This window comes from Aestuariibacter sp. GS-14, from assembly GCF_006494365.1.
Lineage (GTDB): Bacteria > Pseudomonadota > Gammaproteobacteria > Enterobacterales > Alteromonadaceae > Alteromonas > Alteromonas mangrovi.
Map to the genome: position 1 here is coordinate 1 of NZ_VHIP01000001.1, position 57,671 is coordinate 57,671.

General features: G+C 47.2%; 52 protein-coding genes and 2 tRNA genes (1 of these 54 running past the window's edge). 14 read left to right on the forward strand and 40 right to left on the reverse strand.

Going from position 1 to position 57,671, the window contains the following annotated elements; translation table 11 throughout:
- Positions 1-95: 95 nt before the first annotated feature.
- From FJ444_RS00005 to aspS, 15 genes are all read right to left on the reverse strand, one after another.
- Positions 96-171 (reverse strand) — tRNA-Lys (locus FJ444_RS00005).
- Positions 172-199: 28 nt separating this feature from the next.
- Positions 200-275 (reverse strand) — tRNA-Lys (locus FJ444_RS00010).
- Positions 276-542: 267 nt separating this feature from the next.
- The gene (gene ybgF / locus FJ444_RS00015; RefSeq protein WP_255438793.1) at positions 543-1,349 is read right to left on the reverse strand and encodes a tol-pal system protein YbgF; all 807 of its coding nucleotides are present in this window, start codon (positions 1,347-1,349) and stop codon (positions 543-545) included.
- A 1-nt stretch (position 1,350) separates the two neighbouring features.
- Positions 1,351-1,917 (reverse strand): peptidoglycan-associated lipoprotein Pal, encoded by a 567-nt coding sequence (gene pal / locus FJ444_RS00020; RefSeq protein WP_140955819.1) that lies wholly within the window; start codon positions 1,915-1,917, stop codon positions 1,351-1,353.
- Between the two features lie 42 nt (positions 1,918-1,959).
- Positions 1,960-3,318: a Tol-Pal system beta propeller repeat protein TolB gene (gene tolB, locus FJ444_RS00025; RefSeq protein ID WP_140955821.1), complete on the reverse strand. Its 1,359-nt coding sequence runs from the start codon at positions 3,316-3,318 to the stop codon at positions 1,960-1,962.
- A 5-nt stretch (positions 3,319-3,323) separates the two neighbouring features.
- Entirely contained in the window at positions 3,324-4,097 is a 774-nt protein-coding gene (gene tolA / locus FJ444_RS00030) for a cell envelope integrity protein TolA (protein WP_140955822.1), read from the reverse strand.
- Between the two features lie 12 nt (positions 4,098-4,109).
- The gene (gene tolR / locus FJ444_RS00035; RefSeq protein ID WP_140955823.1) at positions 4,110-4,535 is read right to left on the reverse strand and encodes a protein TolR; all 426 of its coding nucleotides are present in this window, start codon (positions 4,533-4,535) and stop codon (positions 4,110-4,112) included.
- Positions 4,536-4,562: 27 nt separating this feature from the next.
- Positions 4,563-5,246 carry a protein TolQ gene (tolQ, locus tag FJ444_RS00040; RefSeq protein WP_140955825.1) on the reverse strand — a complete coding sequence of 228 codons (684 nt, stop codon included), beginning with the start codon at positions 5,244-5,246 and terminating at the stop codon, positions 4,563-4,565.
- Positions 5,236-5,634 (reverse strand): tol-pal system-associated acyl-CoA thioesterase, encoded by a 399-nt coding sequence (gene ybgC, locus FJ444_RS00045; protein WP_140955826.1) that lies wholly within the window; start codon positions 5,632-5,634, stop codon positions 5,236-5,238. Before ybgC ends, tolQ begins: the two co-directional genes overlap by 11 nt.
- 549 nt (positions 5,635-6,183) lie before the next feature.
- The gene (locus FJ444_RS00050) at positions 6,184-7,182 is read right to left on the reverse strand and encodes an NADP-dependent oxidoreductase (RefSeq protein WP_140955828.1); all 999 of its coding nucleotides are present in this window, start codon (positions 7,180-7,182) and stop codon (positions 6,184-6,186) included.
- Between the two features lie 196 nt (positions 7,183-7,378).
- Positions 7,379-8,380: a Holliday junction branch migration DNA helicase RuvB gene (gene ruvB, locus FJ444_RS00055; RefSeq protein WP_140955829.1), complete on the reverse strand. Its 1,002-nt coding sequence runs from the start codon at positions 8,378-8,380 to the stop codon at positions 7,379-7,381.
- Positions 8,381-8,396: 16 nt separating this feature from the next.
- The gene (ruvA, locus tag FJ444_RS00060; RefSeq protein ID WP_140955830.1) at positions 8,397-9,026 is read right to left on the reverse strand and encodes a Holliday junction branch migration protein RuvA; all 630 of its coding nucleotides are present in this window, start codon (positions 9,024-9,026) and stop codon (positions 8,397-8,399) included.
- Positions 9,027-9,044: 18 nt separating this feature from the next.
- Positions 9,045-9,566: a crossover junction endodeoxyribonuclease RuvC gene (gene ruvC, locus FJ444_RS00065; protein ID WP_181405042.1), complete on the reverse strand. Its 522-nt coding sequence runs from the start codon at positions 9,564-9,566 to the stop codon at positions 9,045-9,047.
- Complete coding sequence (gene nudB, locus FJ444_RS00070) at positions 9,563-10,003, reverse strand: dihydroneopterin triphosphate diphosphatase (RefSeq protein WP_140955833.1); 441 nt, start codon at positions 10,001-10,003, stop codon at positions 9,563-9,565. The genes ruvC and nudB overlap by 4 nt, the downstream gene beginning before the upstream one ends.
- Positions 10,003-11,769 (reverse strand): aspartate--tRNA ligase, encoded by a 1,767-nt coding sequence (aspS, locus tag FJ444_RS00075; protein WP_140955835.1) that lies wholly within the window; start codon positions 11,767-11,769, stop codon positions 10,003-10,005. Before aspS ends, nudB begins: the two co-directional genes overlap by 1 nt.
- A gap of 220 nt (positions 11,770-11,989) precedes the next feature.
- Between aspS and FJ444_RS00080 the strand changes: the two genes are divergently transcribed.
- Positions 11,990-12,880, forward strand: a complete 891-nt coding sequence (locus FJ444_RS00080) for a DUF72 domain-containing protein (RefSeq protein WP_255438796.1) — start codon at positions 11,990-11,992, stop codon at positions 12,878-12,880.
- 38 nt (positions 12,881-12,918) lie between these two features.
- On the opposite strand, the gene FJ444_RS00085 is transcribed toward FJ444_RS00080, so the two are convergent.
- The 5 genes from FJ444_RS00085 to FJ444_RS00105 all read right to left on the reverse strand — a co-directional run bounded on the left by FJ444_RS00085 (position 12,919) and on the right by FJ444_RS00105 (position 18,186).
- Entirely contained in the window at positions 12,919-14,343 is a 1,425-nt protein-coding gene (locus tag FJ444_RS00085) for a M81 family metallopeptidase (protein ID WP_140955837.1), read from the reverse strand.
- Between the two features lie 165 nt (positions 14,344-14,508).
- A complete protein-coding gene (locus FJ444_RS00090; protein WP_140955838.1) occupies positions 14,509-15,849 on the reverse strand; it encodes a sigma 54-interacting transcriptional regulator in 1,341 nt (446 codons plus the stop codon).
- Entirely contained in the window at positions 15,846-16,424 is a 579-nt protein-coding gene (locus FJ444_RS00095) for a SlyX family protein (RefSeq protein ID WP_140955840.1), read from the reverse strand. Before FJ444_RS00095 ends, FJ444_RS00090 begins: the two co-directional genes overlap by 4 nt.
- Before the next feature lie 2 nt (positions 16,425-16,426).
- Positions 16,427-17,824 carry a sensor histidine kinase KdpD gene (locus tag FJ444_RS00100; protein WP_255438800.1) on the reverse strand — a complete coding sequence of 466 codons (1,398 nt, stop codon included), beginning with the start codon at positions 17,822-17,824 and terminating at the stop codon, positions 16,427-16,429.
- Positions 17,825-17,928: 104 nt separating this feature from the next.
- Entirely contained in the window at positions 17,929-18,186 is a 258-nt protein-coding gene (locus FJ444_RS00105) for a calcium-binding protein (protein ID WP_255438802.1), read from the reverse strand.
- A 244-nt stretch (positions 18,187-18,430) separates the two neighbouring features.
- On the opposite strand from FJ444_RS00105, the gene FJ444_RS00110 reads away from it, so the two are divergent.
- Both FJ444_RS00110 and FJ444_RS00115 read left to right on the forward strand, forming a co-directional pair.
- The gene (locus FJ444_RS00110; RefSeq protein ID WP_140955843.1) at positions 18,431-19,621 is read left to right on the forward strand and encodes a hypothetical protein; all 1,191 of its coding nucleotides are present in this window, start codon (positions 18,431-18,433) and stop codon (positions 19,619-19,621) included.
- Positions 19,621-20,058 carry a hypothetical protein gene (locus FJ444_RS00115; protein ID WP_140955845.1) on the forward strand — a complete coding sequence of 146 codons (438 nt, stop codon included), beginning with the start codon at positions 19,621-19,623 and terminating at the stop codon, positions 20,056-20,058. Before FJ444_RS00110 ends, FJ444_RS00115 begins: the two co-directional genes overlap by 1 nt.
- Before the next feature lie 76 nt (positions 20,059-20,134).
- Here FJ444_RS00115 and FJ444_RS00120 read toward each other — a convergent pair whose 3' ends face one another.
- The 4 genes from FJ444_RS00120 to FJ444_RS00135 form a co-directional block, all read right to left on the reverse strand.
- Positions 20,135-22,225: a bifunctional diguanylate cyclase/phosphodiesterase gene (locus FJ444_RS00120; RefSeq protein WP_140955847.1), complete on the reverse strand. Its 2,091-nt coding sequence runs from the start codon at positions 22,223-22,225 to the stop codon at positions 20,135-20,137.
- Between the two features lie 24 nt (positions 22,226-22,249).
- A complete protein-coding gene (locus tag FJ444_RS00125; RefSeq protein WP_140955848.1) occupies positions 22,250-22,690 on the reverse strand; it encodes a TerB family tellurite resistance protein in 441 nt (146 codons plus the stop codon).
- 140 nt (positions 22,691-22,830) lie between these two features.
- The gene (locus FJ444_RS00130; protein WP_140955850.1) at positions 22,831-24,480 is read right to left on the reverse strand and encodes a fused response regulator/phosphatase; all 1,650 of its coding nucleotides are present in this window, start codon (positions 24,478-24,480) and stop codon (positions 22,831-22,833) included.
- Between the two features lie 9 nt (positions 24,481-24,489).
- Positions 24,490-24,792 (reverse strand): STAS domain-containing protein, encoded by a 303-nt coding sequence (locus tag FJ444_RS00135; RefSeq protein WP_140955852.1) that lies wholly within the window; start codon positions 24,790-24,792, stop codon positions 24,490-24,492.
- A gap of 110 nt (positions 24,793-24,902) precedes the next feature.
- Here FJ444_RS00135 and yciH point away from each other — a divergent pair, with 110 nt between their 5' ends.
- The 3 genes from yciH to pheA all read left to right on the forward strand — a co-directional run bounded on the left by yciH (position 24,903) and on the right by pheA (position 27,630).
- The gene (gene yciH / locus FJ444_RS00140) at positions 24,903-25,229 is read left to right on the forward strand and encodes a stress response translation initiation inhibitor YciH (protein ID WP_140955854.1); all 327 of its coding nucleotides are present in this window, start codon (positions 24,903-24,905) and stop codon (positions 25,227-25,229) included.
- 176 nt (positions 25,230-25,405) lie between these two features.
- Positions 25,406-26,206, forward strand: coding sequence for a response regulator (locus FJ444_RS00145; RefSeq protein ID WP_140955855.1), 801 nt, complete (start codon positions 25,406-25,408; stop codon positions 26,204-26,206).
- Between the two features lie 242 nt (positions 26,207-26,448).
- Entirely contained in the window at positions 26,449-27,630 is a 1,182-nt protein-coding gene (pheA, locus tag FJ444_RS00150) for a prephenate dehydratase (protein WP_140955857.1), read from the forward strand.
- Positions 27,631-27,671: 41 nt separating this feature from the next.
- Here the strand turns inward: pheA and FJ444_RS00155 are convergent, their stop codons facing one another.
- The 3 genes from FJ444_RS00155 to FJ444_RS00165 are packed head-to-tail and all read right to left on the reverse strand — an operon-like array spanning position 27,672 to position 32,318.
- A complete protein-coding gene (locus tag FJ444_RS00155) occupies positions 27,672-29,990 on the reverse strand; it encodes a methyl-accepting chemotaxis protein (RefSeq protein WP_140955859.1) in 2,319 nt (772 codons plus the stop codon).
- 59 nt (positions 29,991-30,049) lie between these two features.
- Complete coding sequence (tyrA, locus tag FJ444_RS00160; RefSeq protein ID WP_140955860.1) at positions 30,050-31,222, reverse strand: bifunctional chorismate mutase/prephenate dehydrogenase; 1,173 nt, start codon at positions 31,220-31,222, stop codon at positions 30,050-30,052.
- A gap of 4 nt (positions 31,223-31,226) precedes the next feature.
- Positions 31,227-32,318: a 3-deoxy-7-phosphoheptulonate synthase gene (locus FJ444_RS00165; protein WP_140955862.1), complete on the reverse strand. Its 1,092-nt coding sequence runs from the start codon at positions 32,316-32,318 to the stop codon at positions 31,227-31,229.
- A 439-nt stretch (positions 32,319-32,757) separates the two neighbouring features.
- On the opposite strand from FJ444_RS00165, the gene FJ444_RS00170 reads away from it, so the two are divergent.
- The 5 genes from FJ444_RS00170 to FJ444_RS00190 are packed head-to-tail and all read left to right on the forward strand — an operon-like array spanning position 32,758 to position 37,843.
- Entirely contained in the window at positions 32,758-33,435 is a 678-nt protein-coding gene (locus tag FJ444_RS00170; RefSeq protein WP_140955864.1) for an ABC transporter ATP-binding protein, read from the forward strand.
- Positions 33,432-34,430 carry an HlyD family secretion protein gene (locus FJ444_RS00175; protein WP_140955865.1) on the forward strand — a complete coding sequence of 333 codons (999 nt, stop codon included), beginning with the start codon at positions 33,432-33,434 and terminating at the stop codon, positions 34,428-34,430. The genes FJ444_RS00170 and FJ444_RS00175 overlap by 4 nt, the downstream gene beginning before the upstream one ends.
- Positions 34,420-35,409 (forward strand): HlyD family secretion protein, encoded by a 990-nt coding sequence (locus FJ444_RS00180; protein WP_140955867.1) that lies wholly within the window; start codon positions 34,420-34,422, stop codon positions 35,407-35,409. Before FJ444_RS00175 ends, FJ444_RS00180 begins: the two co-directional genes overlap by 11 nt.
- Complete coding sequence (locus tag FJ444_RS00185; RefSeq protein WP_140955868.1) at positions 35,406-36,587, forward strand: efflux RND transporter periplasmic adaptor subunit; 1,182 nt, start codon at positions 35,406-35,408, stop codon at positions 36,585-36,587. Before FJ444_RS00180 ends, FJ444_RS00185 begins: the two co-directional genes overlap by 4 nt.
- Positions 36,587-37,843 carry an ABC transporter permease gene (locus FJ444_RS00190; RefSeq protein WP_140955870.1) on the forward strand — a complete coding sequence of 419 codons (1,257 nt, stop codon included), beginning with the start codon at positions 36,587-36,589 and terminating at the stop codon, positions 37,841-37,843. Before FJ444_RS00185 ends, FJ444_RS00190 begins: the two co-directional genes overlap by 1 nt.
- 101 nt (positions 37,844-37,944) lie before the next feature.
- Here the strand turns inward: FJ444_RS00190 and FJ444_RS00195 are convergent, their stop codons facing one another.
- From FJ444_RS00195 to rpsP, 5 genes are all read right to left on the reverse strand, one after another.
- Positions 37,945-38,460 carry a maltose acetyltransferase domain-containing protein gene (locus FJ444_RS00195; protein WP_140955871.1) on the reverse strand — a complete coding sequence of 172 codons (516 nt, stop codon included), beginning with the start codon at positions 38,458-38,460 and terminating at the stop codon, positions 37,945-37,947.
- Positions 38,461-38,967: 507 nt separating this feature from the next.
- Complete coding sequence (gene rplS / locus FJ444_RS00200; RefSeq protein ID WP_140956436.1) at positions 38,968-39,327, reverse strand: 50S ribosomal protein L19; 360 nt, start codon at positions 39,325-39,327, stop codon at positions 38,968-38,970.
- 19 nt (positions 39,328-39,346) lie between these two features.
- A complete protein-coding gene (gene trmD, locus FJ444_RS00205) occupies positions 39,347-40,108 on the reverse strand; it encodes a tRNA (guanosine(37)-N1)-methyltransferase TrmD (protein ID WP_140955873.1) in 762 nt (253 codons plus the stop codon).
- Positions 40,109-40,630 carry a ribosome maturation factor RimM gene (gene rimM, locus FJ444_RS00210; protein ID WP_140955875.1) on the reverse strand — a complete coding sequence of 174 codons (522 nt, stop codon included), beginning with the start codon at positions 40,628-40,630 and terminating at the stop codon, positions 40,109-40,111.
- A gap of 21 nt (positions 40,631-40,651) precedes the next feature.
- The gene (gene rpsP, locus FJ444_RS00215; protein WP_140955877.1) at positions 40,652-40,903 is read right to left on the reverse strand and encodes a 30S ribosomal protein S16; all 252 of its coding nucleotides are present in this window, start codon (positions 40,901-40,903) and stop codon (positions 40,652-40,654) included.
- Between the two features lie 318 nt (positions 40,904-41,221).
- Between rpsP and FJ444_RS00220 the strand changes: the two genes are divergently transcribed.
- From FJ444_RS00220 to FJ444_RS00230, 3 genes are all read left to right on the forward strand, one after another.
- Positions 41,222-42,955: an ABC transporter transmembrane domain-containing protein gene (locus FJ444_RS00220; protein ID WP_140955878.1), complete on the forward strand. Its 1,734-nt coding sequence runs from the start codon at positions 41,222-41,224 to the stop codon at positions 42,953-42,955.
- A gap of 96 nt (positions 42,956-43,051) precedes the next feature.
- Entirely contained in the window at positions 43,052-44,107 is a 1,056-nt protein-coding gene (locus FJ444_RS00225) for an efflux RND transporter periplasmic adaptor subunit (protein ID WP_140955880.1), read from the forward strand.
- Entirely contained in the window at positions 44,094-47,204 is a 3,111-nt protein-coding gene (locus tag FJ444_RS00230; RefSeq protein WP_140955881.1) for an efflux RND transporter permease subunit, read from the forward strand. Before FJ444_RS00225 ends, FJ444_RS00230 begins: the two co-directional genes overlap by 14 nt.
- 83 nt (positions 47,205-47,287) lie before the next feature.
- Here FJ444_RS00230 and FJ444_RS00235 read toward each other — a convergent pair whose 3' ends face one another.
- The 8 genes from FJ444_RS00235 to ffh all read right to left on the reverse strand — a co-directional run.
- On the reverse strand, positions 47,288-48,499 hold the full coding sequence (locus FJ444_RS00235) for a carboxylesterase (protein WP_255438815.1): 1,212 nt from the start codon (positions 48,497-48,499) through the stop codon (positions 47,288-47,290).
- A gap of 16 nt (positions 48,500-48,515) precedes the next feature.
- A complete protein-coding gene (locus FJ444_RS00240) occupies positions 48,516-49,016 on the reverse strand; it encodes a DUF2059 domain-containing protein (RefSeq protein ID WP_140955883.1) in 501 nt (166 codons plus the stop codon).
- 133 nt (positions 49,017-49,149) lie between these two features.
- Entirely contained in the window at positions 49,150-49,533 is a 384-nt protein-coding gene (locus tag FJ444_RS00245) for a TerB family tellurite resistance protein (protein ID WP_140955884.1), read from the reverse strand.
- Positions 49,534-49,690: 157 nt separating this feature from the next.
- Positions 49,691-50,911 carry a phosphoenolpyruvate carboxylase gene (locus FJ444_RS00250; protein ID WP_140955886.1) on the reverse strand — a complete coding sequence of 407 codons (1,221 nt, stop codon included), beginning with the start codon at positions 50,909-50,911 and terminating at the stop codon, positions 49,691-49,693.
- Positions 50,908-51,543 (reverse strand): hypothetical protein, encoded by a 636-nt coding sequence (locus tag FJ444_RS00255; protein ID WP_140955888.1) that lies wholly within the window; start codon positions 51,541-51,543, stop codon positions 50,908-50,910. Before FJ444_RS00255 ends, FJ444_RS00250 begins: the two co-directional genes overlap by 4 nt.
- Positions 51,540-55,226 (reverse strand): ATP-binding protein, encoded by a 3,687-nt coding sequence (locus tag FJ444_RS00260; RefSeq protein ID WP_140955890.1) that lies wholly within the window; start codon positions 55,224-55,226, stop codon positions 51,540-51,542. Before FJ444_RS00260 ends, FJ444_RS00255 begins: the two co-directional genes overlap by 4 nt.
- Before the next feature lie 328 nt (positions 55,227-55,554).
- A complete protein-coding gene (locus tag FJ444_RS00265; protein WP_140955892.1) occupies positions 55,555-56,310 on the reverse strand; it encodes a hypothetical protein in 756 nt (251 codons plus the stop codon).
- Positions 56,311-56,571: 261 nt separating this feature from the next.
- A protein-coding gene (ffh, locus tag FJ444_RS00270) for a signal recognition particle protein (RefSeq protein WP_140955893.1) crosses the window boundary here: on the reverse strand, positions 56,572-57,671 show its 3' portion. It continues 307 nt past the right edge of the window; 1,100 of the gene's 1,407 nt are visible here — the last part of the coding sequence; its start codon lies beyond the right edge, outside the window; it ends in the stop codon at positions 56,572-56,574.

The window sequence follows — 57,671 nt, forward strand, 5'->3', positions numbered from 1 at the left end:
CGCTTCGCTCATGTCGAACAGCTTCGCTGGTTCAAATCCGGCGCGGGCAGTGTTTGTTTTTTTGGAGTGTGTTTTCTCGGAAAGATTATTTGAAGTGGTGGGTCGTGCTGGATTCGAACCAGCGACCAATTGATTAAAAGTCAACTGCTCTACCAACTGAGCTAACGACCCTCTTCAAATTGGGGTAATCGATTAAGGATGGTGGGTCGTGCTGGATTCGAACCAGCGACCAATTGATTAAAAGTCAACTGCTCTACCAACTGAGCTAACGACCCATCGATTACCGCTGTCACCTTGTCTTGGCGACGGGCGCATATAATACTTATTTCCGGCGTGTGTGCAACCTTAAAAATGCATTTATTTTCACTTTTCTGCCAAAAAAAGTTTAAACGCTCAAAAACAAAACAAATCGGTCAAACTTTAGTCCCACAATTGCACCTTAGCAAGTTTCATCGCGTAAAAACTTAAGCAAACGGTCAGTTTTTTCACACAACAAAAAAGGAGCTCCAGGGCTCCTTTTTTTTAATTTTCCGCAAAAAAAATTACAAACGCGCTTCAGCCAATTTTCTGGCTGACGAATTTGGGTATTCTGTAATCACTTGCTGGAACAATTGTTTTGCTTTTGCCATGTCACCGGTACTTTCAGCAATCACACCAAGTTTTAATAGTGCATCCGGACGCTTGGCAGAATCTGCAAACTTATTGGCTACAATATCAAACTGTTCGGTAGCTTCCTGCCACTGCTGCTTATTAAACAACAGCTGCCCCAGCCAGTAATGCGCATTAGGTGCATAGCTGCTCTCTGGGAAACGGGCAAGAAATGCCTGAAACTCTGGGATGGCTTTATCGTACTCTCTGGATTTCAGGATCAGATTGACTGCCTTTTCATAGGCATCGGATTCTGAAAGACCCGACGCAGCTGTCGCTGCTGTTACCGTTTTAGTGGAGGCTTGTGCTGGTGCTGTGGTAGTGGGCACGTTTGCTGTGTTACCGCTCGTCACAGGTACAGTCGCTGATGATTTCAACGCTTCTACACGTTTATCGATCTCGAGATACAATTCCCGTTGGCGATCCAATACCTTTTGTAACTGGTTGGTGTGCACTTCAACCGCACCGCGCAATTCATCTAATTCCAGTTGCATGTTGTCGATTTGCTGCTGGAGGCGATGCTGCATATCTGCCCGGTTTTTAACCTGTGTTTCAAGTACAGTTAAACGCGATTCAATGTCGCTCCCGCCTACGGAGTAAACAGGAGCTCCAGTGGACTGTCCATACGCAACCGGTAGACACAGCAAAGCCGTTGTCATTACGACAACGGCTTTCAACACATTACCTTTACGGTACGTCATCTTATTGATAAACAATTACGCCACGGCGGTTCTGAGCAAACGCATACTCAGATGACCCCATTACCGCAGGTTTTTCTTCACCGTAAGACACAACTGTTACCTGGCTTGAGCTCACACCTGCGTTCAACAGATAAGTCTGAACAGCTTGTGCACGACGCTCGCCCAGTGCAATGTTGTACTCTGGTGTACCGCGCTGGTCACAGTGACCTTCAACAACAATCTTCTTACCTGGGTTTTTCATCAGGTAATCAGCATGTTTTTGCAGAACAGGGTAAAACTCAGACTTGATGTTAGAACGGTCGAAGTCAAAGTAAACTGTTTGTTCATTCATCAGCGCAGCTAAATCACGCTTGCTCTGCTCTTCCTGCATTTTTACACGTTGAGCAGCTTCGGCTTTAACTTTCGCTTCTTGAGCTTCTTGCTGAGCTTGTTCTTCAGCAGCTTGCTGCTGGGCAATGCGGTTGCGCTCCGCTGCCAGTTCCTCTTCGCTAGGACCTGATGAACATGCCATCATAGTCACCACTGGCAGGGCGATGATGAAGCTCTTCATTACTTTATTAAGTTGCATCCTCTTAATCCTTATACTTACTTATTTCTAATATGTTAAATGTTAAAACAAAAACGGTGACCAACTAGGCGATTTAACTTGCCCGTCAGCTACCGGTAACCTCGCTTTAAAGCGCCCATCCAGCGACACTAATGACAATACCTGGGTATCTCCGAATAATGTACTATAAATTATCATGCTTCCGTTCGGAGCGATACTGGGAGATTCATCTAATAATGTTCTCGTGAGTACCTGAATTGCTCCATTTTTTAATTCCTGGCGGGCGATGTGGTAATCACCGCGTGTTCGGTTAACCAACACAATCTCATCCCCATCCGGTGTAAAAGTGGCCCCAAGGTTCTGTTCACCTTCAAAGGTTAAACGTCTAACCGTGCCATTATCTAAATTTACGCGATAAATCTGTGGTTTACCACCCCGTTCAGAGCTAAAAATCAGACTCTTGCCGTCGGGAGACCACGAGGGTTCAGTATCAATGGCTCTATTCTGGGTAATTCTGCGCAAATTCTTCGTGGCTAAGTCCATTACATAAATTTCAGGATTGCCGTCTTTAGACAAAACCATCGCCAGCTGTCTGCCATCCGGCGAAAACACAGGACTACCATTAATGCCAGGAAAATCAGTTATTTTCTCACGTTGCATGGTGTAAATATCCTGAATAAAAATCTGCGGACGTTTATTCTCAAAACTCACATAAGCAAGCTTATTACCATCCGGCGACCACGCTGGTGACATCAACGGCTCAGGCGACGACAATAATCGTGTTTCGTTAAATCCGTCATAATCAGCAATCACCAACTGATAAGGTAATTTCACTGTTTCGCGGTCGCGCACAATAACGTAGGCAATTCGAGTTAAAAACGCACCGCGCACACCGGTTAACTTTTCGTATACCACATCACTGATTCGGTGCGCATACTGTCTGAAATCACCACCACCAATAACAACCTGACGCTGATCGACAATGTGATCCTTACTGTTTACCAGTGTGCCATCTTGACCTAACACCTTCGACTCACCGCCGGTGATCTGGCCACGTAACACATCAATAATTTCAAACGATACCAGATAACGGTCGGCGCCTTCGCTTTGAACTTTGCCGACCACAATGGTATCGAGTCCCATTGACGCCCAGGCAGCGTAGTCCACTTCACTGTCGGTAGAAGGATACTGTGGCATTGAGGCTGGAACAATGGGATTGAATTTACCGCTGCGGCGTAAATCAGCCATTACTACGTCGGTGAGATTATCGGGTAACAACCCCTCGCCCTGCCATTTAAACGGAACCACGGCGATTGGTCTGGCGCTATCAACCCCTTCAGTGATCACGATTTCCAATGCAGCATGCACTGACCCGATGCAACTTAGGTATGTTAACGCTATCCACAGACCCAATTTTTTCATAGGCTCTACAACTCCACCTTCAGATTAATGTTCTTTAATTCTTCATACACTGCGGGATCATCAGACACCGGCAGTTTGTCTGGTCTTAACACAGCACTTTGGGCAGCACGGCACAACGCAGGATCACCGTCTAATACAGACACCTGAGTAACCAGACCGGACGTAGCCAGTCTAATATTCAATCGACAGCTTTTGCCTTTAAAATCAGCATTCAGGTAACGTTTTATGGTTTGATGGATCAACGCCTGATACCGCTCTTTTTCCGATAAAACGTGCTGCCGGCGCTGTTGCTGCATAGCTTCCTGTTCTTTAGCAAGCTGCTCCTGCATAATTCTTTCCAACTCTGCGCGTTCAGCTGCTTCTTTTTCTTTGCGGGCTTTTTCAGCCTTTTGAGCCTCTTCCCGCTCTTTGCGCTCCCGCGCCTTTTCTTCCGCTAAGCGACGTAATTCAGACTGATGTTTTGCTTCAGCTGCTTCTTTGGCTGCTTTTTCTTCCCGGGCCTTACGCGCTGCGGTTTCGCGACGACGCTTGTCTTCCGCTGCCTGCGCTTTTCGCTCCTGTTCCGCTCGTGCCTGAGCTTCTGCCTGGGCTTGCGCACGCTGTGCGTCAGCAATGGCCTGGGCATCAATAAACGTTGCATTAATTACCGGTGCAGCTGAATCTGATACCACCGGCATAATTGGCGATGATGACAAACTGACACTAATTAGCAACAGTATGGCTATCACAACATGTAAGCCGAGTGATTTCAATAACGCGGATTTCTCTGCAGATGTCACGTTGGCTGCCTGTTATTTGTTATCAACCGGGTCGGTCATCAACCCTACGGACGGTACGCCTGCTTTTTGCAACAGCACCATAAGCTGAATTACTTCGCTGTAAGCCACGGCGCCATCGCCTTTTACCACAACAGGTGTCTCCGGTGCTTTTTCCAATTGAGCCTGTACCAGCGCGGTCATATCACCAGCATCAACCGCCTGTTCCTGGTTATCACCCAGGTTCAGGTAATAGTCTCCTTTTACATCCACTGAGGCAATAATAGGCGGGATATCCTGCTGTTCTATGGGTTGAGCGCTGGCTTTGGGCAGGTCAACTTTGACACCCTGGGAAATAAGCGGTGCGGTTACCATAAAAATAATCAACAGCACCAGCATAACGTCAATGTAGGGTACAACATTGATCTCTGAAACCGGACGACGACGTTTTCTTACGTACATAATGACTTCTCCGTGCTAACAGCTTAGTTAGCCATTAGCCTGTGCGGCCAGAGCCTGACGCTGGAGGATGGCAGAAAACTCTTCCATAAAGTTGCTGTAGCTGTTCTCGAGTTTTTCAACCTGATGACTAAACCGGTTGTAAGCAATAACCGCAGGAATAGCGGCAAACAAACCAATAGCCGTAGCAATCAGTGCTTCTGCAATACCCGGCGCAACCATCGACAATGTAGCCTGCTGCACTTCACCTAACGCAATAAATGCATTCATAATACCCCACACGGTGCCAAACAATCCGATATACGGGCTGATTGAGCCGGCAGTGGCCAGAAACGACAAACGGCTTTCCAGGTTGTCTACTTCACGGGATAACGCAACCCGCATAGCGCGATATGTACCGTCTACAATCACATTTGCATTGGTATTGCTCTTGCGCAATCGCACGAACTCTTTGAAGCCCGCACAAAAAATATGACTCATGCCCCGCACGTTTTCTTGCGCAGACAGTTGCTGGTAGAGGCGGTTGAGATCGGTGCCTGACCAAAACTCATCTTCAAATTCCTGCATGGATTTTCGGGCACCCGAAAGTGCACTTTGACGCTGAAAAATAAACGCCCAGGATGCAACAGACACGCTGAGTAACAGCAGCATAACCAATTGGACAACGAAACTTGCCTGTAAAAACAAGCCAATGAAAGTTAAATCAGATGACACGCGAAAGTTCCCCTAATATTGCTTTAGGTAGCCTACGAGGTCGCATTGAAGTCAAATCAACGCAGGCAACCTGCACTTGCACAGTAACCAATAACTGATCCTGAGCATTTTTTATCTCTTGTTGAAATGTCATACTAGCGCCTCTCAATTCTACAATCTGAGACTGAATACTCAACAGCTGATTAAAGCGAGCGGGCGCAAAGTTTTGCATTTCGACCTGTTTGACGACAAAAGCGGTGTTTTGTTCCAATAAAACATCCTGCTCAAAGCCTAATTCCCGCAACCATTCGGTACGAGCACGCTCAGCGAACTTTAAGTAGTTGGCATAGTAAACAATGCCACCCGCATCTGTGTCTTCATAATAAATGCGCACCTGCATTGAATGCATTACCCGGGCCTCTTTTGTTGTGTTTGGTCGCAATAGTAGAAGATTGCAACAAGACATGTCCAGTAAACCCAATGAATACATTACCTTTTTTGCATTTTGTTTCGACTGCGTTATGCAGCGTTGTGCACAATAAAAACGTCGCGGTGAAAATAGTGGGGTAGTCATCTGATGATATGGCTAAATAGCGACGCATTTCAGATACATTAATTAATTCGTTTAAATATCGCTGCAAATCGCAAGATTGTCGCAAACCCTGAAGTTTAGGTGCATACAGTTAGATCAACCGGAATTAACACGGCATTAACAGATTAGTTTTTCTAATTTGAAATCAAAAATATTCTCAATTGTCGAATTTTAGCAACCCCCTATAATACGCACCATCAAGTCGATACACGAACGAGTTCTTATTGAATATTCTGTTAGACATGAGTTCCCTGGATTTTTTCCTTCAACACTTGTTGTTCTCAGCCCGCTTCATTGAAGCGGGTTTTTTTTTGCCTGTTCTGAACAAATGGAATGGGGCCGGAAGCATTCCTTTTCTGAACTACGTTACAATTTGACTATCATTTTGCCCTTGTTTTCACCACTAAACAGCATAGACAACCCTTTCACTGCGTTAGCCAGCCCTTCTACGCTATGCGCGCGATATTTGATTTTACCTTGTTGCACATAAGGCGTGAGTTTTGCGAGGATTTGTGGAATTTCACCCCAATGATCGGGCATCGCGAACCCCTGAATAGTAATGCGCTTTTTAATCAGAGGGATCCAATTGGGGCCTGGTAACGGTGATGCTGACTGATAATCGGCAATCATGCCACATACTACAATTCGACCATGCGCATTCATACGATCAACAATAAGCTGTTGTATTGGTCCGCCGGTATTTTCAAAAAACACATCAATGCAATCAGGTGTCAACGCTTTGAGCTGCTGCGCCAGGTTCTCTGACTTATAATTAATTGCGCCATCAAACCCCAGTTCATTGACTATCCAGTCAGCTTTTTCATCACTGCCAACAACGCCAATTACGCGCAGGCCATCAGCTTTGGCTAATTGCCCGACAATCGTACCCACTGATCCTGCTGCACCGGTGACAATGAGTGTTTCGCCAGCCTTGGGTTTACCGAACTGATATAAGCCGGTGGTAGCCGTTAGCCCGGGTAAGCCAAATACGCACAATGCCATTTCCGCGCTAACACCAGGTTGCAGCTTATTAAACCCCTGACCATTTGAAATCAGATATTCCCGCCAACCTGTCATGCCCAGTACTTTGTCACCTGGTACAAAATCCGGATGCCTGGATTCAATTACTTCACCTACCCCACTACTACGCATCACCTCACCGAGTTCTACGGGAGGAATATAACTGCCGCGATCTTCACTCATCCAGCCCAGCATAGCGGGGTCGAGTGACATGTGGGTTTGCTTAATTAACAGCTCGCCCTCTTTAGGGCTTGGGATAGCCTGAGTCCGCGCCTCAAACAGATAATCACCAATTTCTCCATTGCGCGGGCGGTTTACCAGTACCATCGATTGATACGTTGCCATGTATAGCTCCTGTAACCCTTTCGGGATAGTTTTTACTTGTCTACTACTTGCCTACTAGATTAACAATAACGCATCAAAAAATTAAAATAACATTTATACTTATTCGGCGATATTGACGGTTAAACACACAACCGGAATCGATATCTATTTGGTGGGATTACTGTCAGGTAGCGAACCTGACAGTAACGCAATAGCTTTATTCTGGCTGAAAGCCCATGTGCAGGAAGGCTCTTGAGGTTGCAATACGACCACGTGGCGTGCGTTGCAGAAAGCCTTGTTGAATTAAGAACGGCTCAATTACATCTTCAATGGTTTCTTTTTCTTCACCAATTGCTGCTGCCAGGTTTTCAAGGCCAACCGGGCCGCCATTAAATTTCTCGATAATGGCCTGCAACAGCTTGCGATCCATGTAATCGAAACCTTCTTTATCGACATCCAGCATATCGAGTGCAGCAGCAGCAACATCACCATTTACTTCACCGTTTGCCTTGATTTGCGCGTAGTCGCGCACCCTGCGTAGTAAGCGGTTAGCGATACGCGGTGTGCCGCGAGAGCGCTTAGCCACTTCGAACGCACCTTGCTGATCCATATCCATTTGAAGATAAAAAGCACTGCGCGCCACAATATCGGTCAGATCTTTTACAGAATAAAATTCCAATCGCTGAACAATGCCAAAACGGTCACGTAAGGGCGACGTCAACGAGCCGGCACGAGTGGTTGCACCGACCAGTGTAAACGGCGGTAAATCCAGTTTAATCGAACGCGCAGCAGGGCCTTCACCAATCATAATGTCCAGTTGGTAGTCTTCCATGGCCGGGTATAAAATCTCTTCCACCACCGGGCTCAATCGATGTATTTCATCAATAAACAATACATCGTTGCGCTCCAGATTGGTTAATAACGCGGCCAAATCCCCTGCTTTTTCAAGCACGGGCCCCGACGTCGTTTTAATATTCACGCCCATTTCGTTGGCCACAATATTAGCCAGTGTGGTTTTGCCCAACCCCGGCGGACCAAATATCAATAGATGATCTAACGCGTCATCGCGTTGCCTGGCCGCTTCAATGAAAATCTCCATTTGGTTACACACATGCTGCTGACCCGTGTAATCCTTAAGTAGCTTGGGGCGAATTGCTCTGTCTATAACAGCATCGTCATCGCTTTCGTTGGCAGAAATTAACCGATCGGCTTCAATCATACTGTTTCCTGTTTACTTACAACGATGCCTTGAGTGCCTGACGGATCAGGGATTCACTGCTCATCCCGTCAGCAAAGACACTGTTAACCATTTTGCTGGCCTGAGGCGGTTTATAGCCGAGTGCAACCAATGCACTCACGGCTTCTTCTTTCACATCGTTTACCGGGACAAACGTATCGGTATCAACAGCGTCAGGATCCTGACCGAGTGTGAAGGAATCAGGCGAAGGCAACGTCTGAGAAAACTTAGCCAGTCGATCGCGCAACTCCACCACTAAACGCTCAGCCGTTTTCTTTCCAATGCCCGGTAAGGACGTGAGTGATGACACGTCTTCTTTCTGCACTGCGCTTAAAAATTGTGGCGCTGACATGCCCGACAAAATAGCTAAACCCAGTTTGGGTCCAACCCCATTAGCTTTGATTAATTCTCTAAACAGGCCCCGCTCCAGCTTATCGGCAAAACCGAACAGCAGTTGGGCATCTTCACGTACCACAAAGTGAGTGAACAAAGTACAGGACTCCCCCACTTTAGGCAGCTTGTAAAAGCTGGTCATGGGTAAGTGTAATTCGTAACCCACACCGGCTACATCTATGAGTACTTCGGGTGGCGTTTTTTCTAGCAACACACCGTGAATTCGACCAATCATGGTTACTACAAGGCTCCGTTATCGCAAGCGGCCGCGCACAGTTTTGCGCGCCTGTCCGGCCAGCTTCACTAAATTTTGTTCACTATGGGCATGACACAAGGCAACCGCCAGTGCATCCGCCGCATCTGCCTGCGGCGTACCGGTTAAACTCAACAAGTGTTTAACCATGTGCTGTACTTGCGTTTTATCAGCCCCGCCGGTGCCTACCACAGCTTGTTTAATCTGGCGCGCGGAATACTCATGCACACTTAAACTGGCCTGAGTAGCGGCAATAATCGCCGCTCCTCTGGCATGCCCCAGTTTTAAAGCGGAATCCGGATTTCGGGCTAAAAACACTTGTTCAATAGCCAGACAATCCGGGCTGAATTGCGCAATCAACTCGCTCACACCCATAAAAATTTTGTCTAATCGCGGTGCAAGAGGTTTGTCAGTTAAACGTATACAACCGCTGGCAACATAGATGAGTTTACCTTGCTGCCGTTTGATGATGCCGTAACCGGTTACTCTAGAACCTGGATCTATACCCAGTATTACCATTATTTTAGTCCGGGTACAAATGCCGTAATGGCATCTCGGTTAGAAGGCGACCACACTCTCGCTATGGCAACGCTTTTTTCCAGCCACTCGTAAGCGGAATGCTCGGTTAATATAATGGTAGAGTTGGCTGGAATTTGTGTAACGAACACAAATTCCGTATTCACATAATTATCTGGCGGGTAACGGTGCTGCCATTCCTTGCGAATGGTGTACTGATTCACGTGCTGACAATCAATAATATCTCCAGCGAATGGAGAGAGGACAACCCCGGTTTCCTCACTGACTTCGCGATAGGCAGCGGCAATCGGTGTTTCGCCGGCTTCAATAGTGCCGGTTACCGACTGCCAGAATTCCGGATCGTCATTGCGCTGCATCACCAGTACCTGATTGTGCTCATTATAGAGCACAACCAGTACTGATTCAGGACGCTTGTACGTCATTATTCTGCGCTGTCTTTCTTAACCGTGGCAATGGCCAGTTCTGCCAGTTGCTGCGGATTAGCAGGACTTGGCGCATCGGTTAACGGACAAGCGGCAGTAGTGGTTTTTGGGAAGGCCATTACGTCGCGAATAGACGTTGCTCCCGTCATCAGCATAACCAGGCGGTCCAATCCGAATGCCAGACCAGCATGCGGTGGTGCACCATAACGCAATGCTTCCAGCAAGAAACCAAATTTCAGTTCTGCTTCTTCTTTTTCAATGCCCAGAATGCTGAATACCGCTGATTGCATGGCTTGATCGTGAATACGCACAGAACCACCGCCCAGCTCTACACCGTTCAACACCATGTCGTAGGCGTCAGAAATCGCATTCGCTGGATCCACTGCCAGCTCTTCTGCTGACATGCCGCGTGGTGAAGTAAATGGATGGTGAAGCGCATGCAACTGACCGTCAACTTCCTCAAACATCGGGAAGTCCACAACCCACAAGGGTTTCCATTCACCTTCCAGCAGATTGAAGTCTTCGCCTAGCTTTAAGCGAAGCGCACCCATTGATTCGGTAACGACGGTGTAAGAATCCGCGCCAAACAACAGAATATCGCCATCTTGCGCACCGGTGCGACTCAGGATTTCACTTACGATGTCTTCATTGAGGAATTTCAATATTGGCGACTGCAGACCATCCAGCCCCTTCGCCGTTTCATTTACTTTCACCCAAGCCAGACCTTTGGCACCATAAATACCCACAAATCGCGTGTAGTCATCAATTTGTTTACGCGACAGGCTGGCACCACCCGGCACGCGAATTACCGCGACGCGGCCTTTGGGATCGTTAGCCGGACCACTGAACACTTTAAAGTCAACTGACGCCAGTAAATCGGCAACATCGGTTAATTCCAGTGGGTTGCGCAAATCAGGTTTGTCGCTTCCGTAACGCTGCATGGCTTCTGCGTAGGTCATACGTGGGAATTCACCCAGGTCAACATTCAGCATTTGCTGGAACAAATCGCGAATTAAGCCTTCAGTGATTTGCATAACGCCGTTTGAATCAAGAAACGTCGTTTCCAAATCGATTTGAGTAAATTCGGGTTGACGATCGGCGCGCAAATCTTCGTCGCGGAAACATTTAACGATTTGGTAATAGCGGTCCATTCCCGACATCATCAGCAACTGTTTGAACAACTGCGGCGACTGCGGCAATGCGAAGAACTCACCTTTATGAGTGCGGCTTGGTACCAGATAATCCCGGGCACCTTCAGGTGTAGCTTTGGTAAGTATCGGCGTTTCAATATCCAGGAAACCTTCGCCTTCCAGATAACGACGTACTGCGCCAGTTACTTTGGCACGAAATTGCAAGCGCTGGCTCATTAACGGGCGTCGCAAATCCAAATAACGGTAACGTAAACGCTGTTCTTCAGAGTTTTCCTGGTTCCAGTCTAACGGCAGTACCGCAGATTTATTAAAAATCTCCAGTCCTGTACCGATGACTTCTACTTCACCCGTTGCCATTTGCGCATTAACCTGACCTTCAGGACGCGCGCGGACAGTGCCGGTTACTTTAACGCAGAATTCGCTGCGCAGGGTATTAGCAATGGTTTGTACTTCTGGAAGATCGGGGTCGAACATAACCTGCACGATCCCTTCGCGGTCTCGTAAATCGATAAAAATCAGGCCGCCTAAATCGCGACGCTTATTTACCCAGCCACACAATGTGACAGTTTGGCCAATGTAAGATGCAGTAATTTTCCCACAGTAATCTGTGCGCATGGTCTCAGACCCCTAGTTTCTTGAGCGTTCACGCTGTAAGCCACATGCGGATTAAGACATTCCGACCGATGGTGAAGATTGCAGTTGCCCTGCCGGGCTTGCAGCGTTTTTGTTATCATTGAGTTTCGCGAAGCGGCGTATAAAATGGCTTAAAAACAGCCACTCATTGCCGATTAGCGGTAAAGGTCGCATAGTATAAACAAATGCTTGGCAAAGCCCAATGACAAATATTCAAACACCTGAAATATTGCCAACGGTTATGATTGGATTGCCACAATGGCAACACGGTCGTTGGCCAGCTACCTGGTTTGGTCATACGTCGGGTAGCAGCCTGAGCCGCTATGCCCGTCAGCTAAACAGCGTTGAAGGTAACACCACCTTTTATCACCTGCCTGCTGCAGAAACAGTAGCCGGTTGGTACAAAGCCACACCGGATCACTTTCGGTTTACGTTCAAATTCCACCAAGGTATCAGTCATCAGGGACGTCTGAGTCACAATATTTCAGAGGCAGCTCAGCAATTGTCGCTATTGAGTGCACTTGAACACAAGCTAGGTATTGTGATGTTGCAGTTACCGGCATCATTCGGGCCGTCTGCATTGCCTGAATTAGACCGCTTTTTGGCAGCCTTACCCAGTGCGTTTCATTACGCCGTTGAGGTACGCCATTTAGCATTTTTTGCGAAGGGAGAAGCAGAGAAAGCACTTAACCGGTGTTTAATAAAATACCGTGCTAACCGGGTGATTATGGATACCCGGGCGCTGTTTAGTGGCAACGCAGATTGTGAATTAACGGCCGAAGTACGCACCAAAAAACCTAAGGTACCGGTAAATGTTATCGCCACTTCCGATCAGCCTGTCATCCGGTTTGTGGGCAATAACAACCATAGCGATAACATGCGTTGTCTCATGCCCTGGATAACAAAGTGCCACGAATGGCGCTTAGCGGGGAAAACCTGCTATCTGTTTTTTCACCGACCGGACAACCAGGACGCCCCCTGGCTGGCCCAGCAGTTTATTCAGCAATACAATGCACGCTTCGCAGCCTATGCATTGCCTGAACTCACATTCAACCCAACACAAACAGAATCGCCGCAATCTTCGTTATTTTAGCTAGCTGATTTCAATAATAAGTCAAAATCAAGTGACTATCAGGATGAGCGTCTGCGACGACGCGAGCTTTGTTTTTGATTTTTCAGGCGAACATAAAAATACCCCAATCCTGCAATGATCAGAGTGAGCAAGCACACTATGCCTATCAACATATTGTTGAAAGTCGCTTCACGTCCTACCGATTCTTTTTGCATGGCCAGCGACTGACTAAGTGAGGCAATTTCACGCTGAGAGCTTTGTTGAAGTGACGCAAAATCGTCAGAAATTTGCTCCATGGTAAGCGACAATACGCGATTGCGCTCTTCATCTATCCAGTTTAACAAGGCTTCGTAAGCCTGAGTTGTGCCATTTATATCGTTTTGAGCAACGCTCAGTGCAACCTGATTGAGCAAATGCTGACGAATAGTAAGATAAGCATCATTCTCGCTTTGCAAGGTACTCACTGTTATGCCATTTTGAAGCTGGATGGCAGCCGTTAATTCACCGGTCTCAATCAGATAGGTGATTTTATCCAGTGTAAACAGCGTGCGCGGGGTTAATTGAGGGAATTCTGCCAGCCAATCGTCCAGCTTGATCATCCATCGGGTAACCAAATCCATTTGCTGACGCTGCAGATTAACGTGCAGTAACCAAAAACCCGCATTAAATTGCGCCTGCATATTGTTGGCTTCAACACCGGCTTCCAGCATGCGCATCGCCACCGCTTCAATTTCGTCCCACCGGCTCTCCGCCGCCATAACTGACAGCATATTGTCGGTCAGCGTGAACGGCATATTGCCTGACTGAGATTGCAAAAAATCGACCAGTTGCTTCGACTTTGCTAACGCTTTACTGTACCACTGCATATCCATTAGCAATGCTATTTGTATTTCAATGACGTCGCGCCAGTTCTGGTAGTTAGCCAATTGCCAAAACGCCTGCTGTGCCTGATCCAGAAAATCAAGTGCCGACATTACGTTACCGGTTTTGCTGTCGGCAAGGCCAACATCATATAAAACAGACGCTTTATCACTGTCAGACAGGCGGCGCGACAGTAATGCCATTAATTGTTGTTTGGTGGAAAGGGTATCACCCGGTGAAATTTCGGCCTGGTACGCCAATAATGCACGCAAAGCAAATCCCTGAGAACGATAATCCTGTTGACGGGTAGCGACTTGCACAACCGACTGCGCAAAGGCTTTCACCGGCTCGTACTCGCCCTGTTTAGACGCTAACAACAGCTTATAGGCCAACACCGCATTTTCGGCAGCGTCAGCACGCAACGCATTTGCATTGGCAATCAGGGTATCCAGCTTGTTTATTTGCAAATCGTAGGCAGCAGTTTTATCGCGAATAATATCGTTTAACCGGCTAAGTATTTGCCCCTCGTTTACTGCTTGCGCTGTCGCCCAAAATGGCAACAAAAAACACACTATTGAGATAAAACTTACCAGGCGAGAGATAGTTGTTAGGCGTGCATCCATGTTTATATCGCGAAATTTCTTAACATATCGGCACACTATCCCACGCCTGACGTAGTTTGCCAACAGTTTCTGGTATTTCGTCTGATATCATGTAATGGCCCGACCAGCCAGTGCCAGGCCATTGATCCTTAAGGAAGAAAGATTGTACCAAGTCGCGTAGAAGCCTTAGCGGAAATCTCCGGCATCCAGTTCGTGCTTTTTCATTAGTTTGTGCATGTCGGTACGATTTCGACCTGCCAGCTCCGCTGCACGAGTTACGTTACCATCGGTCATTTTCAGCAGTTTAAACAGATATTTTTGCTCAAATGCATCACGGGCCTCCGTTAAGGTTGGCCAGCTCTGGCGGGTAGCCGACAGTGCCTGCTCCACCAGATGCAGCGGGATAACCGGCGTTTGAGTTAATGCCACACACTGCTCAACCACATTCACAAGCTGACGCACGTTGCCCGGCCAGTCACTTTTCACCATTAGTTGCAGCGCGTCCTCGGAGAACTGTGACACTTTAACGCCATGACGTTCAGCGCTTTGTTTTAACAAGGTGCGGGCTAACAATGGAATGTCTTCCGAACGTTCTTTCAGCGCAGGCAGTTTCAGGTTTACGACATTCAAACGATAAAATAAGTCTTCCCGAAACGTCCCCTCTTGCATTTCTTTATGCAAATCTTTGTGAGTTGCAGAGATCACCCGAACGTCGATATCAACCGATTTACTGCTGCCTACCGGACGGATTTGACGTTCTTGCAAAGCCCGCAGTAATTTCACCTGCAGGGTCATAGGCATATCGCCAATTTCGTCTAAGAAAAGCGTGCCACCGTGCGCTTCACGAAATAAACCGCCATTGGCTTGCACCGCTCCGGTAAACGCACCTTTCACATGGCCAAACAGTTCAGATTCCAACAAATTTTCTGGTAGCGCACCGCAGTTTATCGCAACAAAAGGGTTACCTGCACGATCACTTGCACGGTGAATCGCATTGGCAAGCAATTCTTTACCAGTACCACTGGCACCGGTAATGAGCACGCTGACTTCCCGCTTGGCAATACGATATGCCTGATCAAGCACATGCAACATATCGGCTGAGCGGGTAACGATGTCTTTACACCATTCACCAGGCTCTGCTGCTTTGGATTGCTGTAATGCGCGACTGAGTAGCTCGCGTAACTTCTCGTGCTCAACAGGTTTGGTTAAAAAGCCAAACACGCCGCGCTGTGTAGCGTCGATAGCATCCGAAATGGTGCCGTGAGCGGTCATTAGGATCACTGGAATGTCAGAGCGAATTGCCATGATTTCTTCGAATAAGCTCAATCCGTCAAGCCCAGGCATACGCAAATCACTTAACACCAGGTCAAAGCTACCGGTTTGGATTTTTTTCAGGGCTTCCTGACCGTCTTCCGCCGTTGTCACAGTGTACCCTTCACTTTGTAAACGAATGGTCATCAGTCTTAATAAACTGCTGTCGTCGTCTACTAATAAAATGTGCGACTTAGGATGATCTTTACTGGTCATTGTTCTGTTTCCTCCTGATTCATCAGGTTCGATTCAATTTTCATCAGCGCTTCCAGCTGGGCTTTCAGCTTTTGAATCTGCCGTTCCTGTTGTGTCAGTGTTTTATCCTGCTGATTATTCATGTTACTCAATATGGTGACAGCTGATTCCAGTTCCAGCATATGACCGCTGGGTTTACTGACCACCGTTTCCAGCCAACTTTGTGCACCAGCTGCCAGCCATGGGTAGAGTTGTTCAATCCAGTGCTGAGCACGCAACCTTGCTTTATAGGGTGTATTGACCGGCTGTGACAATATTATCTTCTTCAATAACTGGTCTGGTGTGTCGTCCATTGAATCAATTAGCGTCTGCCGCTCTGGCCAGCTTACTTTATCAACCTGAATCCAGTAATCCTGCCAGTAATCCATCTCGCACATTTCAGGTTCCTGAGGGGCGATAAGAAACACACATTTGGTTGCAGCCACAATGGCCGGTGGTTGAATATTATCGGATACTTCAGTCACGGTGGTGGTGGATGGCAATATCTGACAACCTGCCAATCCCACGACAGCAGCTATTATGCCGTAACGTTTCATGTTTATTTTTCTTCCTGTTGTGGTATGCGGACTCTAAAACACACATCGGCATAGTCCACGTCAATCACGGTGGCATCACCGTGCATAATCCTTGCGCAATCCGCAACAATCGATAAGCCTAACCCTGTACCAATGACGTTATCGTTGCGGGTTCCTTCACCTCTTATAAAAGGTTCAAACAAGGTACTGACTTTATCTTTTGGAATTTTTTTGCCGTCATTGGCCACGTCAATGCAGGCAAACTCATCTTCTACTGACACTCGAATATGAATCGTTCTGTCGAGTGCGCCATGTGCCACCGCATTAGAAACCAGGTTATCCAGGATCCTGCGCAGTAGCTCTTCATCAGCGATTATATGTTTAATCGAAAGGTTGATATCTAAACTGTGTTTTTGCAACGCCAGCTTGTAATCGCCAATACACTGATTAACCATTAGATCCACATCAACCAGTTTAAATTTAGGTTGTGCTTGTTGTAACAATAAATTGTAGTCAAGCAGTCTTTCTATCAGGGTATTCAGTCGCGTGGTACTGGCATTGATCAGGCTCATGACCTCTTGCTGTGGCTCACTTAACGTCCCTACCAATCCATCGCTTAATAAAGCACAGCCTTCTTTCATACTTGCCAGCGGCGTTTTCAATTCATGTGCTGCATGGCGGAGCAACGCCGTACGGATATGCTCCAGTTGTGCTAATCGCTCACCTAACCAGTGCAAATCACGCTCAACGCCAGCCAACTCGCGTGGCGCTTTAGTAGACAACGGCGGCAGTTTGCCTTGCTGACGGGCCAGCATCTTTATTATCAATTTCAGTTTGCGAACCGGGTTTACCACTAACTGACTGCCCAACAGGATCAGGGCAAGCGAGATTGACACCAGTAAGGCACTTAACCAGGTTTGTCTGACCTGCATAGCAGACACATCTGCCTGCTGCGTAACCAGCCTGGCGGCAATGGCGTCATCCACACTCACGTCAATATCAGCTAACTGCTGGCGCAACAACGTTAACTGATTAGGCAGCATATCTGAATGCTCAAACGATCTGAATCCACGAAGATTCGCTACCGTTTGCTGTAGCCGCACACACCCGTTTATTCGCTTCTCAACATCGCAAATTGCATGATGCTGTTCGGAAAACCGACCTATTGCATTTTCTACCAGTCCGGCTGCAACGTCATTTTTTAGTACCTGATACTGTCTGAGCGCACGCTCAAGCACAATACTGGCACTTTCCAGTTGTTGCACTTTTGAGACTAAAGAAGCAATGTGCTGCGTTTCGGTAACAGTTAGCTGGCTGACTTTGGCAAGGTCTGTCTGACTCTGCCACAACAAAGCAGCTAAAGGTACTAAGGCTACAAAAAAGCACCCCAGAATTAATTGTCTTAACGATCCTAATCGCAAAAGAGACCCACTCTCAAAAAAAGAAGTGGCAAGCATCGCATAGCGTTGGGATTTCGACAATGTCTTAGCGCCTATTCCGTTATATAAATCGATCAGCGACGCGCCTAGATAGGCAGCGACAAGACTTCTCTGCCATAATCAGACGCAATTAATTCGGCTTCTGAAATCTTGCCATCTTCGTCCATATCGATATGACCAAACTCGCGCAACAAGTCAGTATTTTTTACGGCTTCTCTTAATGTGATAAAACCATCGTCATCGGAATCCATCTGTGCCATGAATTCAACGCCCGTTACTGACGCAATCGAAGAAAAGCTGGTACAGGCAACACAGACAAGACAAAGATTAAGTAATTTACGCATGAGCATGACTCCTCATTTAATTTTAGTCGTCACTGACACATTGCAGACTGCGTACCAATTTTAAATTACTCTTTAAATTCAATTAAATAACATAAAAAAGGTATTATCCCCAGAAGTAAACACCAAGATAAAGCAGGAATAATGTTGCAAATTTGCAACAACTTTGAAATTTTTATGGTCGGTAGCTTGTAGAAAGCGAAAGCGTGGCATACTTTTTATTGAGCAGGTCTAAAAAAGTATATCTATGTTATTGAATCGTTATAAATTGCACCTGACACTGTGTTGTTTATGCCTTACCTTGCCATTGCAAGCGGCAGAATCGCCCATAGAAGTGTCAGGTTTTGGCAGAATTGTAGGGGGTTTTCTCGATAATCCGGAATTGTCGTATCAGGGCTATCAGGACGAATTGAGTTTTGACAGTCAAAGCCTCGCGGCACTGCAAATCGATTGGCATGCGATGCCTAAAGTAACGGTTACCACCCAATTACTTGCGCACAGCGACAGTAACCGCAACTCAGGCATAGAGTGGTTGTATTTAACTTACGATGTGAACGAGCAATGGCAAATTCGCGTTGGGAAACAGCGAACACCGTTTTTTCGCTACTCCGATGTGCAAAACGTCGGGTTCGCTTATCATTGGGTCACTCCCCCTCAACAATTATATAACGGCGTACTGTTTCCTACCTATGATGGCCTTAATATCAAATATCGGATAGGAACGCAGGATATTCAGTTTTCACTGGAAGGTTACTTTGGCGAATATAACGATGAATATGAAATTGCCAATTTAACCATTCAGCCTGAAATTAAAAATTTTGCGGGTTTAATCGGACACGTGAAATGGGATTATTTATCGGCTCAGATAGGTTTCCACAGGGGTGACATCAACCTGTTTATGGATGAACTAAATGGCTTAGCGGCTATTTTGCAACAAGCAGGTTATCAGGATACGGCGGATTCGCTGTCCACTAAAGGCAGAGTTGAGGTACTTTTTGCCAGTCTTGCTTATCACAACATGGATTATTTTGTAGAAGCTGAAATTATTAAACTACTTAGCGAACCGTTGGTGTTCCCAACACTATCAAGCGCCTACATATCAGCCGGTTTATACTTGCCGCCATTTACACTTCACAGTACTGTGGCGACATCCCATGCATCTTATCCGCAACCCGTAAATGAAATCCCCATGGGTCTTGCGCCTCAGGTAGACCAACTCGCGATGGCCTATCGTCAGGTTTATGCGGCCCTGGAAAAAGACTCGCTGGGCAGTTTTGCGGTGGGTGTTCGGTACGATTTGTCTGAAAATTTTGCACTAAAAGCGGATATTACCCGTCTCAGGGGTCGGCGTGATGAACGAAGTTTCTTTGATATCACCCACCATGAATCAGGACGCGCGGCTACCTTGTACCAATTTTCTCTGGAATGGGTGTTCTGATGCGATTATTACACTTATTCATGGCCTCCATCCTGATGATACCTGTTTTTTTTACACTGCAGGCGCAGCAAGACGAACATATTATTGTTATCACACAACTTGATACACAACTTAATAACGTAAACAAAACCATGTTGCGCAATTTGTATATGGGTAATCTGGGACTGGGTGACATAACTCCAATCGCGCTTGCCCCCGGGGAGTTAGCCCGTTCTGTGTTTAATGTAAGAGTAGTTGGGTTAACCGAATCGAGAATTCAGGCGTACTGGGCCCAAATGCGCTTTAGCGGCAGAAAACAACGTCCCATAGAAGCCTCTGACCCTGCCGAGGCCATACTGATGGTGCAATCAACGGTAAATACCATTGCCTACGTGCCTGCTGGAACAGTGTTGCCCAAAGACGTGAAGATCATTTTTACATCGCAGACACCACAATAGTGACCAACCAATGATGGCAAACCAATAATGGCAAACCAATAATGGCAAACCAAACCAATTGCGATTAATTCAAAAGCTAAAGGTCGATTTTGTAGCTGCCAAAATCATGTGGGATTTCATGTTTATTGTCTTTAAGTTGATCTAACGGCACGGGTTTACTAAACAAATACCCCTGAACCGTATCGCAACCTTGCTCGCATAAATAATCCCATTGCGTCTTGGTTTCAACGCCTTCGGCACATATCTTCAGGCTAAGGCGTTTGGCCAAATCAATAATAGACACCGTCACTAAGCGACACCGTTCTGACGTTTCTAATTGTGTTACAAACTGCCGGTCAATTTTAAGTGTATCAATAGTAATCTGCGTGAGATAACTCAAAGACGAGTAGCCCGTGCCGAAATCGTCCAATGCTATTTTGCAGCCTAAATTATGTAGCCGTTTAAATAGCTTTTCACTGTGTTCAAAGTTATCCAGATAGGCCGATTCGGTGACTTCAAACTCAATATTGCGTGGGTTAACCTTGTATTCATTGAATGCGGAGTAAATCCAGTCAAATAAGTCGCTATGGCGTAAATCGTGTACCGATAAGTTAATAGCAACCCTGACCCTGCTGGAGAATTTGTCAGTAATTTGATGTAACTCCTCACATGCCCGTCTGATAACCCATTGTGTAATAGCGGTAATCTTTCCGGACTGCTCTGCCACTACAATAAATTCGCCAGGCATAATGTTGCCCATTTCAGGATGATGCCAGCGAATAAGGGCTTCAAACCCTACCTGTATGCCGTTGCTATCTACTTTAGGCTGGTAATACAGGCAAAACTGATTTTGCTCGATAGCATTATCGATACTGTTCGCAATCATGATCTTACGCTTATGCGACTCAGACATCTCAGGGCTGAATATGGTATACACGCCCCTTCCTCTTGCTTTGGAGCGGTACATGGCCAAATCAGCATTACTAACTAGCTGACTGAGGTCGTAACCCGCTTCCTTCGCCTTAGCAACGCCAATACTTACGCCTAATTTAAGTGACAGTCCATTGAGTTTAAAAGGTTCTGAAAACGAATTAAGTACCCGTTCCGAAACCGTGATCATATTGAGTTCTGTTGCGTCCCTGTCGGGTATGATCAGAAATTCATCACCACCGAGTCTGGCCAGAATATCGCCATCTCTTAAAATGGACTTCACCCTGTCTGCAACTTCAATCAGAATTAAATCGCCGGTCTCATGCCCCAATGAATCATTAATGCCCTTAAAGCCGTCTAAGTCAAAAAACATCAAGATCAGATCTTCATTGGATCGGCGCGCACGGGCCAGTTCAATTTTAATGGTATCCATAACAAACTGACGATTAGGCAAACCGGTGAGGCTGTCGAAATTAGCCAGGCGGGTCATGGTTACCTGCTGTTCCATTAACGTCTTAGTTTGCTGCTGATTGATACTCAACTCCTCTTCAATGGTTTCCATCAGGCGGTTTATATGGCGTCCCAACCGGCGAATTTCTGCCGTACCTTTTACTACATGTCGCGATGTGTAATCTTTGTTTTCTGTTACCGACTGCGCAAATCTCGTTACCGCATCCAGCGGTCTGAATGCCTGTCTTAACAGAGCAAAAGAAAGCAAAATAGTAGAAGTGAGTAATAACAACGCCCAGGGCATAGTTCGGAAAATCAGAGAACGGCGACTTTCGGCCAGGCTTTTATTGAGATCGAGTGCAATAAGCAGGAAACCCACCGGGAAAGCCTGTTCACCAATGCGCTCCAGACTAAAAAGTTTGCCATCAGAAATACTAATGCCCAAACTCAGCTCTGCTGGTGATAGTTTTGGATCGGGCAAGCTCTCGCTGCCTCGCCTGCCCTGCAAACCTACATAAAATTCAACTAACCGATTATCGTTGTCGAAAATACTGGCGTTAATTACATTGCGATAGGGTTCGAGGCGCAGGAGTACAACATTTAACGAAAACGTGTCCCTGGGCTCCTGCTCCATATATGGAACCAAATCGTTCGCCATGTTGCGCGTTAGCGCGAACAGGTTGTTTTGCTGAGATTCTAAAAACAGTTGCTCATGTTCAGAAACAGTGATCCATAACACGCTGGCTGATGAAGACATCACTACCACGCTTAAAATAACCACCATTGCGGTTCGTATACTACTGAACATGATTAAAAACCATATTACAAATGCTTAACCGGCCGATTGCGCGGTTAACTTAGCATGGATGTACTTACTGTGCGGAATGTAAAGTAAATCTGCAATTTTGCGAATAATATGTTCCTCCAAAGGCGCCAGTTCGTTATCTGCGTAGGCAACGTTCCATAGCCCCTGAATAACCTGTTGCTTATCCGCTTCGTTGAGCGTTTGATTCAGAACCTGAGTAAACTGCACTAAATCAACGGCTTCTTCTGAGCGTTTGCTTCCTGATGCCTGAACCAGCATCACTTCTTCATCACTTAACGAAAAGATGTCTTTCAGCATAGCAGATAGCATAGCTTGTTCACTATGATCCACCTCATTATCAGCCCTGATGACTTCATACAACAGCGCCGCTGTCGCAACCTCTACAGAATGAGCGTTTGCGGGCTCAGAAGCATTACCTGTAAACCTGGCAAGTATCGCTTTTAACATTTACTTCTCCACACTGAAAAATACGGCAAAGTGTAGACAACACAACTTTAAAAAAATGCCAATTTTCTTATTTAACCGCTGGTGGCCAGGCAATAATGTAAACCAATGACTCAGAACCAAAAAAAAACGATCAAGTTGCCTCAAAACGCCAGTGTTACAATGGTCTTTCTTCCGCCCTCTTCTACTTTCACTGATTCACAAAACTCTTCCAACAGCAGCAAGCCCCTACCATAGGTGTCGCCAGGTAGTTCAGGCCTTACGTCAAGCTGATATCCATCGCCAGAATCAAAAACAGAGATAATCAGCTTTCGCTGACATGGTTCACATTTCAAACAGATTTTAACATGCCCGGATGTTAACTGCTCTAATCTTTCTGCCCGTAACCGGTAGTATTCCTCAAAGCCTTCTGCACTTTGTTTAAGTTCTGAATCCAGCTTTAACAATCCATGTTCAATCGCGTTATTCAATAGCTCTGTAATAACGGTAAATACTTCTGAACGTATCGCTTCCAGTCCCTCCAGATTGGTGAGCTTTTGTACAATAAAGTCAGCCACGTTAGTGTGTTTTAAGTGACTATTGGTGAGTACCATTTCTGTTCTAAACGGCACCAGCAGCATACTCGATGTTTCGGGTTCATTGACTACGCGAAATGGCTCGCAACGGAACATAACAATCGTAATATCATCGTTAGCCGGGTTTCCCTGCCGGTACTCATTTGCCAGCTCAACAAATCCCCGGGCTGAAGACAAACAGCGCTCTGAAAACCACTTTTCTACGCCTTCTTCGCCAATGACGCCATGAACGGGATGAGACGACTCCATCAGTCCATCTGTATAAATCAGCAAGCGATCGCCTTCGTTGGCCTCCACATATTCCACGTTGCGCTCAAATTCATTCACGGTCAAAATACCCAAAGGCATGTGCCTTGATTCTATCTTGTTAGTGATATTGCCAAGGGCATCACGCAACACCAGTCTCGGCATGCCGCCATTCCATATCGTAAAACGGGTACCGGAGGGCGATATTTCAACAATACAGGCAACACAGAACATATCGGCAGGAAGGAACTCTAGCAGTATTTTGTTTATCTCTGCGGCAATTTCCTCTACTGACAATCCTTTTTTTGCCATTGCACTAAATGCTTTAGCAACAGGTATAGCTCCTATCGCCGAAGCAAGACCGTGACCTGTAAAGTCACCAACAAACAGATAAGCGCCTCCCACCGGGCTCTTTTCACATAACAACACATCGCCATTAAACCGGGTTTCTGGCTGGATATAGTAACTAAAATGCTTGTCGAGGGTTTCTGACTCCGCCATCGCATTGGCAAAGATGTGTTCAACAATACGGTGATTTCTCTCGACATCCTGACGGTACCAGAACAAGGACTCGTTCTTTTCCACCAGTTCAAGACTCATTAAACGGGAGCGTTCATGCGCCTTGATCTTTGCAATCAACACTACACTGTCGAAGGGCTTTGGTACAAAATCATCGCCGCCGGCATCCAGACACCTCACTAAACTTGCCTGATCATCCAGCGCCGTGATAAACAAAATGGGTAAATAACACCCGGGAGACAATTTTTTGAGTTGAGGGGCAACGTCCAAACCACTCAGACCTGGCATAACCACATCAAGCAACACCATATCCGGTGTATGCTCCTTGGCCATTTCCAACGCCTGCACACCGTTTTCAGCTTCAATGCAATCATCGTAACCTGCCGAGATGAGCATTTCTTTGAGCATACACCGGTTAATATACTCATCATCGACGATCAGGATTTGAAACATGATTCGTCACTACACAATGTCAAACTTTTTGTTGAAACGGGATATCTCCAGAATACGGGCAACCGGTGGCCGACAATTTGAAATGACATATCGGAAGGGCTTTCCAGCGAGCACTTTTTGCATATTCAACAGCATGCCCAGTGCAGAACTGTCCATGTACAACGTATCAGTAAGGTTAACTTCGATGGTTTTGATGGATTTAGGCAAGTCACTGTAAGCTTCCCGAAAGTCAGTCACCACGGAAAAATCAAATTTTTCACCCACCCGAATTTCCCAGCAGTTTTCATTTTTAACAGCAGTATTAATTGTCATCTTTGCTCCCACTGACTAAGTGCTTTTGTTACCATACATAAAATAACGGGGTACCTTCACCCTGCACTTATTATAGTGTAGACAATTATTTGAAAGGCAATGAAAAAAACATGCAAAACAGCAGACTTGTTTACAGTACAGACGGCGGCCGTATAAATGACGATTCAAATAAACAGGAATCGCGCTCAGTAAATAAAGACGGCATTGCCCGCATCCACCGAGAAACCAAAGGCCGTAAAGGAAAAGGCGTATCCATTATTACCGGTTTAGACAAAGACGCAGCAGCACTAAAAGACCTTTGCACCACATTAAAAAAGAAATGTGGCTGTGGAGGTGCAGTGAAAGACGGTACGATCGAGCTGCAAACCGATGCCAGGGATAAAATTCAACAACTACTTAAACAGCTGGGGATTGAATCAAAAATTGCTGGCGGCTAACCGGTTTAATCTTTATCTTTAGTCTATATTGCAACGAATTCTGTTTTTAGCGATAGGCAGTTTGCTATGATGTAAAAAACAGAGAATCAGTCAGATTACCCGCTACTCTGCCGGACACTTTTGGTGTTGCTGATGCAGAGACTCACGACTGACGCAACCAATAAAAGAGTACATAAATGGAAAAGCTATCGATCTCCGACCTGAATATTGTGTTGGTAGAACCCTCAGATACGCAGCGAAAAATTATTTCGGCCTTTCTGACCAAAGAAAACGTTAAACAGATAGATACTGCTGCGAACATCACTGAGGCGAAACAACTTATCGACCAGCACGGTGCCGATTTGATTATTAGTGCCATGTATTTTGAAGACGGCACCGCAATAGAATTACTCAAGTTTGTTAAAAACCACGAAACGTTTAAAGCTATACCATTTATGCTGGTATCCAGTGAAAGCCGCACCAGTAAACTGGAAGAATTTAAACAGGCCGGCGTTGCCGCCATATTGCCTAAGCCATTCGAACCTATCCATTTACAACGGGCATTAAATGCCAGCCTGGACCTGCTCAACACTGACGAACTTGAACTGGATTTGTTTGATATTCACGAAGTGCGGGTATTGTTAGTGGATGATAGCCGTTTAGCCCGAAATCACATTCGTCGCGTATTGGAAGGCATGGGACTTCAAAAAATTAAAGAAGCTGAAAACGGCGCCATGGCACTGACCTTAATTAAGGATGAAGCGTTTGATTTAGTGGTTACCGACTACAATATGCCGGAAATGGATGGTCGTGAACTGTCTGAGTTCATTCGGTTTAATCCCGAAACGTCACACATTCCCATTATCATGGTGACATCAGAAGCAGCCGACAGCATGCATATGGCAAACATCCAGCAAACCGGGGTAAATGCGCTGTGTGATAAGCCATTTGAACCTAACGAAGTGCGCGCCATGTTGGCAGCATTGCTCGGTGATTAGCAAAAACTGAATTATACTCAACCTGTCAATATATTACTCAGAAAAATGATAAGCCAATCTGTAAAAACGGGTTGACAGATAACCAGCGCCGCAATAAAGTGCAGGGTATGAAAGTACAAAATACATCACACACAGCGATTTTCTTTATGTTTATCACCTTCAGTTGAGGGGGTAACGCTGTGCGTAACACAAACCTCCTCTAACAGGAGGTTTTTTTTTGCCTGAAGTGTAAGAGAGAAGCTATGTCTGCGCCTGAATTAGATAACATCCGTGAGCGAATTACCTCACTTGATACCGAACTGCTTGGCCTGTTGGCTGAACGCCGTGGTTTAACCAACCAGGTAGCCGAAACAAAAATCAAGCACCACATTCCAGTGCGCGATCAGGCACGCGAGGAACAATTACTCATCCGCCTGATTAAAGAAGGTCAGCAAAAAGGATTAGACCCGCATTACGTTACTCAGATATTTCATGTAATCATTGAAGATTCAGTATTAAACCAGCAAGCCATGCTGGCCGAGCGCGCAAACCCAGGCAGTGCCCTTCCTCTGAATCGGGTTGCCTTCTTGGGTGATCGGGGTTCTTATAGCTATCTTGCTACGCAAAAGTATTTCTCCCGTCGTCCGGGTGATCTGCTAGAAATGGGCTGCCAGAGCTTTAAAGAGGTAGTGGGCAAAGTAGAAAATAACGAAGCCGACTATGCGGTATTACCCATTGAAAATACCACATCAGGCAGTATCAACGAAGTGTACGACCAGCTTCAGCATACCGAGCTCAATATCATAGGTGAACTGACTCACGCTATTAAGCACAGCTTACTGGTTGCCAAAGACACTACACTGGCTAATATCAAGACACTGTACGCCCATCCGCAGGTATTCACTCAATGCAGCCACTTCCTGGCTGAACTGGGGAATGTGGAAGTAAAAACGATGGATAGCACCTCTTCAGCAATGCTAACTGTCAGTGAGTTGAACCGCGAGGATGTAGCAGCCATTGGCAGTGAAGCCGGTGGTAATCTGTATGGATTGATGGCAATTAAATCGAATCTGGCCAATCAGAAAGAAAACCACAGCCGTTTTATTGTAGTAGCCAAACAACCAGTGGTAGTGCCTCTACAGGTGCCGGCTAAAACCACGTTTGTAATGTCAACGGTTCAAAAGCCTGGCGCACTGGTAGAAGCATTATTGGTATTAAAGCAAAACAACATCAATATGACCAAACTGGAATCCCGCCCTATTCACGGTAATCCTTGGGAAGAGATGTTTTACATCGACGTGGAAGGTAACACCCAGGATGGTCCAATGCAGATTGCGATTGCTGAACTGAAAAAGATAACGCGTTACGTAAAAGTACTCGGGTGTTATCCAAGTGAAGAAATCAGCCCGACTAAGGTAGCAGCAAGCAAAGCGCTGGCTTCTTAATTACAAAAAAGGCCACTGACGTGGCCTTTTTCATTTTAATATCAGGTTTTAAACCGGTTAACCATATCCTGCAAAGACACCGCAATCTTTGCCAGCTCGTCGGCAGCATTTCGGGTATGCACAGCACCGTTATGGATGTCTTCGGAAAGGTGATTCACTTCATTCACGTTTTCGCCAATGGCATTTGAGGTTGCTTCCTGCTCTACAGCGGCACTGGCTACCACGCTCACTAATTGTTGTACCTGTTCAATGGTTTGACCTAATTCGTTCATCGCCACAGTAACCAAATCAACCAGGTGAATACCTCCACCTGCTGCCGCCTCTGCTTTTTCCATGGCAACCACGGATTTCTCCGATGACACGTTCATCTTCTCAATGATCCGTTCTATTTCAACGGTACTTTCCTGCGAGCGATTAGCCAACGTCCTTACTTCATCGGCGACCACTGAAAATCCCCTACCCGCTTCACCCGCTCTTGCCGCCTCTATTGCTGCATTCAGCGCCAATAAATTAGTTTGGTCTGCGATACTTTTAATTACATTCAGCAACGACGTTATTTGCGACACTTCCGCTTTTAACGACGCAATAATAGTTGATGAATCCTGAATAAGTTTTACCAACAACTTAATATTGTCAGCAGCCATATCAGCGCGTTCCATATTCTCATTCAGGCTGTGTTCTGCTCGTGTGCCAAAATCCCGGGTTTCTGACGTTGACTCGGCAATACTGGTAATTGAATCAGTCAGTTGTGTAATTGCAGATGCCACTTCTTGCATCTGTCTGGCCTGATTGTCGGTGGTTGTTTCGCTTTGATGCGTAATAGCGCTTAACTCTTCAGAGGCAGAAGCCAGCGACTCAGACGCGCCTTTAACGCTATCGATGATGTCTCGAATTTGGCCGGTAAACTGATTAAACGCCAGCACAATTCGGTTAATTTCGGCAATACGCGTTTCTGCTAACTTCACTGTTAAATCGCCATTGCCGCTGGCCAATTGTTCACATGCGTCCCCCAACCGGGTTAACGGACGCACTAACCGACCGGATAGCCACACAATCACTACCACGGAAAGAGCTACGATTATGGCAATCGCAATAAAGACAGTAGTCACCAGTTTATTACGCAGTACAACTGCTGGCTGGAGCGCTTCTTCAACGTCGATTTCAGCGATAAGCGCGTATTGATTATCGCCAATAGAAAGCTGTCGGTACGCCGAAAACACCTCAACATCCCGATAATCTTTAACAATGCCAAATCCTTTTTGCCCGTTTAAAGCGCGTTCAACAGACACGGTATCAACATCCTGAATCCCTACTGTTGTGCCTGCGTCAGCTACTTGCTTTGCTGTTTTCGGATATAAGCGTCCAACCGCTGCTAAATAGTCATTCGGAGCCTCCAAAAAGAAACGGCTTTCGGTAACCAGCTTTTTATCAGCACTAACCAGGTAAGTTTCACCGGAATCACCGTAGCCAATTTCCTGCCACTGTTGATTGTGCTCTAAGATATTGCTGATCACATTAAGCGGGATTTGGAATATCAGCACGCCTGTTGTAGTGCCATTTTCATCGATGATCTGGGCACCTAAAAAGCCCGCCATGGCGTTATACGATGGCAGGTAGGATTCCAGTTTACTGAAGGATACTTTATCTTTGTTGTTCAGCGCTTTGCGATACGCTTCTGCAATACCGGTTTTTGCATAGGGGCCAGTTTGCAGGTTAGTTGCGTAATCCAGTTCTTTAAACACCGAGTACACCACATCACCCGTTTTGGGGTCTGCGATAAAAATATCATAAAAGCCAAATTCCTTTAGAAACGCCCGGAAGAAGCCGTGATATTTTTCGTGTACCGCAGCATATTCAGACGTGTTATTGGGTTTAAAAAGGGTATCTTTTTCGCCAATTGGAAAGCGGGAGCCGGCAATAAAATCGTACTGTAGTTTTTTTGCGGTATCAGATAAACCGTTAACAAGAGAAAGTGGGTTACTGATGTTTGTGCCATTACGCTTGCTGTACAAATTAGCAAATTCAGTATCGTAATAGCGTTGAAGCATTTGGCTTTCGTTACTTTGCAGTGGATTACGTTCAGCATCATAGCGACGATACGCGTTAGCAAATTGCTTTGATGCCTCAATAACCAGTGCTTCAGTTGACTTCAATTGTAGCTGTCTTTCAATAAAATTGAGGTACTGAGACACCGACTCATGGGTTTGAGCTACCTCAACCATCAATTTCTTCTCAGCCCCCAGGGTCAGGGCTTCGCGGGATTCGTTTACGCTGATATGCAGGGAAATGCCCGCCATTAGCAACACAACGAAAATAACTAACGGAATTAATGAAAACAGTAATCTCTGTTTCAGTGTCATATTAACGGTTCCCTACAGACAGATAACTCTAAACTAAGAAGTTTCTCGGCCTAACGCAATTATTCTTTAGGAGGGGGCTGAACCGACCTTAACATCTGATTATCATCAGCTTTTAGTAATAATTGCTTGCTGTCGACCAGGCACGTTTTGGCATAATCGCCAAACCAGTCGCCTATCTCGTTAAACTGGCGAATAAATTCCGCTTTATTGCCCTGCTCTAATAAAACTAATGCTTCACCAAACCGCTCATGAAACCTGCGAAGTAACGCAAAGTTTTCGGGATTATTATAGATGATATCGGCATAAAGGTTAGGAGATTGAGCAAATAGTCTGCCTACCATTGCAAGCTCTAATCGATAGATGGGGGAACTCAACTGAGTAAGTTGCATTAGATCCGGGTTTTCACCGGCCAGATGCGCACCATACACAAAGGTGTTGAAATGGCGCATTACCTGAATAAAAGCCATCGCTTTATCATGTTTCTGGGCACTGGTTTCAATTAGGTTAGCACCCCAAATTTGCATTTGTTGAAGCAACCAGTCGTAAGTTTCATTGCCACGGCCATGGCACACTACAACCACCTGCTTAATCATGCCTGGTGCATCAGGTCCAAACATAGGATGCAAGCCGACTACCGGCCCACTGTGCACCGCCATCATGGCTGCCAGCGGCTTGTTTTTAATACTGGTTATATCGGCCAATATACAATGCTCAGGCAAAGCTTTTAATTTTGAAATGACGTCTACGGTTAGATTAATTGGCACAGATACCAAAACAAGGCTGGCGCGTGAAAATAAACGCTCAGCGTCAGACCAGTCCTCTTTTTCGAGAATATCAACCTGGTAGCCACTGCGGGTAAACAACCCTACAAACACACTGCCCAGCGCGCCAGCACCACCAATAATCACAATGCGTTTAACATCGGGATTGGCACAGCGATAGCGATTATTCTGAATATGGTAAGACTCGCGCATAATGCGGCGAAGTAAATCTTCTACTAATGAAGGAGACACACCTGCAGACTCAGCCTGCCGCTGCCGGTCTTCTAACATGGAAGCTTCCCGGGATGGCACGTAAATTGGCATACCGGTTTTGGCTTTGATGTCGCCAACTTTAGCAGCTAGTACCGCACGTTTGGCGAGTAATTCAACGAGCTGGCTATCCAGCTCGTCAATTCCCTGGCGAAGTTCGCTCAATTGCTGAGCAAACTGTTCCGCTGAGTCTTGTGACATAAAATCAGGCTACATCCGTTCGCTTATTCTGACGTAATGGTAACACAGTAATCAGCTTGTCACGCATTTGTCCGAGCAGAGTTTCAGTGGTATCCCAGTCGATGCAGCCGTCGGTTATTGATACACCGTATTCCAGTGCATCAAAAGGCACACCGTCAGACTTCTGATTGCCAGCTTTTAAATGGCTTTCTAACATCACACCAATAATAGACTGATTCCCTTCAAGAATTTGATTTACCACGTTTTGTGCTACCAGCGGCTGGCGGCGGTAATCCTTATTGGAATTAGCATGACTGCAATCTACTACCAGGCCTGCCGTCAATTTCGCGTTAACCAGCCATTCTTCACATTCAGATACGCACACAGAATCGTAATTTGGCTGTTTACCACCACGTAAAATAATGTGGCCGTCAGGATTACCCTGAGTTTCAATAATGCTCACCTGGCCCTGCTTATTGATTCCCATAAAACGATGAGAAGACGCTGCAGATTTAAGTGCATTAATAGCAATATCCAAACTACCGTCGGTGCCGTTTTTAAAGCCAACTGGCATAGACAGACCGCTCGCCATTTCGCGGTGAGTTTGCGACTCTGACGTACGCGCACCAATTGCACTCCAACTAAACAGTTCAGCAAGGTACTGCGGGCTGATGGGGTCGAGCGCTTCAGTAGCAACCGGCAATTCCAGTTCTGCTAACCAAATCAATAATTCACGGGCCTTGCGCAAGCCGGTTTCGATCTCGAAAGTGTCGTTGATGTGCGGATCGTTGATCAGGCCTTTCCAGCCCGTAGTAGTACGTGGTTTTTCAAAGTACACACGCATCACAATGTACAGGGTGTCTTTGTAACACTCATGCAGCTCTTTTAAACGCAACGCATAGTCTTTTGCCGCTTCAACATCGTGAATTGAGCACGGCCCGCAGATCACCAGCATACGGTGATCACGACGGTGGATGATATCGGCGATAATTTGGCGTGAATCACGGATTACCGAAAGCGCACGCTCTGAAACGGGTAATTCCTGAGCCAGTGCCTCAGGCGTGATCAGAATTTTTTCTGAGCTCACGTGAATGTTGTTAATAGTGTCCTTAATCATTTGTCGCTCTCGGTCTTGGGAGTAATAAAATACCTTACAGGCCTGTTACTATGGGAAACAACTCCATTTCAACATCGTCCATTAAGTAAAGCAGAAACAGGCAATAAATACAGGTGTATAATTATATTTACATCAAAAAAATTCAACCTGATGAAATAGCGTTGACTTTTTACCAATAATTGATATGCAAAGCAAGTAAAAACTCCGTATTTGAAGCACTTTGCATGAATTCCACACTGGGAAATTGCTATCTGGTGAATACCGGTATATACGCTCAATTGGGGTAGTTTAATTGCAGGAATCGTCATTAGTAAAAAGCTAACGCATTGCGACGAAACAAGTTTTAATGCGGTGAACGACCATGCCATTATGTTACAAAAATGTTGTACTTGGCATAAAGCACAACATAGCGTGCAACAATTAAACAATGTAGGGACACATGATTACTCTGACAAACATTCGCAAATGCTTTTCAAATGGCGAAGAACAGATTGTTGCGCTCAACGATGTATCACTAACCATTCGCCAAAATGAATTCGTTGCCTTTATGGGCAGTTCAGGATCGGGCAAATCAACGTTAATGAATATTCTCGGATGTCTGGATACGCCCAATAGTGGACATTACACCTTAAACGGTGAGCGCGTTGACAGTTTGAGTGACGAAGCCCTTTCCAGCATTCGCAATCGCCATATTGGCTTTATTTTTCAGACGTTTCATTTGCTACCCAAACTCGATGCCATTGGCAATGTTAAATTGCCGTTGCGCTATTCTGATGTTGATGACGGCGAAGCGCACGAACGGGCCGTTGATTTGCTTCAGAAAGTGGGTCTTGGACACCGTATGACCCATCGCCCATTTGAAATGTCAGGTGGTCAGCGTCAGCGCGTTGCTATTGCACGGGCACTGGTGAACCGTCCTTCCATTGTGTTGGCCGATGAACCCACCGGAAACCTCGACAGCAAAACATCGGAAGACATCATGCAACTGCTCACCGAACTCCATCAGCAGGGTCAAACCATTGTGATGGTAACACACGAAGAAAACATCGCAGAATTCGCGCAACGGGTTGTCACCATGAAAGACGGTCAGATTCTCAATGAGCGGAGTAAACTATGATATCCCGTTACTTGTGTTTCGCTGCCACAATGGGATTCAGTCTGGTCTCAAATGCCAATCAGGCACCGTTAATCTTAACCGGCAAGCTGTCGTCATCAAATGTACAAAGCGTTACTGCGCCACGCACTGATCGATGGCAAATTCAGGTGCAATGGATGATAGAAGAAGGGAGTCTGGTGTCGCCTGGTGATGTGATCACCGTGTTTGATTCAGGCAGTGTGGATACGCAACTGGAACAGAACGAAGACAACCTGGCCACGCAGCAACTCTCACTTAAAACCGAAACCATGACACTTGACCAGGCGGTCCGCGATGCCGAAGCGGCATTAAACGTTGCCGACCTCGAAGTTGAAAAGGCCCGCATCGAAGCCAGCATACAAACTAACGACATAAGCGAATACGACAAAGGACAGTACAAGCTTACCCTCGAGCGCGCGCTGGTTGAGCAATTTAAAGCGCAGCAAACCCTCCAGCAAAAGCAGGCAGAACGCGCGTCCTCCCTGGAAAAAGCGCAAATAGAAATCGTTAAACTGGAAGAAACGGTGGAATATCAGCGCTATCTGCTCACCCGTCTTCAGGTAAAGGCCCAGATAAGTGGGGTGGTTAGCCATATGTATCACCCCTGGGATAACGAAAAGATTACCGCAGGCACAACCTTACAAGCAGCCATGAAGGTAATGGAAGTGCAGGACATCAGCGGTTTTAACATTGATGCCTGGGTGCATGAAATTGACGCCGATCGCATTACAAAAGGTCAATCGGCTACCATTACGCTGGACGCGTATCCTCAGCAGCAATTTAATGCCACAGTCACCAGCATCGTTTCACAACCTGCTAAGAAGTCTGGTTGGGGCGAAAGCGCCTATTACCAGCTCCAGTTAGCGTTCGATGCATTACCTCAACTAAAACTATTGCCCGGAATGAGTGTTAGAGTGGTTTTTGCCAACCAGGATCGCCTTATGGATAGCCGACGGGAGACTGCAAGTGCGAATTAATATTGTGTTGCTAGCCGCCGCCCTGCTTATGGGTTGCTCAGAGCAAAGCGCTTCTCAATCAGATGCCAAGCGGGTAATCAAACAGCCGTTAACTGCGTCAGGCGAAATCGTATCGTTAAATACAGCCAGCATTTCTCCCCCTTCCGTGCGTGGGATGTGGCAAATGAAAGTCCAGTTTCTGGTGCCAGAGAACTCCCATGTTAAAGAAGGAGACATGCTGGTGAAATTTGACGATCAACAACTGAAAACCAAACTTATCGAGCAAAAAAGCGAACTGGAAGCCGAAACCAAGAATTACCAGACTAAACAACTGGAAAATGAAGCGAAGCAAGAAGAGTTAAAGCTGGCACTGGCGGAAGCGCAGATGAATTTCGATAAGCAAAAGCGACTGGTTGAAATTGTCGATGTAGCCACCAAGCGGGTAGAAAAAGAAAAACAACGCAAAGAATTTGACATTGCCCAGGCAAAATTAGCCCAGGCCCAGCAACAACTGGAACAGTTCAGCACATCGCGTGCACTGAACGACGAATTAGCAAAAAGTAAAATCAATCGCTTACAAACCAAGCTAAGCCGCACGCAAAGCAACATTGAGAAGCTGCAGATCAAGGCTCCCAAATCTGGCCTTATCATGTACAAAGCCGATCCGGAAGGCAACAAAACAGCCGTGGGCGACACTGTTTGGATGGGGCGAACCTTATTAACCATACCCTCATTGGACGCCTTGGCCATAAAAGCGCAGTTTGATGAAGCCGATACGGCCAAACTAACACCGGGCACAGTAGTAAAAGTTACACTGGATGCCTACCCGGAAATCCCCTACTCCGGCACCATAGTGTCACTGGGCGAAGCTTACAAAGAAAAATCCACGAGTAATTTAAGCATTGTATTTGATGTGGAAATTGCATTGCACCAGATTGATGACAAGCGAATGCGACCGGGCATGAAAGCCAAAATTGAAGTGATGGAGGCCAGTTCATGAGACAACTGTTAACACTGGCAATGTGCTTTGGAATGCTAAGCGCTTGCAATGACACAGAACAACTGATCCCCACTTACGAAGTGCGCCCTCAGCCATTTTCGCTTGCCGTTCCGATGAAGGGCGAACTTGAAGCGGCGCAAGCAACCGCAATTGGTGTGCCCAGCCGTCGCCCAATGACAATTGCCTGGTTAGAGCAAGAATATACCCAGGTGAAAAAAGGCCAGCTGGTTGCCCGATTTGATGCCGAACAACTCAGTTTGGATATGCGTCAGGAGATGCTGGCCATCATGTTGCTTGAAGAAGACATGAAACTGAACCGCGAAAATCTCAGTACCGCCGAAAAAGAAGTGAACGTAGACAAGGCACTGGTAGTGAAAGAGTTTGCCTTTGCTGATGAGTTTAGTATTGATGATTTACGGGTGTATTCTCAGCTTGAGATCATCGAAAACATGCAAAATAAAGAATACCTGGGCGCCAAGGATGAATATCTAGACTGGAAAAAAGACAGCGTTGTAGAGCAAAACACCAGTGCAATTGATGTAATTGCCATTCGAAAACAGGGCAGCCAGGCTAAATATGACCAGTTAAAACTGGCTATGGACACCCTGGAAATTCGAGCGCCTTACGATGGTATGCTGGTGTATGAAGCCAATTGGCGAGGCGAGAAGCCAGCAATAGGTGAAACAGTATTCCCCGGACGCCCGATTGCCAAAATACCCGATATGTCAGCCATGCAGGCTAAAGGCTATGTGCTAGATAAAGAAGCCATTGATTTAGCCCCCGGACAAACCGTTTCCATTACACTGGATGCTTATCCCGATCAGCTGTTTACCGGTAAAGTGAAAGAAGTGTCAGGTTTTTCCCGCACAATTTCGCGTAACAATCCCACTAAGTATTTTGAAGTAACAGTGAATATTGACGACCAAACCTCTGATTTACTCACTCCTGGCAGAAAGCTACACGCCAGTATTCAGGTGAGTCAGAACGAATCACGCCTGACACTGCCTACCCAAGCAATTTACAGTGAACAGGGTGTTAACTTTGTATTTAAGCAAACGGGAAGCGAATTCATTAAGCAACGAATAGAAATTGGTCAGAAGAACCTGTTTATGGTGGAAGTTACCGAAGGACTGGCAAGCGGCGATGTTATTGCACTGGCCTACAAGGAGTTATTGTAATGGCGGGTTCGTTGAATGCCTCAACACTGAAGTTACTGATTGGCGATGCCCTGAACGAATTACTGTCTCAGAAACTGCGGACGTTTTTAACGTTGTTAGGGATGATATTTGGTGTCGGCGCAGTAATTGCCATGCTGAATATCGGCAAAGGGGCCGAGCGCGAAGCGCTCAAAATGATTGGTGCCATGGGCCTGCAAAATCTGATAGTTGAAGCGCACAGTTACAACAAGGACGAATTACAGGAAATACGCGAAGAGTCTCTTGGCCTGACATATTCAGATGTTCTGGCTGCGCTGCACACCCTGCCCTTTATCACCGACTACAGTGCTGAAAAGCAAATCAAATTGTTCGCCCTTTACAGCGATTACGCTAAAGCAGATGCAACAGCCGTAGGCGTAACCGCCAGCTATTTTACCCTGGCCAGTATGCAGCCTGGCAAAGGGCGGTTACTCTCAGAAGAAGATGAAAAACGCGTTGCCCAGGTCGCGGTGCTGGGTTCAGATGTTGCACGAACCCTGTTTGCCGACAACAACCCAATTGGTCAGTACGTTAAAGTGAATCACCTGTGGTTTGAAGTGGTGGGCGTGTTAGCCACTCCCGATTTTAACAAAGATGCCTTTCAGGGCGTGAAGTTAGGCGGTGACCGCAATCAGGTGTTTGTACCACTGGCCACCAGTCAAATGAAACTCAGCGCTGATCCGCTGGCGAATGAACTGGACGTAGTGAAATTACAGGTTGAAGAGAACTACTCTACCGTACTGGCAGCAAAGGCTGTTAGCCAGCTACTTAGCCAACGCCATGCCGGTGTAGAAGACTACCAACTTATCATTCCGGTACAGCTGTTGGCACAACAAGAAAACACCCAGCGCATATTTAACATTGTGATGGCCTGTGTTGCCGGTATCTCTCTCTTGGTTGGCGGAATCGGGATCATGAATATCATGCTGGCCAATGTGTTGGAACGCACCCGGGAAATAGGCTTACTTCGCGCGGTAGGCGCAACTCAACGTGATATTAAATTGCAATTTATTACCGAAAGCTTTGTTATTTCTGTTGTAGGCGGATTACTAGGAATCGTATTCGGTCTGGTGCTGTCGGAGATCATTGGTTTTTACTCAGAATGGGCGGTAAGCTGGTCGCTCACGGCTATTGTGCTTTCGGTGTCAATTTGCTTGTTAGTCGGTGTGGGCTTCGGCGTATTTCCAGCAATCAAGGCATCGAAACTCAATCCAATCGATGCACTGCATACCGATTAGGCAGTAATGCTAACTTATCTCGGAATGGCCTGTTTTCATCCCTGTTGGCAAATTGATGTTGATTAAGCAATTAACCAGCGCGCATTGACCCATCATAATGGTCAAATTGCAAATGTGGAGGCCGTAACAACGGTTTCAGGCAGTACCTGTGTATCATCCGGAATTGTCGCACCGGGCAGCACACTGCAACGCGCCCCCAGTGTTACATTATTGCCTATATGGATAGCGTGGGCCTGTTGCCAGCCCGCCTTGCGTTTTTGCTCTTCAATAGGATGGGTAACCGTGGCAATGACCACGCCATCTTCAATCACCACGCTTGCGCCAAGCGTGACTGTGTTGTGATCAAGGATCACCACGTTGTTTTTAATAATGAGTGGTCCGTTGCACACAATATTCACGCCGAAATCGCACGCAAACCGCTCACCTATTTCAACGTTAACTGCATGGGGAAGTAATTGCTGAATGGCATCTTTGCGGACTTGTTTGTTGTGATTTGGTTGATTGATCAGCCAGCAAAGCTGCGCAGCCCGCTCTCTCAGCGTCAGTAATGCCGGTGAATGCGCTAAATACCAGTCGCCATTTTGCATGACCTGCCAAACGTCGCTTGAGGTTACCACTTCTGCTTCATTTTATTGTTGAACATGGTACAGCATCATAATCGATACCTTGGCCTAATGCATGGACAAATGTGATGTTTGCGGGGTAAATGCCTTCTGGAATAGTCTGGATGATGCCAAGATTTGTCCCTTTCAAGACTTGTTCATCAAGGTAGTAAAAAAACTCTCACACCATGCCACTGGGGGAGGCGTCATAATGGATGTAGCAAGCAACGGTATCAAAAAAGGCTGAATCGTGATTTGGTTGGCACTGAATAAATGACATCTATCCATTGGTTTTCAATACATCGTCAAACAGAGCAATTTTATCTGTTGAAAAGTACCCGGCTAAAGCAACAGCTGATTGTTGATGGTTCAACATAGCAACCGTTTTTGACGCTACATTAACGGGGCTTGTTGCGAGGGTTAGTGAAGCAAACAGAGTTATACCAATTTCTTTCCGGCACAAAAAAGCCCGCAACAAGTGCGGGCTTTTCGAAGTTAACAGTAACGCAAGGATTAGTAATCTTAGTTAAGCTTTTCTTTGATACGTGCAGATTTACCTGAACGCTCACGAAGATAGTAAAGCTTGGCGCGACGAACTGCACCGCGACGTTTCACTTCAATAGAAGATACCGCCGGGCTGTGTGTTTGGAACACACGCTCTACGCCTTCGCCATTTGAAATTTTACGTACTGTAAAAGACGAGTGAAGACCACGGTTACGCTTAGCGATAACAACACCTTCGTATGCCTGAAGACGCTCTTTGTCACCTTCAGTTACACGAACTTTAACAATCACTGTGTCACCTGGGCCGAACGCAGGAACATCAGATTTAAGCTGTGCTTGCTCAATTTTTTTGATGATATCTTGACTGACTTTGCTCATCATATCCTCTCAATCCTAGTTAACTGTCATCTTGCTGCAACGACGCCTGAAATGCTTCTAGCAAGCGTTGCTGCTCCTCAGTCAGAGCTAGGTCGTTTAATAACTCAGGGCGACGCAACCAGGTTCTACCCAGTGCTTGTTGCAATCGCCACTGTCTGATTTTTTCGTGATCACCGCTCAACAATACCGGCGGAACCGCTTTCCCATCCAATACTTCAGGTCGCGTATAGTGCGGGCAATCCAACAAACCATGAGTAAATGAGTCTTCAATTGCAGAGTCGCTGTGACCCAGTACCCCGGGTACTAACCGGGCAATTGCATCCATCATTACCATGGCTGGCAGTTCGCCACCACTTAGCACGTAATCACCAATCGACCATTCTTCGTCAACATGGCTTTCAATTACACGCTCATCGACACCTTCGTACCGACCACACAACAAAATTAATTTGTCGTGCGTAGCAAGTGCTTTCACACCCGCCTGGTCAAGTGGTTTGCCCTGCGGAGACAGGTAAATCACTTTACTGTTTTCACCACCCGCCTGTTTGGCTGCGGTGATAGCGTCTGTAAGTGGTTTCACCATCATCAGCATTCCGGGACCACCGCCATAAGGGCGATCATCTACCGTACGATGACGATCGTGCGTGAAATCACGTGGGTTAAAATGCTCAATGGTCAGTTGCCCGTTTTTAACAGCCCGGCCTATTACACCTTGTTGAGTAAAAGGACCAAACATGTCTGGAAACAAACTGATTACACCAAACCACTTTGCCGCGGTCACTTAGAACCCCGGTTCCCAGTCGACTGTGATAACGCGTTCCACTTTATTTACCGTTTGCACGACAGAGTCGAACACAAACGGCACTAATCTTTCTTTTTGACCAAAAGCATCGTTCCCTTTTGCCCGGATGCGTAACACATCGTTAGCGCCAGTATTAAACACTTCTGTAACCGTACCCAGTTCGTAACCTTGCGTTGTTACTACCTGCATACCGGTTAGCTCCCGCCAGTAAAATTCACCTTCGTCCAATTCTGGCAGTTGCTCGGCATCAATAGCGATGTCCAGGTTTTTGATGCGCTCGGCATCATCCCGGGTATCAACCCCATCAAGCTTTGCAACCAAGGCTTTACCATGCGGTCGCCACTGGTCAACCTGGTATTCTTTTCCGTCAGCCAGTAACCACGGGCTGTAGTCAAAAATACCTTCTGGTACATCGGTATAGCTGTTGATCTTGACCCAACCTTTCACACCATACGATGCACCGATTTTGCCAATAACCACTTTGTCAGACGCGAGACTCATCTATACCACCAGTTATGCAGCTTATGCCGCAGATTTTTTAGCTTCTTTTACCAGAGAGGTAACACGCTCAGACAAGCTCGCGCCTACGCCAACCCAGTATTCAACACGCTCAAGATCTAAACGCAGACGTTCTGCTTGACCTTGTGCAGTTGGGTTGAAGAAACCTACGTTTTCAATGAAACGACCGTTTCTTGCGCGACTGCTGTCAGCCACCACTACTTGATAAAATGGACGCTTTTTGGCGCCACCACGCTGTAAACGAATAGTAACCATAAATGCCTCAAACTCGTTGTAGCGTTACCGTTAACTTAACCTTTGCCCCAGTTGTATACACAACGTACAAGGCGAAAGGCCGCGGAATTATACGTATCCAACAACAAATTGCAAGGTTAAAGCTCGATAAAAGCGTGATTAGCTTTACGTTTTTTCTGTTACAGTGGCTAATTCGTCCGAATAGTCGTACCTTTCGCCTGCTATCACCGGCAGAATCGTGATCTTTACGCATTCATCAAGGTATGATTACGCACGGAATGAGGCTCTTCTATATCAACCGCATTCCGTGCATTTCAAACTGACCAATCAGAGGTTCACTTGATCACAACAAAAGACGTCCTTAGCTGGCTGCTGGGTTTACTTGCTCCTTACAAAAAACACGTTGCACTGGCGCTCCTGGCACTTTTTATTGCTGCCTCAGCCTGGCTGTTATTGGGACAAGGCATAAAGCTTACCGTTGATGAGGGCATGAATGCCGACCAACTCAACGAGCTGAATGCCGCCATTGGCTGGGTACTGGCGTTTACAGTGCTGGGTTGTCTGGCGACCTACTTTCGGTTTTACCTGATGACGTGGTTGGGCGAGCGTATCAGTGCTGACATTCGTATTAATGTGTACAACCATTTGTTATCGCTAACGCCTGGCTTTTTTGCCGAAACCCGCACCGGTGAAGTGATATCGCGGTTTACCAACGATACCGCCGTAATTCAAACAGTGGTGGGTATGAGCTTATCCATGGCCCTTCGCTCAGTTATTGGATTTGTTGGTGCACTCATTCTTATGGCCATTACCAGTCCGCTGCTGACACTATGTGTGCTAGGTGCGGTGCCACTGATTCTGGTGCCTTTGCGGCTCATTGCACCGAAAGTAAGAGCCTATTCGCGATTAAGTCAGGACCGGATAGCTGATATTGGTGCTCAGGTTGATGAAACCCTTCATGAGATCATGGTTGTGCAGGCTTTCACAGCGGAACAGGCTGAACGCAACAAGTTTACCAACACCGTGCATTCGGCGCTGGACGCTGCTTCAATTCGCATTCATTTTCGTTCAATGCTGATTGGCATCATCATGCTGGTGAGTATGCTATCTATCATTGGCATTGGCTGGCTGGGCATTCGCCAGGTATTAACCGGGGAAATATCCGCAGGTCAGTTATCCGCCTTTTTGTTTTATGCCGTGTTCGCCGGCAGCAGTATTGCCACTATCAGCGAAGTTTTAGGGGAAATTCAGCGTGGCGTAGGCGCCAGTGAACGACTCCTCGAATTGCTTGGCACCAAGCCGGAGAATGCAGGTGGAAATGTTCATGCTGAGATATGCCAAGAGCCACCGGCTATTCAGTTTAACCAGGTAGCGTTTAGCTATAGCCCCGCTGTGCCACTCTTTAATGAGCTTACGTTAACCATTCACCCCGGCGAGTGTGTGGCACTGGTTGGTCCCAGTGGCGCCGGCAAGTCAACATTGTTTCAACTGCTCCTGCGTTTTTACCAAATCAGCGGCGGTAGTATTACCATTAATCAGCACAATATTAACGACCTCTCGTTACAAAGTTTGCGCGAGCACATTGCTTTAGTGCCGCAGGAACCGGTTATTTTTGCTGCTACGGTAGCCGATAATATTCGTTATGGCAGGCCAGGAGCCAGCGACGAGGAAGTTACAATGGCTGCACAGCAGGCGTTTGCCGATGAATTCATTCTGCAATTGTCTCGCGGTTACGCAACCGAATTAGGCGAGCGCGGTGTAAAACTATCCGGCGGTCAGCGCCAGCGTATTGCCATAGCCCGCGCCATTCTTGCCAACCGCCCTATTCTGCTGCTGGATGAGGCCACCAGCGCGCTGGATGCCGTAAGCGAACACAAGGTACAACAGGCACTCAGTAACTTAATTAAAGGCCGCACCACGTTAGTGATCGCCCACCGCCTTGCGACAGTACAAATGACCAATAGAATTCTGGTGATGGAAAATGGTGCCATACGCAATGCCGGTACCCATGCCGAACTCATGAAAAACGACACTCTGTATCGTGAATACGCTGAACTACAACTGATGGACTAGAGACCAATAGCTTCATTAGTAATAATACGCATTATTATTTGATGACTAATTTTGTTGATCAGACGAATGTCTGATCGCTATATCCATGGACACAACATGCGAACACTTAAAACAATAACAACGCCTTTATTCTTAGTCCTGGGCCTGAGTCTCGCTCAGACGCCAGCACATGCTCAAAGCTGGGGCGGCGGAAATCGCCCTAAACTGGTGGTACTCAATAAAATTGAATTCCAACACGAACAAAATACGGTTCAGGCCGTGGGTACCGCAGAAGCCATACGAGCCGTCACCCTGTATCCGGCGGTTGCCGATGAAGTCACCGCCGTCAACTTCAAACCCGGGCAAAAAGTCAATAAAGGCGATGTATTGTTAACACTGGACGATCGACGTCAGGTAGTAGCGGTTCAACGTGCAGAAATTCAGTTGAAAGAAGCCGAGCGCGCGTTACAGCGACTCATTGACAGCCAGTCCCGTGGAGCGGTAGCACAAAGCGATATCGACCTGGCTACCACAACCCGGGATTTGGCTAAAGTGACCCTCAATGAAGCCAAAGCCGATTTAGCCGATCGCAGTATTGTTGCCCCATTTAGCGGGTTCGTTGGCCTCACCGACGTTGAAGTAGGTGATCGCATTACCACCACCACCCCGGTAACCACGCTGGACGATCGCAGTGCCCTTTATGTCAATTTCCGAGCACCTGAATCGTCTGTAGATCTATTGCAAAGCGAGTCTACCGTTGAATTACAACCCTGGTCTAACCGCGACATCAGCCTCACTGCCAAAATTGCGCAGCTCGATTCTCGTATCAGCACCACCGACCGCACAATAGCAGCACGGGCATTGCTGGACAACACCAACGATCAATATCGTCCGGGCATGAGTTTCAGAGTCAATCTGACACTGCACGGTGAACGCTTCGCAGCAATCCCTGAATCGGCTTTACTATGGGGTGCGACTGGCGCATATATCTATAAAGCAGTAGAAGGCAAAGCCAAGCGCGTAGACGTTAGCGTGCATCAGCGCCTGCGCGGCACTATTTTAGTGTCGGGAGAACTGGGTGAAGGAGATTTACTGATAGCCGAAGGCATACAGCGTCTGCGCGAAGGTCAGGAAGTCACCACCTCACTGGCACGAGGAAATGCCAATGAGTAACCTCAATCAGGCGATCAATGACTTACCCTCACTGGCGATTCGCCGTCCGGTACTGATCATTGTACTCAACCTGCTCATTGCTATTGCAGGCTACGCTGCCCTGAATGGGCTCGAAGTACGGGAATTGCCCGACGTGGACACCCCTACCATTACCGTTACGGCACAGTTTCCCGGCGCCTCGCCTGAAACGGTGGATGCCGAAGTTACCGCACATTTAGAAGGGGCAGTAGCGCGCGTAAGCGGTGTAAAGAATATCTATGCCCAAAGTGAAGAAAACTCCGCCAGGGTTCGGGTTGAATTTCGCCCCGGTATTAATTTGGAGGACGCGGCCAACGAAACCCGCGAATCAGTGAGCCGCGTGCAGCGCCAGTTACCTGACGATGTGGAACAGCTATCGATCATAAAAGCAGACAACGATGCGCAGGCGGTAGTTAGCCTGGCAGTGTGGAGTGATTCACTTGATCTGGAAACCCTCACCGAGAAAGTCGATACCGACCTTGCGCCTTTATTCCTCAGTATTCCCGGTGTTGCGGATGTGCGTTTAAATGGCGATCGCGAGCGCGTGTTGCGCGTGTCTGTTGATCCCTTGCGCCTGACCAGCTTTGGCCTGTCGATGACCGATGTGGCTAATGTATTGCGATTAGCCCCCTTTGATGTGCCGGCCGGGAGTATTCAATCGAGCGACCAAATGCTCATTGTGCGTGCAGACGCAACTTCCATCACTGCTGATGACGTGAAAAACATTATCATCAGCGGCGATACCCGCATTGGCGACGTGGCCAGTGTGTATTTTGGCCCGGCTGACTCCAGCAGTGTGGTGCGTCTCGACGGTACACCCGTATTGGGAGTAGGTATTATTCGCCAGGCCAGCTCCAATACCATTGAAATTTCAGACGAAGTACTGGCAATGGTGGCTAGTCTGGATAAACGTTTCCCGGATATGCACATTGTTGTTACCTCTGACGATGCCGAATTTATTCGCGACTCGGTTGAAGAAGTGGCATTTTCACTGGCGCTTACCATTGCCCTGGTGGTATTTACCTTACTCGTATTTATCGGCTCCTGGCGCGCTACCATTGTACCTGCCCTGTCGATCCCAGTATCACTTACTGGCGCACTGGCAATAATCTGGCTGTTGGGCTTTTCCGTTAACATACTCACGCTTCTGGCCTTGGTACTGGCAACAGGCATGATTGTTGACGATGCGATTGTCGTATCTGAAAACATTCAACGCAGACGCACTATGGGCCTGGGCGCGCGTGCCGCCGCCGTGATTGGTACCCGCGAAGTATTCTTTGCGGTAGTGGCCACTACCGCCGTACTGGCATCCGTATTCATTCCCATTGCGTTCCTGCCCTCTACGGCAGGCCGCTTGTTCCGCGAATTCGGTGGTGTGCTGGCAGGTTCAGTGATCATTTCCTCGTTCGTTGCGTTATCACTGGTACCGGCACTCACCGCCCGACTGCCGGTAAAAAAACCGGGGGCGAAGCAAGGGTTGTTCGACAAAACACTGGGGAAAGCAGGCCTGGTGTGCTTAACAGGTTATCAACGCAGCCTGTTGTGGTCGCTCAAATATGCCTGGTGGATTGTATTGTTTTCCGTTCTGGCTGCCCTTGGCGCCTACTTTACGATACAGGCAATCGACAACGAATTATTGCCAAGCGAAGATCGCGGTACGATCCGCATATTCGCGCGGGGGCCTGATGGTGTAGGCCTTAATTTTATGGATCGCCAGGCTATAGCCATGGAAAACGTATTAATGCCCTATGTGGAAAACGACACGATCGAATCCATTTATACAGTGGTAGGCCAATGGGACCCCAATATTGTATTTATCACAGCAAACCTGAAACACTGGGATGAACGCGACAAATCACTGCAGGACATCGTTGGCGAAATCCGCCCTGCATTGCAATCAGTGCCAGGTGCGCCGGGTAACGCTTTTGGTGGCAACAGTCTTAACCTACGTGGGCAGGGCGGTGGACTTGAACTGGCGTTAACCGGAGACACCTACGAACGGATCTACAACGCTGCCGTGATATTTGCCAGGGAAATTGAAAACCGAGTACCTGAATTGGGTACACCGCAAATCAGTTATGAACCAACGCAACCGCAATTGCGGGTAAATATTGACCGCCGTCGCGCTGAAGAACTCGGTGTACCGCTAAGTGATATATCAGCCACGTTACGAGCGGCTATTGCAGGCAATGATGTGGTGGATTTGAACGTGGGTGATCAGGCCATTCCAATCATTTTGCAAACCAGTAACCGCAGTACCAGCAATCCTTCTGACTTAACTAACCTGTACGTGAAGTCTGAAAACGGCAGTCTGGTACCCTTGTCCAGCGTGGCCTATATCACTGAAGAAGGTGTAGCGGCAGAGCTTGAGCGTCAGGCTCAGCGCCGTGCGATTAAAGTGGCGATGGACCTACCCGAGACCATTGCTATTAACGATGCCGTTGAACGCCTGCGTGCTATTGGTCAGGATGTATTACCCGACGGCATTGGCATGATTTTCCTCGGTGAGGCACAAACCTTTGAAGAAACTTCCCAGCAAGTTGCCTTAACCTATGTACTGGCATTTGTGATCGTGTTTTTAGTGCTCGCGGCACAGTTTGAAAGCGTTAACAGCGCGGTAGTAGTAATGCTCACCGTCCCCTTTGGTATCGCTGCCGCGGTATATGCCCTATACATTACAGGCACCACCATTAATGTGTATTCACAAATTGGACTGGTGATGTTAATTGGCTTATTGGCAAAGAACGCAATCCTGTTGGTTGAATTTGCCGACCAGTTGCGCGACCGGGGTTATGCCGTGTACGACGCTATTGTAGAAGCGGGCCGTGTGCGCTTACGCCCCATCATGATGACACTGGTATCGACTATTCTGGGTGGACTTCCATTGATTTTGTCTACAGGAGCCGGTTCGGAAGCGCGCAATGCGATTGGATGGGTGGTATTCGGTGGACTTGGCATCGCTGTGGTGTTTACCTTGTATCTTACACCGGTTATCTACCTTGGACTGGCAAGGTTTACTAAGCCCCGGGCCGACGAAACCCGCCAGTTAGAACAAGAACTTGAAGCAGCGGAAGTGTAGCGACGGAATGACAGTTGCGGAATGACAGTTGCGAAAATACAACTGCGGAAGTACCGCTGCGAAAACAAAACACACCGCTCAAATTAATCAACCTGACCGGTGTGTTCCAAAAATGCATGTAATTGCAACATCATGTCATCAAAATAAGGGTTAAAGGTGAGTCGGGTAACGATTCGCCCATCCCCCTCCTGCCCCCATGGGCCATACCATAAAGAATCAGGCAACGCGCCAGTACACTGCTTTTCAATGTCAGCAGGTTGCCCGTTATCACAAATCCTGACGCTGCCATTCGGCCCGTACAGTGCATTATAAGAGCTGAACAGCATGCTCATATGCGAGGCTGCCAGAATGCGTTGCTGCTCCAATGGAAATGGCTGCACATGTGCGCGAAGCGGCGCATTTTGCGGGGAGCCCATCCACACCAGCACATTTTGCGGATGGTCAACTCGTTCAGCTAACTGCAACGCAACACTCTTTACATCAACAACACTGTCACCTTCGGCCAATACGGCAAAATAAGGTAATTGCAGTGTGTGTGTTGCAAATACCTGTTGTACGGCATTCACACTCCCCTGATAAGCTGCAAATCCCTGCATGGCGATAGAATTATAGCGGGCTGGATTGTCTTCAGGTTCAACATTGGGCCAGGGGGTGATCCCGGTAAACCAAGGGGCGAAACGCGTAACAAAAAACCGCGGTAACATAGCCGGCGAAAACAGTAACAAACCGGCGACGTCGTTGCGTTTAGACGCGGAAACAGTCACCAGATTCGCACCGGTAGAAAATCCCCCCAAATACAGGGAATCTACGTTTTGAGCGAACGCATCAACCTGCACATCCACCGTATGTTGCCACAATTGATACGTGGCATTTAACATGTCACCAGGCTGAGAACCATGACCGGGCAATAATAATGTGCGAACCCAATATCCCTGATCGCACAACGGTTTGCTGATATCAGCAAAGAAATAAGGCGAATCTCCCAAACCATGAACCAGCAAAATACCCTTACTGCTACCCTCTCCGCATTCAAAGGGGGTGTTAAGTTCTGCTTCGGTGTGTAAATCAAATTTAACCGGGTGACGATGCTCCATCAGCCACGACTTTACGGCCGACTGATAAGCAGTAAATGGGATTACATCGGTTGGCAATACCGTTGAGTCAGCGTTAAACGGCTGGGACGTCAAAGACTGGCAACCGGCAAGCCAGCCAAGGCCAACCAACACCGTTACCCCCAACCATCCACACACGTTAAGCACGGCTTTAACGACCCGTTGGCATACCATCATGCTCATTCCAGACGCGCCTTGATTAGTCTGAAGATTTAGCGCGGCGTCCGGCTTCCAACGTATTTTTTAAATCGGCGGACAGCTTTTCCAGCTCCGGCACGGCACCTCTCATGTGCGAGACCAACTGCTCCCTGAAAGCATCACTTAACGGCTGGGATTGGCTGCGCATTTTCTGCCCGATAGGCGAATGGTAGAAAGCGAGGATCTGATCCATTTCCTGTTCGGTAAAATGGGTCAAATAGATGTTAGCGATAGCGTTGTTCAGCGCAGGCTCATTCAGTTTATTGCGTAAAATGGTGTCTAATTCTCGCATAAATTGCTCAACCAGCGGTCTTTCTTCAGTGGTGATCTGAAAACGGCTTAAAGCCGCGCCTGTATTGTGTTTAAACTGCGCAATGAGCATTTCTTTTGATGCTTCGCCGCCTAGTGCCTGGGCAACCAGCATGGCTTTTTCCATGGCGGGCTCTGCCGCTTTTGCAGATACACTAAACAACGCAATAAATACACAGATCCAAATTCGCATATCACTTCCTGATTGACTAACAGACGCAACAAAGCCTACCACAGGGTTACCAAAGGGTGGCAGACTTAAAAGTAATTTTTTGGAGGGTAATAACAAATACCAATCCGCATAGATGATTAGTATGCCATTAACGTTACGATACCGTTTCGGTAAGCGCCTTAGCCAGCAACTTGTGCGTTAATAAACTCAGCAGTTCTGTTTCTTCATCACTACGTTCACCGTCCACACCGGTCATCACGGTTGCAACCTCTACAGCGCGGCTGGCGTCCATGACCAGTTGGGGTTGCAGCGACTTGAGTACGTCAGACGCTTCTCCGGCATCAATGGCCGTTCGGGTTTGATAAATAACGTCGTTTACGAATGCATCGCGACTAATCGGACTTTCCCAGTTCAGTGACTCAAGCAACTCATCAAGATAGTCTTGCTCTGTGAGGGTGATTTTGCCATCTACCTGATAAAACAAAACCGCCATTTTTATCAGTGCTTCCTGGTATTGTTGATGTGTAGATAATTGCATAATAACTCCAGCTATTTCTATCGGCATCCAGCCAATGACAACTGATTTCATTATAACTGCAAATGTAAACCAAAGGTTAACATTTTTTTAATTTTCATCGCTTACAAAGGCCTTTTTAACGATAAAAACGGCCTATTCTACCCTGCGATTCAATGTGTTACCTGAGTCCAACCATCACATCACTGATGATAAAATTACCGTTAAACACTTTGTCGGGCTCGCCCAGTGTGTCGATAGCAAAAAACTGCTTATCTTCATCCTGTAAGCCCTGATAACCGCCGATGACCTGATAAATCCACACTTCAGGATCAAATGTCAGTGATTGTACGCTGTAAAATTCAAGTGCTGACATGGATTGCCCGGAATCAATGACTTCACAAAAGTACTCATCCACCGCTTGCTGCAGCGGGTCGCGGGTTAATTCAACCTGCTGCTGGGCACTCACCTGAATTTCGGTATTTTTCTGCTCGGCTGAAAGTACCGGCTTCCTGCGATATACCGAGCTCAACGCCCCTACAAGCTGCTGCAATTCCTGCTCATGTGATACCTGATTCACATCCACACTAGCAGGCTGAATAAGCGGAGCTGCCTGATTAAACAAAATGGGGACATGGGTTAGATTAGGATAATTGCCCGGTGTAAAATCAGGCTGTTGATCCATGTGTAATAAAAAGCCTTTGAGCAGACGTGTCCGCCCCTGAAACTCCCGGAAACGCCCTAACAAATCAATTAAGCGTGCCTGTGCGACCGATAATTCCTGAGTAGCCTTCGAAAAACTTTGCTGTAGCGCAACTACCAGCAAATGGCGCAATTCTCTGTTGCCACCGGCAATTTCGCTAAGCTCGTCGAAACGAAAACACTCCAGTTGATTCAGCAATTCTGACACCTGCCCCTGCGCAAGCTCGTTTTCACGAATTTTTGCTTCCACCGAGGACACATAACCGAATTCGTTGTTGATGCGGCTGAACATCACCCGCGCACTGTTAGCCAGTGATTCAGTCAGTTGATACACATGCTCAGTGAGATCTGTCATGTACGCATGCGCTTCGTTAAAGCGGTTGTAATGCAAGGCTTCTTTATAGTGCTCTGCCAGCGTTTTTAAACTCGCGAGGGCCGAGCCAACATTGGCGTCGATATTGCGATTTCGTTCATCCTGCAGACCACTCTCCAACAGGGTTCGCACGGCACTTTTCAAACGCAATGCGCTCTGCGGATCAGGCCGCCACAAGATCCCCAGTTGCACCAGTTGATCGAGTATCTTTTTACTGTGCGCAGCTTCATCAACCACCCCGTTTACATAGGCATGCATAATGAGATCACTATGACGCCCCAACGCATTCAGTAGCCGGGTGCCCGCCTGGATAAGCACCTGACTCATAACAGACTTCCCTGTTGAATAGCCGCTTCAGCCTGCTCCGACAACGAAAGTGATTCTGTTTCGTCGATAAAGCGAATCACTTCATACAAGTGTTCAACCTTACCCGTTGCAATATAAATCTGCTTATCTGGGTTCGGCTTCATCAGGTAACCCAAATCGGTAAGGCGTTTGAAAACCTGCTTTAACTGACCATCTACGTTCACGCTGGTTGAACCAAACAAGCGGTAGCGCGAAATTTTTTCCAGTTGTTCTGCATAAGCTGGCGTGTCTTCAATCACGGTTTGCACTTCATTCAAACGAATTGCGTTACCCATGATCAACGGGCGGTCGCTTTCGCTGGCTTGCTGAACCAGTAGCAGCCATTCAACCAGCGGCACCAGGCCAGAGGTGGTTTCCTGAAACTGCTGCAACAATATTTTCCGCTCAGGCTCGCCCAGCGTCAGGTATGCAGCAAAAAACACGTCGCCTTCACCTGTGGTAGCCAGCGTTCGATTTAAAATATTTAAATGCGGTTCAACCTTGGCCGCATTGTCGCGACTCTTTAAATAGCGCCAGCCATCTTCGTCACTCACCTGACAAATAAACTGCCCTTCCAACAATTTGCTCAGCACGCGGCCTTGTTCTGTCATCATGCTGATACCTCCTGTTGTTGCTTACGGGCCTGAATTCTGGCGGATAAATCACTGGTTTTAGGCTGAACGACCTGCAGTTGCTTACTTACCTTGTCGATTAAGTATCGATTTTCAAACAGTTTCAGTACGTCGGACTCGGGGTTAGGGAATGCGCCAACCACACTGATATTGTTGCTCTGACAAGCGTCGAATATTTTCTTCACGTTGCTTTGGTGCAACGTACCCAATTCATCGATGGGCCAGTGAATGATCACATCGGCACCGCCGCGCAATAATCGGGTAAAGGCCAGCAGGAATTTACACAAAATCAGATACGCCATGCCGTGGCTGGACGACTCATTTAACTGTCGGTCGGTACGAATGATCAAATCGCTGTTGCCTTCGCGCAAGTGCAGTTCAATGTCCAGCAGCTTGCTGATCCCACCCGTTAATGCTGCACGACCAAGAATATCCAGCACGGTTCGCATGCTTTGTCCATAATCGTCATCCGGTAATTCGTGAGCACCATCATCCATCCATTGATCGTACAACGCCCTGAAACGTTCCAGTTCCGGCCAGAATTCCAGCTCACTGATACGCGAACGAATTTTAACGGCAGAGTCAGAAACACCATCGAGGAACAATTCACCGTCAACCTCTTTAGAGATACGGCGGCTCTGGCTCACTATGCGCTTATCGATGTCGGCCAGTACAAAATAGTACTGACTTAAATCGGCACCAAAGATACGCCCCTGCTCGCGCAGCCCCTGCATTTTCTGCGGCACAATCACATTGAGCAGCTGGGCCAGGTGAGTCACCATTCTGCGGTGATCTACGCCTTTAACACCGTGTGCGTTTATTACCGCACATTCTTCGCGGGCACGCTCCCAGGTGTCCGATAACCCGGTACCGGCTTGTGCCGCAATCAATTGATCAAATCGTTCAACATAGTTGCGTACATCGCTAAGCAACTCATCGCGTTCTTTAAGCAAACCCTGTGCGCGTGACAGGCGCTGTGTAATGCTCAGCTCGTCGTGTTGCCACTGCTCGCTTGCTTCAGTTTTTGGCAGGCTGTGTTTAGCCAGGGTTTTACTCAACGTATCTACCTGGGTTAACTGCTCTGCAGCAGTGGACGTCGTTTTCTCCAAATCAGCCTGTAACGTCTTTAGGCTGTCCCTGCGTTCACGGTATTCGTTTTGCAATTGAGTAAGTTCACGCTCTGCGTCGCTCAGCACTTTACGGGCTTTATTCAGGCCTTGTTGCCAGGTAACTTTGTGGCCCGTGAACACGGTTTGATACCAGCGCTCGTAGTCGGTGACTTTATGGCGATGAGTTTCGGTGCGATAAATGGATTCTTTTAGCGCTTTAAGCTCTTTCTTGAGCTTGCCGATTTCATCTACGTCTACCCCGCGCTGATTCAGTTCATTTTCCAGCCAACGCGCCATTTCCTGCTTGTCTTTGTCGGCTGACTGACGAACGCGTTTAATTTCACCTTCAATCTGCGCAATGCGCGCATCGCTATCGGCAATCAGTTGTTGCCAGTGAAAACTGTGCTCCGTTTCGGCTTCGCGTTGCTGATCTTTGACTTCGTCACGGTCGAGTTCAAATTGCGCAGACAGCTTTTTCTGAGCCTGCTGATTGTTTTCCAACTGACTGCGAGCTTGCTGCTTGCGTTCTTTCAACGCGTGTTGATATTCACTCAGTACGGCTTCCTTGTCCTGATTCGCGCGTTTGCGGGCAGCTTCTGCACTGCGAACAGCGTTGTCTTGCTTGGTAACAGCTAACTCTGCAACCCGCACTGCTTCGTTGCCTTTTGCTAACTCAGTTTCAGCGGTGTTTTGTACTTCTGATGCATTGGAAAGTTGCTGTTCAGCCTCGGCCAGTGCTTGCTTTAAATTTTGCTCTGTTTGGGCGTATTCAGGCGCTTCCATGGTATCGAGTGACAACTCAACGCCAAAGAAAGAGGCATTGTCTGCACCCGCTTTGGGTGCCAGATCTGTGCGTTCCAACAGTTCCGGACGGATCAATTTACCTACCGACCCTTCCCAATTATCAATATTGGCGCGCAAAAACTCCAGTAATGACCCTTCGCCCGGGTACAACAGCGCATTGACATCCGCCACGCGCTGCTCTGCTTTGCGGTACTGAGTACGCGCTTTTTCCAGCATCTGATTAGCACTTTCACGCGCCTGTACGGCTTTTTGGTATGCAGTCTGAGTTTGACGGTGTTGTGCCCGCACCGTATCTTCATGCACGCTGGCTTCTTTCACCGCCGCATCCAGCAATTCCAACTGCGATTGCTCAAATTCATTATAACCGGCGTTGTTTAACGCAGCTTTACACTCCGCTTCCGCAACTTTAAGGGCATTCAGACGGGTTTGATAGGTTTCAGTTAACGCCGCAATTTGCTGCGCGTAATCTTCTTTTATTCCTTGTAAGGCCTCGCGCTCACTTTGTTGTTGAGTAGCCCGTTTTTCCTGCGCTTCCTGACGAACTGCAGCCAGCTCGTCCAGTTGTTCAGAGGTTTTCTCGCCCATCTCCGCTAAACGGCGGTTATACGTTGACTCAATATCCTGATGCTGTTCGGTGACCAACGTATACCGGCTGGATAGCAACTCCAGATCACGCTGCCATTGTGGTAATTTAGCAACGTCTTCTTTCAGTTGTTCAATGTCCTGTTCCTGCCAGTGTTCAAACTCACGCTCTACCGCGTCCAGCTCTGCCGTGTATTTTTCAACGTCGGCACGCGATCCTGAAATTTGCAGGTTTAACTCATCGCGACGCTCACTCCAGTGATTATCATTCACCTTGCGCTCGTGAAGTACATCGTCCAATTGCTGACGCCCAGTTTCAACCCGAGCAGTTAACTGAGACTTATCAAGCTCAAAAGCGTGCTTTAATTCGCTTAACGCAGATTCCGCTTCCTGCAGCGCGAGGTCGGCTTGTTCTAGTCGCGTAAACTCCGGGCGAATCTTGTCGAAGGCGCGAATTAAATGACATTCCCGGATCCAATCATCAACGCGATTTCGCGACAAACTGGACACCGGTGGCTGAACGCCGTCTTCTTCCAGAATAGCAGCAATCATCGCCTTGATGGTTTCCATCTTACCTTCTTTGGAATGCACGGCTTTGGCCAGTTTCTCGATATGGCGCAAATGTTCTGACGGCTGGCTTAAACTGAATACTTTGGCGTAGCCCAGTAATTCACGCGTACTGCTGCTTTGATTCAGTACCCCCTGATCGTTTTGCAATACCGCACGGAAATCTTTGGTGGTGAGCAAGCTGGATACAATAATGTTGTTGCGTTTCATTGCCCGCGCTACTTCAGTGCTCGACAATGAGGCATGCTTGCCGTTCTTTTGCTCAAATAGATAATCGTCAAGGGAAAAAGGTTTGGCAATAAAGCGGTAGTTTACGCCGGTGCCATTGGATGTGAGCACGGCCTGACACAAATCGCCTTCGGAACGGGTATATTCATAAATGATAAAAGAAGACGTCCGCGGTAAGTACCAGCGTTCAAAACTATCGCGGGTGGCAGGTACTACCCGACTGGGATATTCGCCATAAAAAACGGGGATCAGTCGCTGTAGTGTTGTTTTTCCGGAGGCGTTTGTACCGCATATGTTGGTGTGTCCATCTAGTTTGAGTTCTACAACACCTGGCAAATGGGTATCAATAAGAATAATGCGTTTAAGGCCAGCCATAAGTTTCCTGTTTTAATATCGTCATTCGCTGGTTATTACATTGCCACGTTATAAGCAAGTGGCATTCAACAAGCAAAGAGTCTGATCGACGTTCATACCGGCACAATACCTGATTATGAACCCATCAGTAAAAAGACTGCGGCAATTAAGGATCTGCAAAAAAGCGGTTCTTGCTGCGTTGCAAACCAATTCAATCCAATCAACATGGCAGTGTATTATGAAATAAGGTCAATGCGAAGACATACAAAGCCTGCCAGCACAGGCTTGGGTGCTGTTTGCTGATTTTTCAGTCAGCACAGTAACCAGGCAAACGAACATTTGCCCTATTTCAGGGAGTATTCAGCCAAAAAACCTGATTGGCCCGGTATTCAGGATCGCTTTTCAATTGAGGAAGAACGCGATTGATGTGTTCAATTGCATTTCTCCCCCACGGACTATTGGTACAACCGATGGCCCCTTCCACGGGCGTGCTTCCCATTTCAGTAGTGGGTAAAAACACCAGGGAGTGGTCATTATCGGTAACGGAAAAATACTTAAGCGCAGATGGATAATCAATGGTGTAGTCTAGCCGTGAGCGGGCAATCTGACGTAAGACACGCATGGGACTTTCTGTTCCACCGATTTCAATAACATGTGGCTGTCCAATATATTTATCCAGCTCCTGTTGCAGTGCATCCGGGTACTTTCGTGCACTGGGCAAGCCAAACGCCAGTGTATTCATTGACAACAGCCGGGCCAGCGATACCGGTGCGTTTTCCTGTAAATCGAGCTTATCCAACAGTGCTTTATTAATAATCACACCCACTGCAGGGTATTGCATGGTTACGTTGCTGTAGAGGAAATTAGCAGAATCGTCCCGCTTAATCATACAAGGAAAACACAGGTTTTCAGACTGACTGATATATTTGTTCACTCTGGGGTGAGGGTAAATTACTTCACTGGTATTGAGTTCCGGCAGCAATGCATCGAGCTTAGTCGTCATGACATCACAAATACCATACCCTTTTAATTTGCCTTCCATAATATGAAATGGCGGAGAAGGGTTTTTAGCCCACACGATGGCCTCACTCGCTAGTACAGGCATTACATAACCTGATAGCCAGGTTCCAACTACGATTGAGATGAACTGCTTGAACCGCAACATTGCCTCCGTTCGTCGCACGGTAAAACAATATGGAATTATCAATATATCTGCTGGCAGATAATTATCAATGTATCTGTTAACAATAAACTGACAGGCTTTCATCAACACATAATCCGACGGCAATGAAACCAACACAATGTGTCTGAAATCCGCACACAAAAAAACCGGCAAATGCGCCGGTTTTCCTGACTTTTTTGACGACTATCTGGGCGGGAACATACCGCCTGGGCCACCCATTCCGCCCATTCCACCTGGACCGCCGCCTGGCGGCATCATGCCCTTCATTTGGCGCATCATTTTCTTTATGCCGCCGCCGGACATTTTCTTCATCATTTTCTGCATTTGAGTAAACTGCTTCAGCAAGCGATTTACATCCTGAATTTGAGTACCAGAACCCGCTGCGATACGGCGTTTGCGTGAACCTTTAATAACTTCGGGTTTTTCGCGCTCTGCTGGTGTCATCGAATTAATGATAGCTTCCATTTGTACGAACTGTTTGTCGTTGGCCTGATCCTTAATTTTCGCACTCATGCCACCCATGCCAGGCAACTTGTCGAGCATGCCCATCATGCCGCCCATGTTACGCATTTGCTCCAGCTGCTCTTTAAAGTCCTGCAAATCGAATCCTTTGCCCTTTTGCACTTTTTGAGCAAGTTTCTGCGCTTTTTCTTTATCGACTTTGCGTTCAACTTCTTCGATAAGGCTTAGTACGTCGCCCATACCCAGAATCCGGGAGGCTATCCGTTCAGGGTGAAACGGTTCTAACGCATCGAGCTTTTCGCCCATACCGATAAATTTAATCGGCTTACCGGTAATTTTACGCACCGACAACGCAGCACCACCGCGAGCATCACCGTCTGCTTTGGTAAGAATCACACCCGTTAATGGCAGCGCTTCATTGAACGCTTTAGCGGTATTTGCGGCATCCTGGCCAGTCATGGCATCAACCACAAACAAGGTTTCAATTGGCTTAACCGCAGCGTGTAACGCTTTAATTTCGTCCATCATGTCACTGTCGACATGTAAACGACCTGCGGTATCCACTAACAGTACATCAAAGAACTGCTTGCGTGCCGCTTCAATCGCATCGTTAACAATGTCGATTGGTTTTTGTAAAATGGTCGACGGAAAAAATTTCACACCGACATCTTCAGCCAGTGTTTCCAACTGTTTAATAGCGGCTGGACGATATACGTCAGCGCTCACCACCATGACTTTTTTCTTTTCACGCTCAGTTAAATACTTAGCCAGTTTACCTACCGAGGTAGTTTTACCCGCCCCTTGTAGACCTGCCATTAATA

Bases quoted from the DNA above. Each gene is read 5' to 3' on its own strand.
- ybgF (WP_255438793.1), bottom strand. From the start codon at position 1,349: ATGACGTACCGTAAAGGTAATGTGTTGAAAGCCGTTGTCGTAATGACA.
- pal (WP_140955819.1), bottom strand. From the start codon at position 1,917: ATGCAACTTAATAAAGTAATGAAGAGCTTCATCATCGCCCTGCCAGTG.
- tolB (WP_140955821.1), bottom strand. From the start codon at position 3,318: ATGAAAAAATTGGGTCTGTGGATAGCGTTAACATACCTAAGTTGCATC.
- tolR (WP_140955823.1), bottom strand. From the start codon at position 4,535: ATGTACGTAAGAAAACGTCGTCGTCCGGTTTCAGAGATCAATGTTGTA.
- ybgC (WP_140955826.1), bottom strand. From the start codon at position 5,634: ATGCATTCAATGCAGGTGCGCATTTATTATGAAGACACAGATGCGGGT.
- FJ444_RS00050 (WP_140955828.1), bottom strand. From the start codon at position 7,182: ATGGCAACGTATCAATCGATGGTACTGGTAAACCGCCCGCGCAATGGA.
- ruvB (WP_140955829.1), bottom strand. From the start codon at position 8,380: ATGATTGAAGCCGATCGGTTAATTTCTGCCAACGAAAGCGATGACGAT.
- ruvA (WP_140955830.1), bottom strand. From the start codon at position 9,026: ATGATTGGTCGAATTCACGGTGTGTTGCTAGAAAAAACGCCACCCGAA.
- nudB (WP_140955833.1), bottom strand. From the start codon at position 10,003: ATGACGTACAAGCGTCCTGAATCAGTACTGGTTGTGCTCTATAATGAG.
- aspS (WP_140955835.1), bottom strand. From the start codon at position 11,769: ATGCGCACAGATTACTGTGGGAAAATTACTGCATCTTACATTGGCCAA.
- FJ444_RS00080 (WP_255438796.1), top strand. From the start codon at position 11,990: ATGACAAATATTCAAACACCTGAAATATTGCCAACGGTTATGATTGGA.
- FJ444_RS00085 (WP_140955837.1), bottom strand. From the start codon at position 14,343: ATGGATGCACGCCTAACAACTATCTCTCGCCTGGTAAGTTTTATCTCA.
- FJ444_RS00090 (WP_140955838.1), bottom strand. From the start codon at position 15,849: ATGACCAGTAAAGATCATCCTAAGTCGCACATTTTATTAGTAGACGAC.
- FJ444_RS00095 (WP_140955840.1), bottom strand. From the start codon at position 16,424: ATGAAACGTTACGGCATAATAGCTGCTGTCGTGGGATTGGCAGGTTGT.
- FJ444_RS00105 (WP_255438802.1), bottom strand. From the start codon at position 18,186: ATGCGTAAATTACTTAATCTTTGTCTTGTCTGTGTTGCCTGTACCAGC.
- FJ444_RS00110 (WP_140955843.1), top strand. From the start codon at position 18,431: ATGTTATTGAATCGTTATAAATTGCACCTGACACTGTGTTGTTTATGC.
- FJ444_RS00115 (WP_140955845.1), top strand. From the start codon at position 19,621: ATGCGATTATTACACTTATTCATGGCCTCCATCCTGATGATACCTGTT.
- FJ444_RS00120 (WP_140955847.1), bottom strand. From the start codon at position 22,225: ATGTTCAGTAGTATACGAACCGCAATGGTGGTTATTTTAAGCGTGGTA.
- FJ444_RS00125 (WP_140955848.1), bottom strand. From the start codon at position 22,690: ATGTTAAAAGCGATACTTGCCAGGTTTACAGGTAATGCTTCTGAGCCC.
- FJ444_RS00130 (WP_140955850.1), bottom strand. From the start codon at position 24,480: ATGTTTCAAATCCTGATCGTCGATGATGAGTATATTAACCGGTGTATG.
- FJ444_RS00135 (WP_140955852.1), bottom strand. From the start codon at position 24,792: ATGACAATTAATACTGCTGTTAAAAATGAAAACTGCTGGGAAATTCGG.
- yciH (WP_140955854.1), top strand. From the start codon at position 24,903: ATGCAAAACAGCAGACTTGTTTACAGTACAGACGGCGGCCGTATAAAT.
- FJ444_RS00145 (WP_140955855.1), top strand. From the start codon at position 25,406: ATGGAAAAGCTATCGATCTCCGACCTGAATATTGTGTTGGTAGAACCC.
- pheA (WP_140955857.1), top strand. From the start codon at position 26,449: ATGTCTGCGCCTGAATTAGATAACATCCGTGAGCGAATTACCTCACTT.
- FJ444_RS00155 (WP_140955859.1), bottom strand. From the start codon at position 29,990: ATGACACTGAAACAGAGATTACTGTTTTCATTAATTCCGTTAGTTATT.
- tyrA (WP_140955860.1), bottom strand. From the start codon at position 31,222: ATGTCACAAGACTCAGCGGAACAGTTTGCTCAGCAATTGAGCGAACTT.
- FJ444_RS00165 (WP_140955862.1), bottom strand. From the start codon at position 32,318: ATGATTAAGGACACTATTAACAACATTCACGTGAGCTCAGAAAAAATT.
- FJ444_RS00170 (WP_140955864.1), top strand. From the start codon at position 32,758: ATGATTACTCTGACAAACATTCGCAAATGCTTTTCAAATGGCGAAGAA.
- FJ444_RS00175 (WP_140955865.1), top strand. From the start codon at position 33,432: ATGATATCCCGTTACTTGTGTTTCGCTGCCACAATGGGATTCAGTCTG.
- FJ444_RS00185 (WP_140955868.1), top strand. From the start codon at position 35,406: ATGAGACAACTGTTAACACTGGCAATGTGCTTTGGAATGCTAAGCGCT.
- FJ444_RS00190 (WP_140955870.1), top strand. From the start codon at position 36,587: ATGGCGGGTTCGTTGAATGCCTCAACACTGAAGTTACTGATTGGCGAT.
- rplS (WP_140956436.1), bottom strand. From the start codon at position 39,327: ATGAGCAAAGTCAGTCAAGATATCATCAAAAAAATTGAGCAAGCACAG.
- rimM (WP_140955875.1), bottom strand. From the start codon at position 40,630: ATGAGTCTCGCGTCTGACAAAGTGGTTATTGGCAAAATCGGTGCATCG.
- rpsP (WP_140955877.1), bottom strand. From the start codon at position 40,903: ATGGTTACTATTCGTTTACAGCGTGGTGGCGCCAAAAAGCGTCCATTT.
- FJ444_RS00225 (WP_140955880.1), top strand. From the start codon at position 43,052: ATGCGAACACTTAAAACAATAACAACGCCTTTATTCTTAGTCCTGGGC.
- FJ444_RS00230 (WP_140955881.1), top strand. From the start codon at position 44,094: ATGCCAATGAGTAACCTCAATCAGGCGATCAATGACTTACCCTCACTG.
- FJ444_RS00235 (WP_255438815.1), bottom strand. From the start codon at position 48,499: ATGAGCATGATGGTATGCCAACGGGTCGTTAAAGCCGTGCTTAACGTG.
- FJ444_RS00240 (WP_140955883.1), bottom strand. From the start codon at position 49,016: ATGCGAATTTGGATCTGTGTATTTATTGCGTTGTTTAGTGTATCTGCA.
- FJ444_RS00245 (WP_140955884.1), bottom strand. From the start codon at position 49,533: ATGCAATTATCTACACATCAACAATACCAGGAAGCACTGATAAAAATG.
- FJ444_RS00250 (WP_140955886.1), bottom strand. From the start codon at position 50,911: ATGAGTCAGGTGCTTATCCAGGCGGGCACCCGGCTACTGAATGCGTTG.
- FJ444_RS00255 (WP_140955888.1), bottom strand. From the start codon at position 51,543: ATGATGACAGAACAAGGCCGCGTGCTGAGCAAATTGTTGGAAGGGCAG.
- FJ444_RS00260 (WP_140955890.1), bottom strand. From the start codon at position 55,226: ATGGCTGGCCTTAAACGCATTATTCTTATTGATACCCATTTGCCAGGT.
- FJ444_RS00265 (WP_140955892.1), bottom strand. From the start codon at position 56,310: ATGCCTGTACTAGCGAGTGAGGCCATCGTGTGGGCTAAAAACCCTTCT.